The following is a 51079-nucleotide window of genomic DNA, read 5'->3' as shown; positions in this document are numbered from 1 at the left end:
CGGATCTAACACCGTGCGGGTGAAGGCGGCCGCGCCGATCGCCCGGCCGATCCGAACTTTTTCCTCGGCCACCTTGCATGCCTCCGCTGCTCCATTGCACTCGACGTAGCGGCCTTGAGCTAGTTTACCCTTCAATAGAACGAACAACTGCACACCGTGGGCGACGATTGGCTTCAAGGCCATTAAGGCGTTCCTCAGGACTTCGTTAGAGCCATCGAAACGCGGTATTAAGAACAAAGCAAGAACGCTCTGCGACGCCTGTGGATGAGTGTGGATAGACCGGTAGCGCAAATTCCCCGAAATGGGGTTGACTGAGTTCCCCGTTTTGGGGAGGATGGGTCATCAAAGCCGTCGGAGGCCCTGATGCTCACCGCCTACCTCGACCACCTCCAGCACGCCTCGGCGACCGCTCAGATCGCCGGCACCCTCCTGTCGGCTCTGTTGGTCGGCCTGGGGCCCTTCGCGGTCGCCGCCCTGATCGACCGCGTGCGGGTCGCCCGGCGCGTGTCGCAGGGAGCCCACTGACATGGCCGCCCCGCTCCCCCGCGGCACCCGCATCGGCCGCCCGCTCCCGAACGGCGCCCTCGTCTCCGGCGCGATCCTAGGCCCGGCTTTCGGCGAGGGCTTCTACTGCGCCGCGCTCAACGGCCCGGGCGGGACGGAGATCGTCTGCATCCACGTCGACGAGGTCCTGGTGGATCCGGTGTTCGCGGATCTCCGGACGGCGGCGGTGGCGCTGCGGGATCTTGATCGGCGGTCTGCGCCGGTCGTTCGGACGCGGCGTGCCGTGGGGGCGTTCTGATGCCCGCCCGGCAGCGCACCAACTTCTCCGGCAAGGTCCGGGGTCAGGCGTGGGATCGCGCTGGCGAGCGCTGCGAGGGCGTGCTCCCGAATGGGGAGCGCTGTGGCTGCGAGCTGCGCGCCGGCTTCTACGTCTTCGATCACATCCTGCCCGATGCGCTTGGCGGCCGCGCCACGCTCGAGAATTGCCAGGTGATCTGCCGCGACTGCGACAGACCCAAGACGGCCGCCGATCAGGGCGCCATCGCCGACAACCGCCGCCTCTTCCAGGCCCACAAGGGTCTGCGCGCGCCCCGCAAGCCGATGGCCTGCGGCCGCTTCAGCCCCGTTCGGCGCGGCATGGACGGCAATCGGTACGACCGCGCCACCGGCGCTTGCCTGTCCCGTCGCGGCTCGATCGACGTGAGGGATCTCTGATGGCGGCCGCCCCGATGTTCGGCGGCTTGCCGCTGGCCCATGCGCCGATCGCCTCGATCCCGGCGCTGACGCACTACAGCGACCGGGCAACCCCGCACGTCTACTCCGTCGGGCAGAACCCGCGGCCCCATTTCAAGCCGCTCGGCCTCTGGGTGTCGATCGACGCCGGGAGCGTCAGCTGGCCTGACTACATCGAGTCTTCGGACAGTTGGGCCCATCGGCTTCGCGTCATCCATGACGTACACCTCGCGCCCGACGCGCGGATCCTGCTGCTCGCCACTGTCGAAGACTTCGACGCTTTTGCCGGCCAGTACGGTCGCAGCGAGCGCACCGCGCCGCCCGGCTACCACTACTACATCGACTGGAAGGCGGTCGCCGAGGCTTACCAGGGCATCGTCATCGCGCCCTATCGGTACGACCGCCGGCTCGACGGCGGTCTCTGGTACTACGGCTGGGATTGCGCCTCGGGCTGTATCTGGGATGCAGACGCGATCGCGGCGATCACGGTGCGCTCGCCCGCTTCTGCGGGAGCCGTCGTATGAGCGCCCCCGCCCAGCGCCAGCCCGACTTCGGCACCTACCGCCTGGACCAGCTCGGCTTCTGCCAGTGCCGGTACCCGGGCGCGCTCGTCCGGGGCGAGCACCGCTTCTGCGGCCGCCCGACCGTGATGACCGACGCGAACAAGTACGGCTCCTGGTGCGACGAGCATCTGCCCGTGGTGTTCACGCCGCGGGCTGTCGTTGCTCGCCGCAAAGCGGGAGGCGCCTGACATGCCAGGTCGCCGCTTCACTCCCGAGCAGCACGAGCAGATGGCCGAGATGCGCGAGAAGGGCCGCACCTACGGCCAGATCGCGCTAGCGTTCGGCTGCTCGGAGTCGACCGCCTATTGGACGTGTCTGCGGCTCGGCGCCGATCGCCCGGGTTCCCGGCCGCTCCAGTCCCACGCCGCCGGGCCCGAGGTCGTTCTGCGCAACGGCCGCCCGGTCCGTCGCTACTCCGCCGAAGAGGATGCCCAGCTCCTCGCCCTAGCGGAGGAGGGCAGGGGCGACAGCGAGATCGGCCACATCATCGGCCGTCGGCCCAACTCGGTCCGTGCCCGGTTGGCGACCCTTGCCCGCCATGAAGCCCGGTCGGAGGCCGCCTGACATGCCCCACGCCAAGGAGCATCCGCTCGCTGGTCGCCGCGTCGTCCCCGACGCCCAGACCGGGGCTACCGTCTACGTCGTGGATTGGCTCGATCGCCTCCCCAACGCTGGCTACCTGCTACGCGCCGGCAATCCGGTCGGAGACGCCTTCCGCCGCCGCATCGCGGGCCTCGACCTGCACGTGTCGGGCGCCGTGCTCGCCCATGCCGCCCCCGGCGTCGCCCTCGTCCACCACGCCGAGCTGCCCGCCTACGACCCCGTCCCCGTGGGAGTGATCTCGTGAGCAACGCCATCGATCTCCTCGAGGAGGACGTGCGCGCTGGCGCCATCGCCTTCCTCTCCGAAATGGCCGGACGGGACCTCGCGGCCGCCGATCTCGCCGCCACCGAACCCGAGCGCTTCGACGACGCCGTAACCATGGCCCGCCGGATCCTCCAGGCGGTCGACGCCGCCCGGGCCGCCGCGCCTCCGACCCCGCGTCAGACCGGCCCGCTCAACGGCGCCGACGCCCAGGCCCTGCGCCTCGACCTCGGCGCCGATGCCGTCGTCATCACCGCCTGGATGCCCGGCGACGGCGCCGTCGACATCGCGCTCGCGGCCTCCGGCAATCGCACGCTCGCCCGCCGCTGCGCCTCGGCACCGGCCGAGGCCTTGGCGGCGGCGATCGCTGCGGCGCTCCCGGCCCTGTCCGCCGATCCCGCCCCGGAGACCTCCGCGTGACCCATCCCGCCGTGCTGAACCACGCCTTCATTGGCGAGCTAGAGAACACCGTCGCCGACTTCGCGGGCGGGCGCGCCACCTGCACGGTGACGCTGCCCGTCGAGGAACTGGCGGCCTTCAACGGGACCGTCGGCTTGCCGCCTCGGACCCAGGATCGCGGCCGACCCGGCGCCGCGTGCCGCCTGGTGCTCCTGCCGACGTACGGACCTTCGGACCCGGCGGAGCCCTGTGAGATTGCGATGGCGGCCGCGGCCGACGCGCTCATCCATCTGCTGCAGGCGAACCGGCTGGCCCGCTCTCCGCTCCGCGGCGGCGTTTGGGAGCGCCTGCAGCGCTTGGACGCCGTGCTGTCCGATCTCGGGATCGCGAGCGAGGCGCGTCGTGCCGACATCACCCGTGCGCCAGGAGGCAGCTTGTGATAAGCGCCACCGCATCCCGCTCCGCCGAGCTCCTGACCCAGATCGCGGCGACGCTGAATGTCCCCGTCGACACCTTCCTGGCGCCGATGGGGGCCACCAAGCCTGCAGCTGCGGCGCTCACACCCCACCGCCAGGTCCTGACGGCCGCCCTCGACGCCGCGCGCCGGGATCTCCCGCCCCGCGATCCCGGCGACGTCGCAGCGATGATGCTGCACATGGGGATCGACGCCCAGGAAGCGATCCTGCTGGGCGTCGCCGACATGCTCGACCACGGAGTTGCCGGCGGAGAGATCCGGGAGGCCATCGCGGCCGCTCTTGGCAATGCCGTCCTGGCGCACGCGATGTCGTTCATGGCCGGCGATCGCACCGCAGCCGCGGCCGAGGCCACCGCGCTGATGATCGGCATCTCCAGCTTCCTTCGGGATGCCTTCGGCCGGGCGGATCTCGACCGCTTCGTCACGCGCTCGGCGGCGCCGGCGCGGATGGGGCAAGCCTGATGGGCTGGCCCGCGTGCGACCAACGTCGGCACCCGGTCTCCGGCGTGCCCTACGCCGTACTGCGAGAGCGCGCCCGGGCCATGCGCCTGGAGATCGGCGCGAGTTTGGACGCGATCGCGGCCGAGCTCGGCGTGACGACGGCCGCCGTTTCCAAGTGGGTCAGCGATCTGCCGGAGCACGCGGCGATCGTCGAAGCCAACCACCAGGCCCGCGCCGAGCGCCGGCGCCTCTATCCGGTCGGGACCCGCCCCTACGTCACGAAGCTGATCCGTGCCGGCATCGCGCCGGCCGAGCGCATCCGCCTCGCGCAGGAGGCGGCGCGATGACCGGCCGCTCTGCGCCCCTCGCCCTCGCCATGGCGCTCCTCGTCCTGTCGATCGTCGTCGCGATCATCCTCATCCCCTGGCTGGACGAGATGCTGAACCGGGCGATCGCGCGGAAGGCAGCGGCAGAAGGGGCGGCCAACGACAACGCCAGGGCTGCGGCCCGTGAGGCCGAGAGGCGGATCGGATGACGGCTCGCGCCAGCAAGCCCCTCCCGCCCCCGACCATGCGCGAGCGCGCTGCCGCAGCGATCGCCGCCCGTGCGCTGCGCGCCGCCATCGCCGATCCCTCCACCATGGTCGAGCGCCACGTCGTGCACGCCGATCTGCCCCGGCCCCGTCGCGGAGAATGGTGGGAGACCTGGACCAACCTGCCCGGTTTCATCCGGGTCAACGGGCGCCGTGGCTACTACCGGCACGCCTGCCTGCCCGGCTGGACGTACGCCCGCGCCGAGATCGTGCCGGAGATGATCCCGGACCTGGAGCTCCTGGCCGAGCGCGGCGTGCGGCCGACCGAAGCTACCAGCGGGCAGGCGGCATGAGCGCGTCGAGCAAGCACCACCGGTCCACCCCGACCGAAGTCATCTACTCGCTCTGGCTGACCTTCAGCCAAGACGGGAACGTCCGCCTCAATCGCGAGTCGCCGCGCCTATCGCCTGACGAGCGCGCCATGCGCGTCGAGGTCCGGCTCCCGAAGGCGCTGTGGAACATCCCGCAGCTGTCGGCCGAGATCACGGTCCCGGATCCGGGCCAGCCCGGCGCGATCGCCGCCCGCATCGAGCAGTTCGCCGAGCAGCTGAAGACAGCCGTCGGCTGCAACGTGGTGCTGACCGTGAAGCCCACCGAGGAGCAGCGTTGATGGCTGGGAAGAAGCGCCCCTACGACATCGCCGACCTGGACTACCAGGCGCAGCAGCGCATCGAGGCGATGAAGAGCCAGCTGATCATCGCCCTGGTCAACCGCCTCGGCGGATCCCTGGAGATGCCCGTCGAAGAGGTCGACGGCACGGGCGCGTTCGTCCTGCTCATGGGCGCGGACGACACTGCGAAGACCTTCTCGTTCCGGGTCGAGCGGAAGGAGCGGTGAGTGTGACCGGGTCAAGCATCCTGACGCGCGAGATGATCAAGGCGGCGACTGACACCGGCACGCAGATCGCGTCACTGAAGGACACGTCCTTCAGGGGCCATCGACCGTCCGGCGTCGAGCAAGACGCGAACCTTGCGCATCGCATGCCGAACGATGTCGGGGCGTGCCACGTCGTTCGAGTGCTCAGCGGCGAAACTGTCCAGCGCTTCCGTGATTTGATCCTCGATTGCGTCCATCAGGGCGAGACCGTCCGATCCCTCAAGACGCAGATGAGCCCCGGCGAGCGTCAGGAAGGCTGCGCTGGCGAGAAGAAACGCCACGCCATTCGCCTCCTGCGCCGCGGCAGTGGTTGCCTCACCACAGCTTGCAACGTCGTCAGGGCGTTCCGTGATCATCAGTGTGCGCTCCTAAATTCAATCGAGCGCACGTATGACTTAGTCTCCGGAAGATACGCAGGTGTGAATACTGCGCAATATTCGCGATTTCTTTCTGCCTATACAATACAGAGGTGTATGTTGGCCCTCAGTATGCATCTTAGGGTTGTCTTGGCGGATGTATCGATCCGGGATCCGATCGTAGCAACGGGAGGCGCCCGTGGCTGAGGTCAGCAAGTCCCCGTGCGAGTCCGGCCGCACTATGCGGATCATGCTCAGCACAGCGATGCAGGACCAAGTGCGCAAAGCCCCGCGCACCGTCGTGGTGGACCGGGTGCCGTGGGAGCTATTCAACGAGCAGTCCGCACGCGCCAGGTGCCAGAGCAACCACGACCAGACGATCGAGCGGATCTCGGAGCGCGGCGGCTTCGATGCCACGGAGGCCGTCGGAGTCCTGAGCGGCCTCACCTGGTCAGAGCTCAGCCTCATCCGTGAGGATCACGCGCACCGCATCCTCTCCCAGATGGTGCACCTGTTCCGCCGCGGCGTGCTCACCGGCCGGCTTTCGGTGGATGGAGCAGCCCTTTGAAGGCGACCTCCGTCCCGATCGGGGTCGCCGAGGTCGCCGACGGCTTCTTGTTGGGCCTGCCCCGGCAGTTCTGGCTGGCGGTCGGCCTGCGCAAGACGTTCCCGCGCATGCGGGCCGCACCCCAGGCCTGGACGTACCTGGTGCCGCCCGGTCGGAACGTCGCAGCGCGGATCGAGGGCTGGATCGCCGAGGTCGAGCTGCAGGTGCGGGCCGAGGCGCGCCGCCGGTCGTGGACTGCGACCGACGCCGAATGGACCGGCGCCGGCGAGCCCGAGGCGCCCCGCCCCGTATCGGCCGAGCCGGCGATCGTCGTCCTGCCCAAGAAGCGGACCGCAAAGCCGGTGCTGCAGCTGCTCGCCGAGCTCGCCGCCGGTGCGGTGATGGTGTCGACCGTCAGCCCGGACGGCGTTCGCGGCTACCGCTTGGCGCCGTCCGGCCGGCGCGTGCGCACGACGGCGGCCGAGCGCGCGATCGCCCTGCGCTTGATCGCGCCGGGCAACGACGGCCTGTTCGGGCCGGAGTGGTCGCAGACCTGGCGTGCGCCGACGCCTGAAGAGATCGCTTTAGCCGAGCCGCGGCCGGGAAAAACCAAGGTGAAAACCAAGACCGCAGCCAAGCGTCGAGCCCCCCCCGAGGGCTCAGCATCATCCGTCACCCGTCCCCTGTAGCGCCTGAGGAGGTTCGCAGATGCCAGCCCCGTCCCTCGTCCACGCCGCCCGCAAAGCTCCCGACGCGAACCGTCACATCTTCCGTATGGCCCGCATCATGTCCGAGCGGAAGAACGGTCCAGAGGGCGCGTGCACGGCCGTTCACTTATTCCAGGCCGGCTACACCGAAGCCCAGGTCCACGCCTACCGTGATCCGGCCCGTGCGCTCCTGCAGGGCCTGCCGCTGACGGGAGATCCGCCCGGCCGGCGCGAGGCCGAGGCGGCGGTCGAGGCGATCCGGGAGATCCGCTTCGTGCGCGCTGCCGATCGCTTCCTGGCGCAGCGGGCGTGGGCGCCGCCGGTCGTGAGCGAGTCGACCGACCTCGGGGTGGCGCCGTGAAGACGCGCCTCCTCGTCCTGGAGCCCGCCGGCGATCCGCTCGTACGTGTCGTCGACATGGCCGGCGAGCCGGGCCTCGCCGAGCTGCGCGACGTGCTGGAGCCGATCCTCGGCGGACGGCCGGAGCACGTGGCCGTCCTCCACGAGGGACGGCGCGCCGACATGTTCGTCCACGAGGGCGGGCATGGCGAAGGCCTGCTGCGCAACGACGCCGCCACCGCGATCTACCGCGCCTCCTGGATGGAGAGGCACCCGTCCGATGACCCTGAAACGCAACCCTGGATCGCCGGCCCCGCCGTCGTCTTCGGCCGCACCGTGTGGAGCTGAAGCGCCATGGCCTGCGACTGCATCACCGAGTTGAACGCCGCCCTGGCGGATCGGAACACCAAGATCCAGCCGACCATCGTCTTCGGCACATCGGAGCGGCCGGGCTTCACGACCGTGACGATCGTCACGGAGAAGATCGCCCCGCGCGGCAAGCGAGGGGTCGTGCCGCTCCCGAGCTTCTGCCCGTTCTGCGGAGAGCCGTACGAGTTCACGGCCACGGACGCCGATGCTGGGGGTTCGGTCGGGCAGGTGGCGGCATGACCGCGGGCCTGTCCACATCGGGCGACGTCTCTTCTACCGAGGGCGTGGCCGCCGACGAACTGAAGCAGTTCATCGAGCGCCTGGAGCGCCTTGAAGAGGAGAAGGCCGGCATCATGGGCGACATCAAGGAGGTGTTCGCCGAGCTGAAGGGCCGCGGCTTCGACGCGAAGGCCGTGCGCACGATCATCCGGATCCGCAAGCAGGACCACAGCGAACGCCAGGAGCAGGACGCGATCCTGGAGCTGTACCTGCAAGCGCTGGGCATGGCGTAGCGATGGCCGCTGCCCCGCCCCCGATCGCCCTCGACGATCTCGACCGCGAGGAGCTGCTGCAGCTGCTCAAGGAACAGCTGTCTTTCGGCTTGCGCGCCGCTGATCTATGGGGCGCGCGGTGGGCCGTGCTTTCCCGACGCGCTTTGGATGCGCGAGAGCGGGAGCTGGAGGCCTTCACGGACTACGTCGCGGCCTGCGCGCCGATCGAGTTGTCGTCGCTCTCCTCGACCTTCGTCGATCCATTCGCCGTGCGCGAGGCGAAGCGCGTCGATCAACAGCGCCTCGATCGTGCCGCCAAGCGCATCGAGGCAGCCCGGGATCGTGCCTGGGCCGCCCTGCAAGCCAGCTACGGAAGGACCGCTGCATGACCGCAATCCGCCTCGTTCCACCCGATGGCGCCGACTGGACGATCGACGCGGTACCGACGTCCGACGGCGTCGAGCTCGCGATCGCCTTCACGCTCCAGGGCAAGCCCATTACCGCCCGCTTCGTCATGGATCGTCCGGAGGCGCGCACGCTCGCTGCCGGCATTCTGAAGGCCGCCGGCGACGGCACGATGCGCACCTTCCCGAAGCCGGTCGAGGTCGCCGATGGCTGAGGAGACCGCGATCCTTCAGGTCTACGTCACCTCACACATCCTGGCCGATGGCGTGATCGAGGCCGTCTGGGCCGAGGTCACGGGCGCCTGCTGCCGGATCAGCGAGGTCGGCGAGTACCGTTACTTGGCCGGGGAGGGGGCCAACTGGCATCGCACCCGGTGGGCGGCCGAGAACTACGCCCGGCAACGTCAGGCCGAGTACCTGCGGCAGCTGCGCTCCGAGATCGAGCGGATCGAGGGTTATCGCTTCGGGAGGCCGGGAAGGTGATCAAGCCCCGCACGACGCGATCCGCCCGTCCGGCCCTGACCTTCGACGATCTACCGCTGTTCGCAGCCGACCGCGACATCGCCGAGGCCGTCGTCGGCCCGGACGAGGACGACAAGCGCAAGTGGTGCGCGAGCGTGGCGAGCCTGGAGGCCTGCGGCTTCCCCCGGCAGACCGCTCTCTATGGCAAGCGCTACACGCCGGCCGTTCGAGCTTTCTATGATCGGCAGTATGGTCCTGCAGCGAAAGCACCTGCCGACTCGGGGGCGCATCAGGAAGCGGTGGGATGGACAAGCCCTCGATCAAGGCGCCGGGCCTGAAGTTTCGGCCGCGCAGTGGAAGCTGGGCGGCGTACTGGGTCCCGTCGCCAGAGGCCGTCCGCCGGGGCTACCCGAGCGGGTCCGCCACCCTCACGCAGTACATCGCCGCGCCCGAGATGCTCGTCGACGCCTGCAGCCGCCTGCAGAGCGACATGCTGGCCTGGCTCGATGGTCTACGGCGAGATCCGCTCGCCTTCGACGGGACCATCGGCGGCGTGCTCCGGATCTACCAGAAGCACGAGGACTCGCCTTTCCACGCGCTGAAGCCCGGTTCGCGCAAGCCGTACGTCGTCTACCTGCGCCTGCTGGAGCAGGAGGTCGGCGATCATCGCATCGAGGGGCTGACGGGGCTTCAGGTGAAGCGCTGGCACGCCGGTTGGGCGCAGGAAGGCGCCCGGCCCGCAGCGGCGAAGATGCGGATAGCGGTGCTGAAGGCGGCGCTCACGTTCTGCATCGTCGCCGGTCACCGCAGCTGCCGGGCGCTGCGCGATGACATCTCGGAGCTGCGCTTGCCCGCCATCCGCTCCCGGAGCCTCGTGGCGACCGCCGACCAGGTGCGCCAGGCGATCGCCGCAGCCCACGCGCTCGGCCGCCCCTCGCTGGCGCTCTGCTATGCCGTTCAGTTCGAGACCGCGCTCCGCCAGTGGGACGCGGCCGGGCAATGGTACCCGATCGAGGACGCGATCCTCTGCCCAGTCGTCCATGGCAGGCACAAATGGGCCGGCCTGGAGTGGCGCCACATCAGCGAGGATCTGGTGCTGCGTTACGTGCCCTCGAAGACGAAGGAGAAGACGGGCGTCGAGGTCGTCATCGACCTGCGGCTCTGCCCGATGGTGCTCGACGAGCTCGCGCGAGTGCCGGGCGACGCGCGCTCCGGACCGCTGATCGTCAACGAGGTCACTGGCCTGCCGTACACCGACCCCCAGTTCAACTGGACCTGGAAGAAGGTGCGTCTCCAGGCCGGGCTGCCGACGGAGCTGTGGAGCCGAGATCTCCGTGCCTCTGCGGTGACCGAGGGCCGGGGAGGGGGCGCCCAGACGGACGACGCGGCGAAGGTTGCCGGTCACACCCGCCCGAGGACCACCGCCGACATCTACGACCGGGAGCGCCTCGAAGCGCACCGCCGGTTCGCCACGGCTCGCCTCGGCCGACGGGGTCCGAAGCCGGCAGTTTGAACGGTCCAGGAACAGCGCGAGGAACGACCGAGGAATGCCTTAAAAAAACGTAAACAAATCAGTACCTTGAAAATCACACGGTTAACCGCCCTTTAACCCTACCCTCGCATCGTCGATCCCAGGACGGACAGGAGATCGAACGCATGCAGATCAGCGAGCAGCACGTGCGCGAATGCGCCTATTACATCTGGGAGAACGAGGGCCGGATTCACGGTCACGCGGTCGCCCACTGGATCCGCGCCGAGGCCGAGCTGCGCGCCGGCGTGGTGCTGGCCGACGGCCAGGCCGCCGAAGCCCAGCCGGTCGCCGCGAAGGCCGCCAAGGTTTCGGCTCCGAAGGCTGCTGCGCCGAAGGCCGCCGCCAAGACTGCTGCCCCGAAGGCTCCGGCCAAGGCCGCTGCCGCCAAGACCGTGACCCCCAAGGTCGCCCTCGCCAAGCCGGCCGCCGCGAAGACCGCCAAGGCCTCGAAGGCCGCCGTCACGGCCGGCCTCGCCGCCAAAGCCAAGCCGGCCCGCGCCCCGGCCTCGATGCACTGAGCCGACGGCGTCCTCGGGCGCCATCCCGGCTGGTTTCAGGAGCCCGTCCCCTCACCGGGGGCGGGCTCCTGCCGTTTCGGAGCCGCGCGCAGCAGGAACAGGCCGCGCCCGCCATCGTTGTCCGCCCTGACGCGTACGCCGTGCGCCACAAGGAGGCCCGTGATGCGCGCCGTGATCTTCGACATTGATGGGACGCTGCTCGACAGCGTCGACCTGCACGCCCGCGCCTGGGTGGAGGCGTTTGCGCATTTCGGCGTCGAGACCGACGAGGCCAAGGTCCGCAGCCAGATCGGCAAGGGCGGCGACGAGCTGATGCCGGTGTTCCTGCCGAAGGAGCGCATCGCGCGCGAGGGCAAGGAGATCGAGAGCTTCCGCTCCGAGCTGTTCAAGACAAAGTACCTGTCCAAGGTCCGGCCGTTCCCGGTGGTCCGGCCGCTGTTCGATCGGATCCGCGAAGCGGGCCTGAAGATCGCCCTGGCTTCCTCAGGTAAAGGCCCCGAGGTCGAGCGCTATCAGGAGATTCTGGGCATCGCCGATCTGGTCGATGTCGTCACCAGCTCGGACGACGCCGATCGCTCGAAGCCGCATCCCGACATCTTCGAAGCCGCAGTGAAGAAGCTGGAAGGTCTCGACAAGAACCAGATGATCGTCATCGGCGACACGCCCTACGACGCCGAAGCGGCGTCAAAAGCAGGCCTGCGCACCATCGGCATGCTCTGCGGCGGCTTTCCGGAGGCCGACCTGTCGGCGGCGGGCTGCATCGCCATCTACCGCGATCCGCAGGATCTGCTCGACGGATTCGATCAATCACCGCTGGCGACAAGCTGACGGACCGCAAAAGCAAGCCCTTTCGGAGGCCAGCCCCGCGTCCTCCACGGTTTCCCGCAGGCCGTGTTGCAGCGCGGTAACGGTGCATGATGCCGGCTACGTAAAAACGCGAATGGGGCTGGCGCGGGGCGGCGGGAAGGCGTAGCCACCCGCCCGCCAACTGGAACGTCTCAAAGCACGAGCGCCGCGCATGCCCCAGACTCATCAGGCCAGCCCCGCACCGCGCTTCGTGCCGGCGGCCAAACCCCTGCCGGACCAGATCGCCGAGGCGATCGAGTGCCGGTCGACCCCGCTCAGCCATCTGCTGCGGCTGATGGCGGCGCTGAACGCGGAGGGCGGCAACGAGGCGCTCCGCCACAAGCTGCGCGCCCGAATCGGCGCCCCGCTGAACTCCTGAGCGCGCAAGACCGGCGGCGCGTCAGCGTCGCCGATGCCGGTGATGCGTCCGCTTCCCGGTAGGCTTCCGCGGTGATGCCGCGGCCTGCGTCGTCCGAGCCATACAAGCGAAATAGATCTGCCGGCCGATATCCTCGAGTTCCAGTCCGTTGGGATTAGGCGCGGAAAAAACCTTGGCGCGGGCCTCGTTCCGGCAGGCCGCGTCCTCCGGGCTCCGGATCGGCGGCTCGGCCCGGGCCGGCATGATTCCGAGTGACGCCGTGAGGATTACAGCCGACACCAATGCGGGGATCCGCGTCCTGGCCTGGATACTCAACATACCGGGGCGTATTCCTCTTGGGACCGAGCCGCCGAGATAGTGCGCATCGCCCCTGCCGTGAAGCTTCGTCAGACTGCTGGCCCGTGCCGGAATGCGGCCTCGCTCGGCTCTCACAGCCTCACGGCGCGACCCAGAGGCAGCGGCCGGCACCCGTGATCGTCATGCATTCATAGGGAGCGCCGCCGATCAGCGCCCGCTGCTCCACCGGACCGATATCGGCCTTCGGGACTTGGCGGCATCCGGCTTCCGGCGTGTCGCGGGCCGGCCCGGTCGCGGCATCGATCCGGCGCGCGGCGATCAGCGTGTCGCAGGCGGTGACGGTGGTGCGATCCTGCGCCGAGGCATGGCCCGATCCCAGGCAAACGAGCGCCAGCGCTGCCAGCAGGATTCGTGACCACATCGCTTCCTCGCCGTTCACGTCGCCGTCTTGAAGGACAACCGGGCACACCGCGCCTCGTACAAGATAGCGGCAGCTCTCAACCCGCATCGGTCGGGGAGGGTTGCGCAGCGGTGTGTCGAGCGTAGTCCGATTTCGAGAGGCACCTGCGCCTTCGGATCGAAGGATCGATACCCCTCCGAACGACAACGCCGCCCGCCTCGGGGGGCGGACGGCGTTCGAGCGCTCGATGGATGCGCGCCGGCGCCGGCGCGGCGCCTCAGCGCTTGGCTTTGGCCTTGCGGGCGGCGTAGCGGGCGTCGCGCTGCGCCTTCTTCAATGCGAGTTCGGCAGACTTGCGCTCTTGCGCGGCAGCGAGTTCGGCGGCTTCGCGGGCGAGGCGCGCAGTGAGTTCGGCCTCCTCGCGCAGACGCTTCTCCTCGGCGGCCTTCCGCTCGGCGGCAATCCGGGCGGTCTCACGCTCGCGGGCGCGCTCTTCACGGGCCTGGGCGATGGCGGCCCGGGCCTGGGCCTTGGCGATCACTTCGGGATCGTCGGCCGGCGGGCGGGCCTTGAACTTGGCCAGCAGGGCGGCCTTGGCGCTCTGCGAATGCTGGCGGCGATCGTCGAAATTCCGGTAGTCGAATGCGCTCATCTGACCTTTCTCGGTTGGGTACGTCACGCGTTTCGCGGGGACGACCGGCGACGCCGGCCACGTACGGAGACTACGGGTTCCAGGACCGTCCCCGGGCCCTGGAACCGCACCGATCCATCGGCAATACCGATGGTCCGACCCGAGCGCTCGGATCACGCAAAAGCGCTCGGGTCGGACCATGTCTGATAAAAACGGGACAGCCCTTAGACCCAGCCGGCCCCAAGACGCAATCGTGTCTGCATGCTGAGGTGGCCGCCAAGGCGACAATCCACGGCGACTCTGTAAAAGATTTGCCCGACGATGCCGAAAAACCTCAAACCGACGATGGGACGCGGCGATCTCGAACCGCGTTTCGCCGGCTGCCGGGTGGGCCGAGCCGCAGGCTCGATCGAATGCGCAAGAGTTAGGTCGCGCCTTTCGGGACGGCAAGACCGGCGGTGCGGCACCGACGCCGCATCGTCTCTTCGCCGGGATGTCGGCATCCCGAACCGATGGAGCCTCAATGCGCACGATCACGATCGCCGAGATCACCACGGAGGCTTTCGCGCCCTACGGCGACCTTTTGCACGCGCCGGCGACGCCGCCGCGCCAGGACCAAGCCGGGACGATGCAGAACAGCCGACCGACGGCACGCGCCAACCTCGCGCTGATCCAGAGCGAACCGATGGACCGGCTGATGCCTCTGCGCCGCCTGGAGCGGCACCCGCATTCCAGCCAAGCCTTCCTGCCGCTCTCGGTCGAGGCCTACGTGGTGGTCGTCGCCCCGGATCGCGACGGCAGTCCCGACGAAGCCAAGATCCAGGCGTTCCGGGTTCCGGGCCATGCCGGCATCAATTACCGCGCCGGCGCTTGGCACGCGCACATGATGACTCTGCAAGCGCCAGGCACCTTTGCGATGCTCGTCCACGAGGATGGCACCGAGGTGGATTGTGTTTTCGCGTCAATCGAGCCGCTGACGGTCGCTCTCCCGAGAACTGCTCAAGAAAGCGGCAGGCGTGTCCACGATCTGGAATCGCTCCGATGAGCCGAGGACTCTGCTCAGGGATTGAGCATCGCGGATCCGGTGATGCGTCGGGCCGCGGAGGAGATCCGGCACGATGCCTGCAACCCGGAACAAGAGCTGGCTGCCCGGATGGCCGGCGCGAGGAATGCGATGCCTGAGACGCCCCCGCCCTTCGACCCGGATGCCTACACAGCGGTGACGGCGCCGTTGCTCGGCCTCGACATCGATCCGGCCTGGATGCAGCCGATTACCGCGAACCTCCGCGTCCTCGCCGCAGCGGCCGAGCTCGTGGCAGGCTTCCCGCTCCCCGATGAAGTCGAGGCGGCGCCGAGGTTCGAGGCATGAGCGTGCCGGCCACCTCCGATGCCGTGACGATCGCCGCCGCGATCACCGAGGGCCGTGCGAGCGCCCGCGAGACCATGGCATCCGCGCTCGACCGCATCGCCCGGATCGACGGGCGCGTCGGCGCCTTCACGGACGTGCTGAGCGAGCGCGCGCTCGCCCGGGCCGAGGCACTCGACGCCGCCATCGCCCGCGGCGAGGCCGTCGGCCCGCTCGCCGGCGTGCCCTTCGCGGTCAAGAACCTGATCGACGTCGCCAGCCTGCCGACCCTGGCCGGCTCGAAGATCAACCGGGACCGCCCGCCGGCCGGCCGCGACGGCGCCGTGGTGCGGCGCCTGGAGGCCGCCGGTGCCATCCTGGTCGGTGCGCTCAACATGGGCGAGTACGCCTACGACTTCACCGGCGAGAACGTCCACGACGGCGACGCCCACAATCCTCACGCCCTCGACCACATGACCGGCGGCTCCTCCGGGGGCTCCGGCGCAGCTCTGGCGGCCGGGCTGGTGCCGCTGACGCTCGGCTCCGACACCAACGGCTCGATCCGGGTGCCGTCGGCCTTCTGCGGCTGCTTCGGGATGAAGCCGACCTACGGGCGGATCAGCCGGGCCGGCAGCTTCCCGTTCGTCGGCAGCCTCGACCATCTCGGGCCGATGGCCCGGAGCGTGACCGACCTCGCCCTGGCCTATGACGCGATGCAAGGCCCCGACCTCGAGGATCCGGTCGCCACCACCCGGGCGCCCGAGCCCGCTCTTCCCAGCCTCGAAACCGGGATCGGCGGCCTGCGCATCGCGGTGGCGGGGGGCTACTTCGCCCGCGGCGGCGACCCGGAGGCGTTTACGGCCGTCGCCCGCGTCGCCGACGCGCTCGGCGCGAGCCGCACGGTCGAACTCCCGGAGGCCCATCGCGCCCGGGCCGCAGCCTATCTGATCACCGCCGCCGAGGGCGCGGCGCTTCACCTCGACCGCCTGCGCACCCGGCCGCGGGATTTCGACCCGGCGGTGCGGGACCGGCTGATCGCCGGAGCGATGATCCCGGCGCCCTTCGTCGAGCGCGCCCAGCGCTTCCGACGCTGGTACCGGGACGCGGTGCTGGAGCTGTTCGACGGCGTCGACGTGATCCTGGCCCCAGCGACGCCCTGCCGGGCGCCCAAGGGCGGCCAGACGCACTTCGTCCTCGACGGCGTGACCTTGCCGGTGCGGGCCAATATCGGCCTGTTCACCCAGCCGATCTCGTTCATCGGCCTGCCGGTGGTGGCCGTGCCGGTGCGGCTCGATGCCGGGCTGCCGCTCGGCGTCCAAGTGATCGCCGCCCCCTGGCGCGAGGATCTGGCCCTGCGCGTGGCGCGCCAGCTCGAGCGGGACGGAATCTGCACGGCCCCCGTGGCGGAGATCGCCTGATGGTCATCGACGATCCCACCGTGAGGGCCGAGGTCGAGGCCGCGTTCCGGGCCTACGAGATCGCGCTGACCACCAACGATGTCGCCACCCTGGAGGCCCTGTTCCGGGACGATCCCAGGACCATCCGGTACGGCGCTGGGGAGAACCTCTACGGCATGGACGCGATCCGGGCGTTTCGGCGCGCCCGCTCGCCCGTGGGCCTGGAACGGGTGCTGGCCCAGACGGTGATCACCACCTACGGGCGCGACTTCGCGACCGCGATGACCCTGTTCACCCGTGACAATGCCCCCGGCAAGACCGGCCGCCAAAGCCAGACCTGGGTGCGTTTTCCGGAGGGCTGGCGGGTGGTGGCCGCGCATGTGAGCGTCATCGAGACCGCCTAGCGGCGGGGGGGGGGGCGTGCATGGACCGGGACCGGTTGGCCGCGGGCTTGCATACGGTCGAGCGTATTCCGGGCCCGCCCTCCCGGACCAACGCGAGTACCCGAACCGATATGCTGTCTCGTCTGAAAACCTTTGGCGCCCGTGCGGCGCTGGCCGGCGCCCTCGCGCTCTCTGCAAGCACCGCCGCTCTCGCGCAGGGCACGCTGCGAATCGGCATGACCGCATCCGACATCCCGCTGACCACCGGCCAGACCGACAATGGCGGCGAGGGCATGCGGTTTCTGGGCTATACGGTCTATGACGGGCTGATCAATTGGGACCTGTCGAGCGCCGAGCTGGCTTCCGACCTCGTGCCCGGCCTCGCCACCAGCTGGGCGGTCGACGCCACCGACAAGACCAAGTGGACCTTCAAGCTCCGGCCGGGGGTGAAATTCCACGACGGCTCCGATTTCACCGCCGACGCGGTGGTGTGGAACCTCGACAAGCTGCTGAAGTCGGACGCGCCGCAATACGACCCGCGCCAGTCCGCACAGGGCAAGACCCGGATCCCGGCGGTCGCCTCCTACAAGGCGGTCGACCCGCAGACGGTCGAGATCATCACCAAGGCCCCCGACGCGACGCTGCCCTACCAGATCGCCTGGATCATGATGTCCTCTCCGGCGCAGTGGGAGAAGGTCGGCAAGTCCTGGGACGCCTTCGCCAAGCAGCCGTCCGGCACCGGACCATGGAAGCTGACCCTGTTCGCCCCGCGCGAGCGCGCCGAGATGGTGCCGTTCAAGGAATACTGGGACACGAACCGGGTGCCGAAGCTCGATAAGCTCGTGCTGGTGCCGCTGCCCGAGGCCAACGCCCGGGTCGCGGCGCTCCGCTCCGGCCAGGTCGACTGGATCGAGGCCCCCGCGCCGGACGCCGTGGCCTCGCTGAAGGGCGCCGGCTTCACCATCGTGACCAACGCCTATCCGCATAACTGGACCTGGCACCTGTCCCGGGTCGAAGGCTCGCCCTGGAACGATATCCGGGTGCGCAAGGCCGCCAACCTCGCCATCGACCGCGACGGCCTGAAGGAGCTGCTCGGCGGCCTCGCGATCCCCGCCAAGGGCTTCATGCCCCCCGGCCACCAATGGTTCGGCCACCCGAGCTTCGACGTGAAATTCGATCCGGACGCCGCCAAGAAGCTGATGGCCGAGGCCGGCTACAGCCCGGCCAAGCCCCTGAAGCTGAAGGTCGCGATCTCGGCCTCGGGCTCGGGCCAGATGCAGCCGCTGCCGATGAACGAGTTCGTCCAGCAGAACCTCGCCGACGTGGGCATCCAGGTCGATTACGAGGTGGTCGAGTGGAACACGCTGATCAACATCTGGCGGGCCGGGGCAAAGGCCGACATCTCCCGCGGCGTCTCGGCGATCAATTACTCGTACTTCATCCAGGACCCATTCACCGGGTTCATCCGCCACCTCCAGAGCAACTTCGCCCCGCCGAACGGCACGAACTGGGGCTATTACAACGATCCGGCGATGGACAAGCTGTTCGACCAGGTCCGCACCACCTTCGACAAGCCCGAGCAGACGAAGGTCCTGGAGAAGGTCCACGAGAAGTTCGTGGACGACGCGCTGTTCATCATGATCACGCACGATGTGAACCCGCGGGCGATGAGCCCGAAGGTGAAGGGTTTCGTTCAGGCCCAGAACTGGTTCCAGGACTTTTCGAAGATCACCATCGCGACGGCGGGGCGGTGATTAAAGCAGGGCCGGTCTCCGTACCTTCACGGCTACGGGCGGCCCCCGTGTGAGGCACAAGCGCTGTTGCAAGTCGCAACGCGCTCCCTCTCCCGAGCGGGAGAGGGTCGCGGTGAGGGATCGGGTCCTTCCGGAGAGGTCGCACCCCTCACCCTGTCCCTCTCCCGCACGGGAGAGGGGACCCGCGCCTTTTCCAGTCTGCGGCAGGGCTGCGGCTGCGAACGAAACCTGTGTTGCCCGTAGCCCCTGCGGGGGAACACGTCCGACTGGAACGCGACATCGGGGCCCGTGATGCTGATCTACATCCTCAAACGCCTGGTCTACGTCACGCCGGTGGCGTTCGGCGTCAGCCTGGTCTGCTTCCTGCTGGTCCATCTCGCGCCGGGCGATGCCTTGAGCGCGGTGCTGCCGGCGGATGCGACCCAGGAGACCATCAACGAGATGAAGGCCGCCTACGGCTTCGATAAGCCGTTGCCGGTCCAGTACCTGATCTGGCTGTGGCACGTGCTCCACGGCGATCTCGGCACCTCCATCGCCACCGGCCGGCCGGTGCTGGGCGAGGTCAGCCGCGCGGTGGTCAACTCGCTGATCCTGGCCTCCGTGGCGACCCTGCTGGGCTTCACCTTCGGGACGCTGTTCGGCTTCGTGGCCGGCTACCACCGCAACTCGGTGGCCGACCGGGCCGCCTCGGCGCTCTCCGTCTTCGGCGTGAGCGTGCCGCATTACTGGCTCGGCATGGTGCTGGTGATCGTGTTCTCGGCCACCCTCGGCTGGCTGCCGCCCACCGGCGCCGGGCCCGACGGCTCCGGCAACTGGCGGCCCGATTTCGACCATCTGCGTTACCTGATCCTGCCGGCGGTGACGATGTCGGTGATCCCCACCGGCATCATCGCCCGCACGGTTCGCGCCCTGGTGGCCGACATCCTGTCCCAGGACTTCGTCGAGGCCCTGCGCGCCAAGGGCATGGACGAGTTCGGCGTGTTCAAGCACGTGGTGCGCAACGCCGCCCCGACCGCTTTGGCGATCATGGGCCTCCAGCTCGGCTACCTGCTCGGCGGCTCGATCCTCGTCGAGACCGTGTTCGCTTGGCCGGGCACCGGCTTCCTCCTCAACGCCGCGATCTTCCAGCGCGACCTGCCCCTGCTCCAGGGCTCGATCCTGGTGCTGGCGATGTTCTTCGTGGTCCTGAACCTGCTGGTGGACGTGATGCAGACCGCCCTCGACCCGCGCATCGAACGCGCCTGACCCGGAGGCCGATGATGACCGCACCGATCACCGCAGCCTCCATGGCCCTCGACGGCGGCGTGCTCTCCACCGGAGACGCCGCTCCGGAGGCCGCCTTCGTCCCGTCCCGGGGGTTCTGGGGCCATGTAGGACACCGCCTGGTGCGCGATCCCGTGGCCATGGGCGCCGGGGCCGTGATCCTGCTCGTGGTCCTGATCGCGATCCTGTCGCCCTGGATCACACCGATGGACCCGTACAAGGGGTCGATGCTGCGCCGCCTCAAGCATGTCGGCGACGCCACCTACTGGCTCGGCTCGGACGAGCTCGGGCGCGACATGATCAGCCGGCTGATGCTGGGCTCGCGGCTGTCGCTGTTCATCGGGGTCACCCCGGTGCTGATCGCCTTCGTGATCGGCTCCGCCATCGGGATCCTGGCCGGCTATGTCGGCGGCTGGACCAACACGATCCTGATGCGCACCATCGACGTTTTTTTTGCTTTTCCCTCCGTCCTGCTGGCAATCGCCCTGTCGGGCGCGCTCGGGGCCGGCATCTTCAACTCGATCGTGTCGCTCACCTGCGTGTTCGTGCCCCAGATCGCCCGGGTCGCCGAGAGCGTCACCACGGGCATCCGCAAGCGCGACTACATCGACGCCGCCAAGCTGTCCGGCGCCTCGCCGCTGACGATCATGCGGGTGCAGGTGCTCGGCAACGTCGTCGGGCCGATCTTCGTCTACGCGACCAGCCTGATCTCGGTCTCGATGATCCTGGCCTCGGGCCTGTCCTTCCTGGGACTCGGCGTGCGCCCGCCGGAGCCGGAATGGGGCCTGATGCTCAACACCCTGCGCACCGCGATCTACGCGAACCCGGTGGTCGCGGCCCTGCCGGGCGTGTGCATCTTCGTCGTCTCGATCGCCTTCAACATGTTCTCGGACGGCCTGCGCGCCGCCATGGAGATTCGCCAGTGAGCGTCATCCCGGACGCCCCCGACCCGTTCGCCCGCGACCGCGGCGGACCGGCCCAGCCGCTCCTGTCGGTCTCAGGGCTCTACAAGCACTTCCCGGTCCGCAAGGCCGGGGGCAAGAAGCAGGTGGTGCGCGCCGTCGACGGCGTCGATTTCGACGTGCTGAAGGGCGAGACCCTGGGCATCGTCGGCGAATCCGGCTGCGGCAAGTCCACCACCGCCAAGCTGCTCATGGGCCTGATCGAGCGCGATTCCGGCTCCCTGCTGTATGACGGCCAGGCGGTGGGCGAACGGGTGATGCCGTGGCGGTCCTACCGCCGCCAGGTCCAGATGGTGTTCCAGGACAGCTACGCGTCGCTCAACCCGCGCATGACCGTGGAGCAATCGATCGCCTTCGGCCCGAAGGTCAACGGCGTACCCGGCCGCGAGGCGGTGGAGCGCGCCCGCGCCCTGCTGGCCCGGGTCGGCCTGGAGCCGAAGCGCTTCGCCGGCCGCTACCCGCACGAGATCTCCGGCGGCCAGCGCCAGCGGGTCAACATCGCCCGCTCGCTTGCCCTGGAGCCGCGGCTGGTGCTGCTCGACGAGGCGGTCTCGGCGCTGGACAAGTCCGTGGAGGCGCAGGTTCTGAACCTCCTCCTCGACCTCAAGGCCGAGTTCGGCCTGACCTACATCTTCATCAGCCACGACCTGAACGTCGTCCGGTTCATCTCCGACCGGGTGATGGTGATGTATCTCGGCCGCGTCTCCGAGATCGGCCCGTCCGACACGGTGCTCGACGCGCCGGCCCATCCCTATACCGAGGCGCTGCTGGCCTCGATGCCGTCCCTCGACCCCGACAACCGCACGGAGGTGGCGCTGCTGGCCGGCGACCCGCCGAACCCGATCGATCCGCCCTCCGGCTGCCGGTTCCATCCCCGCTGCAGCCTCGCCGAGCCGGTCTGCAGCGAGAAGGAGCCGCCCCTCGACACTATCGGGCCGCTGCATCGGGTGTCGTGCCTCGCCCGCCAGCCGGGATCCGGGCATTCCTCCGCCCCGGCGCGGGCGCTCGCGGCATGAGCGCCCCGATGTCGAACCCGGAACCCGCCGTCACCCTCGGGAACCTGCGCGTCGCCTTCGGCAAGGTGCAGGTCGTCGACGGCGTCGACCTCACCGTGGAGCGCGGACAGGCGATGGCGCTCATCGGTGAGTCCGGCTCGGGCAAGAGCGTCACCCTGCGGGCGATCCTGCGGCTGTTCCACGAGGGGCGCAGCCGGATCGAGGGCACGATTCTCGCTGCCGGCCGGGACGTGCAGGCGCTGAGCAGGCGCCAGCTCGCCGATTTCCGCGGCGGCGACGTCTCGATGATCTTCCAAGAGCCGCTGCTGGCCTTCGACCCGGTCTACACAGTCGGCCGGCAGATCACCGAGGCGATCCACCGTCACGAGAAAATCTCGAAGGACGATGCCCGCAAGCGCGCGCTCGCCCTGTTCGAGCGGGTGCGGATCCCGAGCCCGGAGCGTCGGCTGGACAATTACCCGCACGAGATGTCCGGCGGCATGCGCCAGCGGGCCATGATCGCGCTCGCGCTCGCCTGCCGGCCGCAGGTGCTGCTCGCCGACGAGCCGACCACCGCCCTCGACGCGACCGTGCAGATCCAGGTCCTGCTGCTGCTGCGCGAATTGCAGCGCGATCTCGGCCTGTCGATCATCATCGTGACCCACGATCTCGGCGCGGCGGTCGAGGTCGCCGACCGGATCGCCGTGATGTACGCGGGCAAGATCGTCGAGACCGGGACGGCGCATCAGGTCGTGCTCGACCCGCACCATCCCTACACGATCGGCCTGCTCCGCAGCCGCGCGGAAGGGGCGCTGGCGAAGGGCTCGCGGCTCCAGACCATCCCAGGCAGCCCGCCCGACCTCGCCAACCGGCCGCCGGGCTGCCCGTTCGCGCCGCGCTGCTTCCTGGTCGAGGAGCGATGTCGCCAGGAGATGCCGCCGGTGGGCGAGATTTCCCCGGGACATAAGGTGGCCTGCTGGCGGACCGACGAGGCGTCGGCCGCCTATCGGGCGGGACCGACCCCGGTGCGCGCGGCGGAGCTGGCCCCGGCCTGAACGGCATCGGGGATCGACGCATCCGCGCGAAGCCTTTATCCGGCGTCGCGCGGCTTTCAGGCGGCGGACCACCGTGCGACCGGCCGCCCGAGCATCGCGATGAGCCAAACCTTCCCTGAGATCGTCCTGGTTCCCCGTGGGGAGGGCGGCCATTTCCTGCCGGCGGCGCTCGGCTGGATGGGCAAGCGGATCACCGTCACGGCCCAACCGGGCGCGGCCAATCACGTTCTCTGCCTGCCGGTGCTCGATTTCGTCCGCCTTGGCTTCCCGGAGGCGAACGGACGGCTGGATCTCCTTGAGCCCGGCGATGTCGAGAACCTGCGCGCCGGCCGGGCGGCGCTGCTCCTCGACCTATCGAACGAGGGGCCGGGCCTGCACGCCCCGACCTTCGAGGCGCTCCACCGCAACCTCGATACGCTCGGCATCCCGCGGGCGCAGGTCATCCTGGTCAGCCAGAACCGGGCGCTCCGGCTCGACTACGAGCAGCTCTACGGCGAGGGCCTGCGCTTCTGGACCTTCGACTTCTTCCCGCTCCAGGTCGCGCTCTGGCTCGACGAAGAGGCCGGCCCGAGGCTTTTTTCCGAGCATCCCCTCGACCGGACCGGCTACGCACCGTTCGCTCAAGCCGCGGGCCCGGCCCGATTTCTCTGCCAGAATGCAGCCCTGCGCTGGCACCGGGTACTGCTCTTCCGCTGGTTCCAGCTCCATCGCCTCGACCGCGATGGCCTGATCGCGTTCCACGGGATCGGCCCGGACAACCCGAAGGCGGGCGGCATCGACGTGTTCCACGCCCCGCCGGAGATCGCGGCCGCCTTCGGGCCGCTGCTGGCCGATGTCGGCACCTGGATCCCCCGGCAGGCCAGGCGGATCGACACCCCGGCGCCGGGCGGCGACATGGTCCTGACGCTCGATACCCAGGCCTATAAGGCTTGCGACCTGACCATCATCTCCGAGACCGATTTTTTTGAATTGGGCGTCGAGCGCATCACGGAGAAGTCGCTGAAGGCCGCCGCCATGGGGCTGCCCTTCGTGATGGTCGGCGCGCCCCGCGCCGTGGCGCTCCTGTCGGAACTGGGCTTCCACACCTTCGGCAGCCTGATCGACCACCATTACGACCGGATCACCGACCCGATCGAGCGCCTCCCGGAGGTGTTCCGGTCGATCGAAGGTGCCTGGGCCGATTGCCGACGCGACCGCGCCGCCTGGCAGCGCCGGGCCCGGGCGCAGGCCGAGGCGAATGTCGCGCATGCGCGCCACGGGCTGCTGAGGCAACTCGACCGGGTGATGGTCGCGCCGCTGGTGGAGCGCCTGGCCCGGTTCAAGGAAACGCGCACGCTCGTGCACTGACCCGCGCTCCGCCGTGCCCCCTGAAATCCCGACCGCGCCCCAGCGCTGCACCGCCTGCGACCGCGGCCACTACGTCCCGGTGCGGTTCTGCCCGTTCTGCGGCGCGGAGCAGATGCGGCCGAAGGTCGAACCGCCGGCCCCGCCGCCGCCTCCGCCTCCACCCCCGCCGTCGCCCATGGCGCAGGAGGCAGCCCCGGCCGGCCCCGTCGCGGCGCCGATGCCGCCACCCGAACCGCCGGTGGAGGAGCCGCCTCCGGCCGCAGCGCATCCGCCGCCGATCCCATCGGTGCACCCGAATCCGCGTCGGCGCAAAAGGCTGGTCCGGCTTCGTCAGGCCGTGCTGGCGCTCGCGGCCATCGTCGGTCTGGCCGCCCTCGCGCTGGCCCGGCGCGACGTCGTCCCGGCCCCGACGCGGATCGAGGTCGGGCCGGCCTGGACCGCGGTGGCGCTGAAATCCTTCCGAAACGTCGCGTCGCTGCGGATCACCGCGGAGGGCGTGGTCAGCCTGCGCATCGACGGCGAGCGGGTGCAGCGCGTCAGCCCGTCGAGCGGCGCGACCGTGCGGCCCAAGACCCTGCGGAGCCTGGAACTGCGCGCGGGCCGGGGCTCCGTTACCGTGACGCTGACCCCGCGCGGTGAATGACCCGCCGGGACTCACGTAAGGGCTCAGAGCCCGCTCGATTGGTCTATCCCAACCCTCAGTTTCATCCTGAGATGCCGGAGCCAAGCGGAGGCCTCAGGATGAGGAGGAGATTGGGATCTCCGTCGGTTGGAACACCTATTCGACTGCAACTGAGGATCCAAACCGGCTCTCACCCGGCCGCCCGCAGCGTCTCGGCCATGCACCGCACAGCCGGCTCGATCGCCCGCTCGGGCACCGCCGCGTAGCCGAGCAGCAGCCCCGGCTCCGGTGGCCCGACATGATAGGCCGAGAGTGCGACGGCCGAGATTCCGGCCCGGCCGAGGCGCGCGACCGCTTCGGCATCGCCGAGCGCGTTCGGCCAAGCCGGGCCGGGCCGGGCGATCACGTGCATCCCGCCCTCCATCGGGGCGACATTCATCACGTCGGCGGCGTGGCGGCGGGCGGCCTCGACTAGGGCCTCCTGGCGCAGAGCGTAGAGCCGCCGGGTCCGGCGCAGATGGCCGGCGAGATGCCCATCCTCGATGAATCGGGCCAGCGCCCATTGGCCGATCCCCGGCGGCGCCGGGCCGATCTCGGCGAGCGCCTGATTCACCGGCGCCACGAGTCCGCGGGGCAGGACGAGGTAGCTGAGGCCGAGCGCGGGCAGCAGCAACTTGGAGAAGCTGCCGACATAGATGACCCGTCCGCCGCGATCCAAAGCTCGCAGCGGCGCCAGCGGACGCCCGGCATACCGATAGGCGCCGTCGTAATCGTCCTCGACGATCCAACCCGAGGCGGCTTCCGCCCAGGCCAGGAGGTCGAGCCGGTTCTCCAGGCTCATCACGTGGCCCAGTGGGTAATGATGGGCCGGCGTCACCACGGCGAGCCGCGCATCCCGCAGAAGCGGCCCGATACCGGTCACCGAGAGCCCGCCGGGGCCCACCGGGATCGGGATCGGGCGCAGGCCCGCGCTCGCGAGCGCCTGAGCGATCCCGGGAAAGCCCGGCTCCTCGACGAGGGCCGTCTCGCCGGGATCGAGCAACAATTCGGCGAGCAGGCGCAGGCTCTGGCGGATGCCCGCCGTGACGATCACGTCATCGGCCTCGCAGGCAACACCCCGCGCCTGTGCCAGATAGGTGGCGATGGCCGCCCGGAGGGCCGGCGAGCCGCGCGGATCGGGCCGCTCGGCCGGTCCGTGGCGCCACTCGGCCTGGAGCAGGCGCGCCCAGACCGCATACGGGAAGGCATCGAGGGCCGGCCGCCCGAGCGCGAAGGCGTCCGGCACGCCGGGGCCGGCCATGAACCGCCGCGCCGGCGCCGCGACGAGGCGAGCACCCCGGCGCGACAGGCTTGGCATCGCCGTACCGGTGGGCTCCGCGACCTGGGTTCGGGGGGGGGTGTCGTCCGGCAAAAGCGCTGCGACGCGGGTGGCTGAGCCAGACCGGGCCGTCAGGTAACCCTCGGCGATGAGCTGCTCCAGGGCAAGCACCACCGTACCCCGGGCGCAGCCGAGATCGGCCGCCATCACCCGGGAAGCCGGCAGCCGGGCCCCGCGCGGCAGGCGCCGGTCGAGGATCGCGGCGCGCAGGCCCTCGCGCAACTGGACGTGCAGCGGCGTCGGTGCGGCCGGATCGAGGCTGACGGGCAGCGGTAGCGGGCCCCGGGCCATGGCGAAAAGCGGTCCAGTCGGATTTTGGAAACCGGATCTTTCGCCTGGACCGCTCAACGGTCAAGCATCCCGGCGTCAAAAGGGGCAGGTCCGATGTATCAGCCGCCGAACTTCCGAGACGACACGCTTGCTGCGCAGCACGGGCTGATCCGCGCCCACCCGCTGGGCCTGCTGATCACCGGGGGCGCGGACGGCTTGGTCGCCAACCCGGTGCCGTTCCTGCTGGACGAGGCCAGCCCGCACGGCACCCTGCGCGCCCATCTCGCGCGCGCCAACCCGCAATGGCAGGCGCTGGCCGAAGCCGAGGAATGCCTCGTCGTGTTCCAGGGGCCGCAGGGCTACGTCACTCCAGATTGGTACGTGAGCAAGCGCGAGCACGGCCGGGTGGTGCCGACCTGGAACTACGCCACGGTCCACGCCTGGGGCCGGCCGAGGGTGATCGAGGATGTGGACTGGCTGCGCCGGCAGATCGCCGACCTCACCGCCCTGCGCGAGGCGCCACGCGCTACCCCCTGGGCGGTGGACGACGCGCCTGCGCCGTTCGTGGCGGCGCAGGCGCGAGCTATCGTCGGCATCGAGATCCCGATCACCCGCATCGAGGGGAAGTGGAAGATGAGCAAGAACAGGCCCGAGGCCGACCGCGCCGGCGTGATCGCCGGCATGCGGGCGGAGGGCGAGACGATCCTCGCCGATATGGTTGCCGCGCGGAGCGGATCGTGAGCCAGCGCCTCAACGCCTTCGGCCAACCGATCGGGCCGGACCTCCCGGACTGGACCCCGCGCCCCCGGCCACCGCGGGCGCCCATGGAGGGCCGCTTCTGCCGGATCGTGCCCTTGGACGCCGAGGCCCATGCGGCCGGCCTGTTCGCCACCTACAGCGCGGCGCCCGACCAGCGGAATTGGACTTATCTGCCCGACGAGATGCCGGAGAGCGAGGCCGTGTTTCGCGTCCGTCTCGAAGCCCGAGCGGCGAGCGAGGATCCGCTGTTCCACACGATCCTCGACCCGGCGAGCGGCGCGCCGCTGGGGATCGCCTCGTATCTCCGGATCGATCCCGGCAACGGCGTGATCGAGGTCGGCCATCTGCATTTCGGGCCCCAGCTCCAGCGCGCGCCTGCGGCGACCGAGGCGATGGCGCTGATGATGGCCCGGGCCTTCGACGAACTCGGCTACCGCCGCTACGAATGGAAATGCGACAGCCTCAACGCCCCATCCCGGGCGGCGGCGCTGCGCCTGGGCTTCACGTTCGAGGGCATCTTCCGCAAGGCCACCGTGGTGAAGGGCCGTTCCCGCGACACGGCGTGGTTTTCCATCACCGACGCCGAATGGCCACGGGTGCGGGCGGGTCTCAAGGCTTGGCTCGACCCGGCGAATTTCGATGCCGATGGTCGACAGCGGCGCGGGCTTGCCGCGTTACGCGCCGAGCCCGGCTGATCTCAGCCCCCGGCGGCCAAAAACGCCTCGGCGGTGCGCAGGGAGAGCGCCATGATGGTCAGGGCCGGGTTTGCGGCGAGCGAGCTCGGGAAGGTCGAGCCGTCGCAGATCCAGAGGTTGTCGATGTCGAAACTGCGGCCGACAGGATCGACCACGGAACTCGACCCGTCCCGCCCCATCCGGCAGGTCCCGATCGTGTGGGCGACCCGCTCCAGCACCCAGATGTCCTCGGCGCCGGCCGCCTGCCACAGGTCGCGCATCACCTTGGTGGCGTGGGCGTTGAGGCGCTCCTCGTTGCGACTGTAGCCGAAGCTGATCTGCGCCTTACGCATCCCGCGCGCGTCGATCTCGTCGGACAGGGTCAGCACGTTGGCGTCGCACGGCAGCGTCTCGCCGTTGATGCCGATGCCGGCGACGTGGTTGTAGCCGTCGAGATAGTCGAGCAGCGGCTGGCCCCACAGGCCGCGCCCGCGCGCCACCGCGTTGCCGAAGGTCAGCGGCACCACGCCGAGGCTCTGGATCAGGTAGCCGCCGGCGAAGTCGGACCCGGCGCGGATGAAGTCCTCGGTGATCAGCGACGACGGATAGCCGCGGTTCATCCGCACCTCGTTGGCGAAGGTGCCCCAGACCTGCGTGGCGACGTGGCCCATGTAGTTGCGGCCAACCTGATCGCTGGAATTGGCCAGCCCGAGATGCAGCAGCAGCCGCGGCGTCTCGACGGCGCCGGCGCAGAGGAACACCGCGCCGCAACGCTGGCGCCGCTCCTGGCCGTCCTGGGTGTAGACCACCGCGCTGACCCGGCCGTCAGTGCCGCGCTCGAGCCCGTGGACGAAGGCCCCGGCCCGGATCTCGGCCCCATGGGTGACCGCGAGGGGCAGGTAGGTGACGTCCATGCTGGTCTTGGCGCCGTTGCGGCAGCCCTGGTGGCAGAAGCCGCAATTGATGCAGGCGTTGCGGCGGGGGCCGCCCTCGGAGTCGAAGTCCTGCGAGACCACCGCCGCGGGGGCATCGGCCCAGCGGATGCCGAGCGCATCGCAGGCGCCGGCCATGATCTGCGCGGGGGCGTTGCGCGGCACTGGTGGAAGCGGATAGCGGCGGCCCGGATCCCAGGGATAGGATTGCGGCCCCGAGACGCCGATGAAGCGCTCGACCCGCTCGTAGAACGGGGCCAGCTCGTCGTAGCTCAGGGGCCAGTCGACGCCCTCGCCGGTCTCGGTGTGAAGGCGCAGGTCGCGGGCATCGGCCCGGGGCACGAAGGCGCCCCAATGCAGGGTCGAGCCGCCGACCCCGGTGCCGCTGTTGTTGGCCCCGAACGCCTCCGGCGTGGAGCCGCCGCTCAGGCGCTCCTCGGTCCAGTAGATCTCGTCGGCTAGGGTCTCGTCGAAAGCGAAGCGCTCCGGCGAAAAATTCGGTCCGGCCTCCAGGGCCACGACCTTGAGGCCGGCCGCGGCCAGCCGGGCGAGGAGCGGCGCGCCGCCCGCCCCGGTGCCGACGATGACCGCATCGACGGATTCGTCCGTGCGGTAGGTCCGCATCCCGTCGAGGTTCATCGTGCCGTCTTCCCATGCGTCGGGCGCGGTTCCCAGGGTTCCGGCGCGTCAAGCCCGACTTCGTGGAAGCCCGGCAATCCGTCCGCGATCGGGCCCGGCCGGTCGCCGCCGGCGCCGATGCCGGAAAAACCGACCCGCGCCAGGGCCGCCGGATGGGCGAGCCACAGGCGCACCGCATCGGCCCGCAGATCCTCGAACCAGAACCGCATCCGGTCGCCGTCGAGGCGGCCACCGAGGGTCTCCGGCACCGACAGGTCGCCGCGCTCAGCGAGCGTCAGCAGCGCATCCTGCTCCCGCCCGTCGAGGACGACGAAGGGACGGCCGTGGGCGGCGCGGGCGGCCGCGTCGAGGGTGCGCAGGGCAGCGCGATAAGCCTCGGGGTCCGGCGGCAGGGCGACGAAGCGCCAGCCGTCGCCGGCCCCGGACGCCAAGCGCTTGTCGAGCCGGGCGGCGATGTCCAGGCCGGGCGCCGGCAGGACCCGGGCGCAGGCAGCGCGCAGGATTGTGAGTTCCACCGGATCGAGAGTTTTGGGCTGGTAGATCGGATCGTCGGGTTCCGCGCGCTCCGTGAGGGCCGTGCGCAGGCGGCTATTGACCCGCTCGGACGCGATCAGCGCGGAATAGGCCGGCGGCACCTCGGGAGCCGGGGCAGTATCCGCGTGCGGACGGTCGGCAATATGCTGGCGCAACAGGTCGGCCAGGGCCTCGGGACGCTCCAGCGGCAGCAGATGGCCGACGCCGTCGACCGTGACGACCCGGTGATGGGCGAGATGCGGCGCCATGAGGGCGTGCTGGGCATCGGCGCCCAGATCGGCATCCTCGGATCCTGCGAGGATCAGCGCCGGCGTACGCAGGATGCCGATCCGGCGGCTCAGATCCTCGTGAGAACCAGCTTCGAGCCACGCCTTCCAGGCGGCCGGCGCGGCCTGAAGCACATCGGCGACCGCGCGGGCCTCGATCTCCGGGTCGAGCCCACCGCCGACATTCGCGCGCACGAAAGCCTTCGCCTCACGCAGGCGGGTTTCCGGATCCGCGTCGATCCAGGCGATCATCTTGGCGCGCCGATCCTCCGGGATCGGCTCAGGGCTCGGCGGCGAGCCCGAGATCAGGATCAGGTCGGTGAGCCCTTCCAGGCCCGGTTCGCCATCCTCGGAGCGGCGGGCGAGGGCCAGCGCCACCTTTGCGCCCATGCTGTGACCCGCGATGGCGAAGCGGGTCGGCGCCTTCGAGCGGATCACCGCCGCCACGTGGTCGGCCATGGCGTCGACGGAATGGCCCGTTGCCCCAGCGGCGTTGCCGAAGCCCGGCAGGTCCACGGGCACGCAGGTCGGCGTGTCGCCGCGGGCGCGGGAGAAGGGCTGCCAGGTTCGGGCGCTGCCGCCGAGAAAATGGAGGGCGAAGAGGAAGTCGGGCGCGGACATGACGCGGAGATCGCGCGAGGCTGGAACGCTTCAAGCGTACGCGACGCCGCATGGACCCGATCGCACCGGGGTGGCGCACTCCCGATCGGCGTGGGATCAGAAGGACGGAGAGAATCATGACGTCCGACCTCGATCTGGCTTGGCGCGTGGAAGAGGCTTGCCTCAATGCCTGGCCGAGCCCGCGCCAGCTCCTCGTCCACGGTTACCTGCTGCGCGCCACCGGCGGCACCTCGAAGCGACAGAATTCCGTGAACCCCCTGCGGGGCAGCGGTGCCCCCGAGCCGGCGATCGCAGCCGGGCAGGCGCTCTACGCCGCCCTCGGGCGCCGGGCGATTTTTCGGGTGCCGGCGATCGCGCCACAGATGGAGCCGCTGCTGGCCCGGGGCGATTACACCGTCGTCGACGAGACCTGCACGCTGTTCCGCGACCTCGACGACCTTTCGGGCGCGCCAGATCCGGCAGTCAGGCTCACGTCGGAACCCGACGCCGAATGGCTGGCCGTGCGCGATGCCCTGAACCGGGCCGACGCGGCAGCCGCGCAGGCGTTTCGCTACACGGTGGAGACCCTCATCCTGCCGCGGGCCTTCGCGGCGGCGGCCGTGGACGGCGGCATCGGCGCCTTCGCCTTCGGGGTGCTCGACAGCGACCTGCTGGTGATCGAATCGGTGGCGACGGTCGAACATCTGCGCGGGCGCGGCCATGCCAAACGCGCCGTGGGTGCGCTGTTACACTGGGCCCGGGGGCAGGGCGCTCGGGCGGCCTGCCTCCAAGTGGTCGCGGCGAACACGCCGGCTCGGGCGCTGTACCGGGGACTGGGATTCGAGCGAGAGCTGTACCGGTATCACTACCGGGTTGGGCCGGAGCCGATTTGATCCATCAGCGATTTCGGCGTGTCCGTAAATAAAGCCCTTTCCATCCTCGACCTCATCCTGAGGAGCTTCCGCGTAGCGGAAGCCTCGAAGGAGCACTCCAGAAGTCTCCGCGGTCCCTGGAAGGCTCCTTCGAGGCCTACGCTACGCTCCGGCACCTCAGGATGAAGGGAATGATTTGGATATCCGTCGCCATCTATGATCTATTGCTACAATAGCGAGTTCTCGGCAGATCGTAAATAATCAAAAACGCGTTCCTGCAGATGCGGCACCGCCTGTTGATGGGCGATGAACCATTCGACCGGCATCAATGTCCAATCGGTGCCTTCGCTTCCGAAGCGGATCTTCTCGACTTCAACCGGCAGTAGGGGCGCGGCACAGAAATAGGCCGCGGCCCCAGTGCCCGACCAGCTTGGATAGCGACGCTGCCAGACGATCCGCTCAGGCTCGATGATCAAGCCGAATTCTTCGTGGGTCTCGCGCAGCGCGCAGTCTGCCGGAGATTCATCGGTCTCCCGGCCGCCGCCGGGGAGGTCCCAAAGCCCTGGAAACGGGATGTCCGGCCGGTCGTCGCGCCGGTAGACGAGGATCTCGGTCCCGAGGATGAGGGCGATCTTGGCGCCGGCAAAGGGCCGCCCATCCCAGATGTCGATCCACACGCCGCTCAGCCCCCAAGCGCGGTTCAGAAGAGCGACCCCTGCCGCGTCGGTGCGGCGGCGCTCGCGGGCGTGCGCTTCCCCGTCTCGGCACCGGAGGCCGGCTGCGTCCGCGCGGTGCGCCGGGTCGGCTTGGCGGAGACGGAGGGGTCGGACGTCCCATCCGGCACCGCATGCACCGTCCCGTCGGCGAATTGCAGGCTGAGACGGCTGGCGGCGGCGGCCTCGGCGGCGTGGCGGACCGGCAGGCCGGCGGCGTCGCGAACCAACACGTAGCCGCGCTCCAGCACCGCCCGATAGCTCAGCGAGCCGAGGAGATGCGCCAGGCCCTCCAGCCGATCGCGGCGGCGCTCGACGCCGCGCAGGCCGGCCTGGGTCAGGCGATCGGACAGGGCGACGAGGCGGTCGGACCGACGCGCCTGGAGCGCCCGCGCCCGCTCCAGGCTGGCATCCCGGGCGACGACGAGGCGGCGGCCGAACTGAGCCAGAGCCTCGCCCTTGCGCTGCACGTCGTTGCGCAGGGCGGTCAGCGGCCGGTGATCGATCCGCGCCAGCCGGGCCCGGGCATTGGCCAGAGCCACGTCCGGCGAGCGCCGCGCCATCCGGTCGAGGAGGAGTTGCAGCCGGGCGCGGTGGCGGCTGGCGCCGGCCGCCAGCGCCGGGGCGAGGCGCGCCTCGGCGAGGTCGAGGCGCTGGCGCTTGGCCGCCAGCAGGGCGTCGGCGCTCGGCAGGGCTCGGGCCAGCGCCCGCAGGTCCGAACGGTCGCGTTCGACCCGGCGGCCGATCGACCCGACCGCGCGGGCGGACAGGTCCGCCACCGTGGCGATCAGATCGGCACGGACCGGCACAGCCATCTCGGCGGCACCGGTTGGGGTCGGCGCCCTTCGGTCGGAAACGTAGTCGATGAGCGTGGTGTCGGTCTCGTGCCCCACTGCCGAGATCAGCGGGATTGCGCTCTCGAAGGCGGCGCGGACCACGCATTCCTCGTTGAAGGCCCAGAGATCCTCGATGGAGCCGCCGCCCCGGGCGACGATCAGCACGTCCGGGCGCGGGATGGCGCTGTCCGGGCCCAAAGCGTTGAAGCCGCGGATCGCAGCGGTGACCTCTTCCGCCGCGCCGTCGCCCTGGACGCGCACCGGCCAGACCAGGACCGGGCGCGGAAACCGATCCTCAAGCCGGTGGAGGATATCGCGGATCACCGCCCCGGTGGGCGAGGTGACGACGCCGACCACGCGCGGCAGGTAGGGGATCGCCCGCTTGTGCTCCGGGGCGAACAGCCCCTCGGCGGCGAGAAGCTTCTTGCGCTCCTCCAGCAGGGCCATCCAGGCGCCGAGGCCGGCCGGCTCCAGGCTCTCGACCACGATCTGGTACGAGGACTTGCCCGCGAAGGTGGTGATCCGGCCGGTGGCGACCACCTCCAGCCCCTCCTGGGGCTTCTGGCGCAGGCGCCCGAACACGCCCTTCCACACCACCGCGTCGATCCGCGCCTGCCCGTCCTTCAGGGAGAAATAGGCGTGGCCGGAGCCGTGCTGACCGCGATAGCCGGAGATCTCGCCGCGTAGGCGGACATGGCCGAACGCGTCCTCCAGGGTGCGCTTGAGCGCGCCCGCCAGCTCGCCGACCGACCATTCGGGCTGGTTGGCCGTGAGCACGCTGGTCGGCGGAATATCCGCCGCGGGCGAGGCTGCGGGGCGCGGAGGCGGCACGAGGGGCATGGGCGGACGCTAGAGCAAGCGGCGGAAAAGTGGAAACCGGTTTTCCGCCTCGATCAAAACCGACGCTGCGGAGCATTGCCGATCGCGCGGCACTTTTTCCCGAGCGCTCCGCCGGTTATCAAAAATCCGCCTCCCAATCGCGACCGCCGTAGAAAATGCGCAGGATCACCACGCGGTGATCCTCGACCATAAAGGCAATCGTCACGCGCCGGCCGAAGCCCACCGTGCGGAGGCCCGGGCGGAGTTCATTGCGCAGGGTCCCGCGCTCGGCGCCGTATTCCAGCCGCTGACAAAAGTCGCGGATGCTCCGCTCGAAGCCCGATGCGATGATCGGCGTGCTGCCCTGCGCGACGGTGTCGTAAATCCAGTCGAGGTCGTCACCAGCGGCGGGCGCATAGGTGATGCTGCGCCGCTTCACGCCCCATCCCGCATCCGCGCTTCGTGGCGCCGGCGCATCCGTTCGGCCATGTCCTCCGACGAGATTGCACGCCCGGGATGGGCTTTCATCTCATCATAGGTCGCTACCACCTCGTCGCGAAGCCAGCGCTCGACGGCGGCGTCACGCTCCTGCAGAGCGCGTAGACCGGCGCGCACCACCTCGCTCGCGCTCGCGAACGCGCCGGTCTTCACCTGGGAATCGATGAACGCGGCCTGCTCTGCTGGAAGACTGAAGGTGCGTTTCTCGGTTGGAGCCATGCGGAATCCTCAGTCCGAACGGTATGATTTTATCATACCGCCGTCGGGATGTGCAGCAACTTCAGAACAGGCTTTATCGGCCGTGGCGAGGCGTTCGACGACTCAAGGGTCCGGCGAAGCGCCTGTGCTCCGGCGGCGATGCAGCGCGTTCTTACTCTACCGCCAGTTCGCGCGGCGCATCCGAGATCGCCACCCGCGGCACGAACAGCGACAGTAGGAGCGTCAGCGACGCCACGGCGAAAACCGTCCAGAACGTGCCGTGGAGGGCGTGCTGGAGCCCGTCCCGGATCGCGTCGCCGCCGGCGCCGAGGCTGGCGGGATCGTCGAGGAGACGGCGGAGCTGGACCGAATCGACCGCCGGCCCGCTCGCCAGATGCACCAACCGGTAGTTCAGCACGGCGCCGAGCGCAGTCGCTCCCAGGGTCGAGCCGAGGTTGCGGGCAAAGATGTTCGAGGCGGTAGCGGCGCCGCGCTGGGCCCAGGCGACGCTGTCCTGGATGATCACGATGGCGGCGGTCGAGAGAAAGCCCATGCCCAGCCCCATGACGATCGAGCCGCAGGCGGCCACGATCGGCGAGGTCGCCGACCCCAGGGCGACGAAAGCGGTGGCACCGAGCGGCAGCAGAGTCGCGCCGACGAGCAGCGTCGGGCGCAGGCCGAATCGCACGAAGTTGCGCGCCGCCGTGGTGGCACCGATCGGCCAGCCGAGCACCATCAGGGTGAGGGTCAGGCCGGCGACCAGCGGCGATTGCCGCAGCACGCCCTGGACGTACATCGGCAGGAAGGCGGTGAGGCCGATCACCGTCATGCCGGAGAGCAGCGTCGCGGCGTTGGCGGTGGCGATCGGGCGCTGCATCCACAGGCGGATGTCGAGCATCGGGTCGGCGGCCCGGCGCTCCTGGAGCACGAACAGGAAGGCGGCGACCACGAAGCCCAGAGCGGGCCAAAGTGCCGCTTCCGCCGAGGTGCCGGCCTCGGTCAGCGCCATCATCAGCGCCGCGATCGCGGCGGTGAACAGGGCGGCGCCGAGCGCATCGATTGGGCGGCTGCGGCGCTCGATGCTCTCCCGCAGGTAGCCCAGGAACAGCGCGGCCGCGACGACGCCCACCGGCAGGTTGATCCAGAAGATCCAGGGCCAGCTCAGATGGCCGATGATCAAGCCGCCGACCAGCGGTCCGGCCACCGAGGAGATGCCCCAGACGCTGGCGAGATAACCCTGGACCTTGCCGCGCTCGCGGGCCGGGTAGAGGTCGCCGACCACCGTCAGGCTCACCGGTTGGATCGCCCCGGCACCGACACCCTGCACCAGCCGGAACAGGATCAGCGATGGCATCGACCAGGCCAGCCCGCACAGCAGGGAGCCGGCCAAAAAGACCGCGATGCCGAACAGCAGCACCGGGCGGCGTCCGTAGAGGTCGGACAGCTTGCCGAACACCACCGTGGTCGCGGTCTGGGTGAGCAGGAAAGAGCCGAACACCCAGGCATAGAGGTGGAGGTCGCCGAGCTGCCCGGCGATCTGCGGCATGGCGGTCGAGACGATCGTCGCCTCGATGGCGATCATGAACATCGCCGCCATCACCGCGGCGAGGACCAGCGGACGGCGCGTCTCGGAGGGGCTGGGCATGCGCGCGGTCTAGGCCCGCGGCGGGCATCGACCTAGCGCCGAGAACGCGCTCCCGCACGGCCCCGCTTCCGGGCCGTGCGGGAGCGCACATGCAATGCTACGCTTCGAGTTCCGCGTCGAGGTCGCGGCCCCGGGTCTCCGGCAGCAGGAAGGCGGCGATGGTCCCGACCAGGCTGAAGGCCGCCAGGTAATAGGCCGGCGCCAGCCGGTCGCCGGTCGCGGCGATCAGCCAGTTGATCACGTAGTTTGTGCTGCCGCCGAAGATCGAGACCGAGAGCGCGTAGACGATCGACAGGCCGGCGCTGCGCACCGCCCGCGGCAGAGCCTCCGGGATGCCGACGATCACCGCGGCGGCGTTGATCGAGGACAGGGCCGAGAGCAGGAACGTCACCGCGTAGACGCTCGCCGCGCTCGGGGCGTTCACCACCCAGGCGAAGGCCGGCACGGCGAGCACCAGGATCAGCGCCCGCGGCCAGATCATCACCGGGCGGCGACCGACCCGGTCCGCCAGCCAGCCGCCGAGCAGCGGGAAGATCACCGAAGCGAGGCCCAGCGCGATCGGCACCGCGGTGGCGGCGGTCTCGCTCAGGCCGAGGGTCGCGCCGGCATAGACCGGCATGTTGGTGCCAACCGCGTTCGACACAGTCGAGGCGGCGATGACCAGGAAGGTCAGACCCAGCAGGCGGCCATGCTCGCTCAGGAGGCGCTTGACCACCGCGAGCGTCGAGGCGGCGGCGTGCGGGTCCTCCTCGGCGCCGGCCGTCTCCGGCAGATGGCTGCGGATCACCAGGCCGACCGGGACGACGCAGAGGCCCAGGGCGAACATCACCCGCCAGCCCCAGGCGGACATCGCCTGATCGCCGACGATGAGAGCCAGGATGGTCGCGACGATGCCGGCGAACAGGGCGGCGCAGCCCTGGCTGGCGATCTGCCAGCTGGTCACGAAGCCGCGCTTGGCCGGCGGCGCCGCTTCGAGCAGATAGGCGGTGGACGGGCCGACCTCGCCGCCGAGCGCAAGGCCCTGGATGAGGCGGCCGGCGATGACGATCACCTGCGCCCAGCCGCCGATCGCCGCGTAGGACGGGCAGGCGGCGAGCATCAGCATGCCGAGCGCCATCAGCGCGATGGTGATCAGCATCGCGGGCTTGCGCCCGGCCCGGTCCGCGAAGGCGCCGATCAGCACGCCGCCGATCGGCCGCATCACGTAGCCGATGCCGAACAGGGCGAGCGACGCGAGCAGGCTGTGGGTCGGATCGGTGGCCGGGAAGAACGCCTCGCCGATCGGCTTGGCGAAGAAGGCGTAGACGGTGAAATCGTAGAATTCGAGGGCGTTGCCGAGCACCACGGCGCCGACCGCCTTGCGGTCGAGGGCGGGATGCGGCGCCGCGCTGGCGTGTAGCGTGGTTTTGGCGTCCATCAGCGCGTGGGCTCCCCGGTCGGCGGGTGCTGGGCGATTCCCCCGGTCACCGGCTCGGCCCCATCGGAGACGGCTTCGTCGTAGCCTGCAAGCCAGCGCGTGCGCGCCTGCGTGCCCTCGGCATAGGGGCACGCCTCGCGGGCGAGGCCCTTGCCGGGCGCGGCACGGCCAAGGGCGTGCGTGTCGAGATCGTTCGGGGGCGAATCCATGCTGGCGCTGCTCCTCATGCGTCGCTTTCGCCGCGATGTAGGGCAGACGGAGCGCGGCGGCTTGCGCTCAATGCAGCGTGGGATCCGCGTCCGGCGGGAGGGAGACGGCCTCGCTGAACGGGAATTCCAGAACCACCTCGCCCGCCGCGTCGGTGATGACCAGGCAGGCGGTCATCAGCCGGGCCTGGTTCTGCGGATCGGCCAGGGCCGCGCGGATCGTCTCCTGGGCTTTCTCCCAAGCCTGATCCGGGTCGCGCAACTCGAAACCGGTCGGATCGGTGATCGTGTCCTCGCCGATCTGGGTATGGAAGAAATAGCGCGGCATGGCCGTCGTCCCCGGTGTCGATCGCTCACGCAGCGAGCGAACCGTTCAGATGGGGATCGGACGGGCTCGGGTCAGCGGCACGACTCAGCCGTTGGCGGCCTGCGCCATCGGGGCCGCGGGAACCGGCCGGAGGCTGTGGACGGTGGCGGACGGGGCGCCCGTGCGGTGCAGTTTCTCCATCGCCATCAGCGGCCGCAATTCGGGCTCGGCGAAATCCATCAGCCGGGCATTGCGCCAGCGCGGCTTGCCGGCACCGCGGCTGAACCAGCGCGGACGGACCTCCTCGACCAGCAGCACGAGCCGGCCGGTCCAGGATTTCCGGAACCAGAAACGCCCGGTCAGAGCCATCGTCCCATCCCCACGAACAGACCCGCCCGAAGCGGTCGGCCGAGCCGATACGGCTCAGCTATCGGCGCCCCAATACCGGACTTGGCCGCTGAAGTACCGGTCGATCGCGCAGGCCCATGCCGGATCGACCGCTATCCACAGGCAACGGATGCAATTCAGCGCGCGAGATGACGCAGGACCAGGCCGAGCACGAGGAGCCAGACGAGGCCCGACGTGACGGAGACGAAGCCGCGCAGCAGCGCGGACTCCAGAGCCTGGTGCGCGGAACTCCGATCGATCGGCCCAAGCCTCGCCTCGGCAGTCCGTGATGCCGGCGCGGCCCCATCTGCGGGGGGCGCGGCGAGGAAGCGCGTCAGGCTTTCCGGCAGCTTTGGTTCGTCGGTCTTCACGGAGCGCGAGACTAATCGTCTCCCTTCCCATGCCGCAAGACGGTGGCCGCGGATGAAACGGAGGCGAGCCCATGATACCGATGGCCGACCCCGGCGGCACGGCCGGTTCACGGCACCCGATCATGTCCCAGCCCCCTGTCCTGATCACGGGCGTCGCCGGCTTCATCGGGAACGCGCTCGCGCTGCGCTTTCTCGAAGCCGGCCGGCAGGTCGTGGGCCTCGACAACGTCAACGCCTATTACGACGTCGGCCTGAAGGAGGCGCGGCTCCGACGCCTCGAACCGTTCGCGGGCTACAGCTTCGCGCGCCTCGACCTGACCGACGCGGCCGGTCTTGATGCGCTGTTCCGCCGTCATGGCTTTCAGACCGTCGTCCACCTCGCCGCGCAAGCCGGCGTCCGCTACTCGCTGACGAACCCGCACGCCTATGCGTCGAGCAATCTCGTCGGTTTCCTCAACATCCTCGAAGCCTGCCGCCACGGCGGCGTCGCGCACCTGCTCTACGCGTCGTCGAGCTCGGTCTACGGTGCGATCACGGCCATGCCGTTCTCGATCCATCAGAACGTCGACCATCCGGTGAGCCTCTACGCGGCGACCAAGAAGGCCAACGAGCTGATGGCGCACAGCTACAGCCACCTCTACGGCCTGCCGACGACGGGGCTGCGGTTCTTCACCGTGTACGGGCCCTGGGGCCGGCCCGACATGGCGATGTCCCTGTTCGCCGGCGCCATCCTGGCGGGCGAGCCGATCCGGGTGTTCAACGAAGGCCGGATGCGCCGGGACTTCACCTATATCGACGATATCGTCGAAGGCATCGTCGCGCTCTCCGAGAAGCCGGCGGCGCCGAACCCCGCCTGGAGCGGCGCCGACCCGGATCCCGGCACCAGCGCAGCGCCCTATCGGGTCTACAACATCGGCAACAACGAGCCGGTGGAGCTGATGCAGATGATCGCGCTCCTCGAAGACGCGCTCGGGCGCAAGGCCGAGACGGTCCTGCTGCCGATGCAGCCCGGCGACGTGCCGGCCACCTACGCGGATATCGACGACCTCGCCCGCGACACCGGCTTCCGGCCGGCGACCCCGCTGAAGCTCGGCATCGAACGCTTCGTGGCATGGTACCGGAGCTATCACGGCCTTTGAGCGGGCCGGCGCTTGCTCAGAGCCTGTGTGACCGGTTTTTCCCAATCTCGACCTCATCCTGAGGTGGCGTAGCGGAGCGGAGCCCTCGAAGGAGCCCTCCAGGGATCGCGCAGCTGGCTGGAGGCCTCCTTCGAGGCTGCTGCGCAGCACCTCAGGATGAGGGGACGAGTGGGATACACCTCAGTCAGAACCAGCACGCGACTGCGATCACGCCGTCAAACAGGCTCTCAGCGACGGCGCCCGGCCGCGTCGCGCCGCCGATAACCGAGAACCGCCGCGATCCCGACGAAGACCGCCAGGGCCGTCCACATCCCGCCCTCGCCAAGCTTGCCGAGGACGACCGAAACGCGGTCCGGCTCTTCGACGAGCGCGATCACGATCGCGGCGAGGCCGCAGAGCGTCAGGAAGATCGCCAGGCCGCGAAAGGTCATGAGGGGCGCTCCGTCGCGACGCCGCGGCCCGGCGCCCGATTGGCCGGCCCGGCCTGCTTAAAGCAACGTCCCGTAAGGCGATCGCCGGCTTTCGGAAAGCTGCGATGCGGATTCAGAGACCGACCGACATCGTTCTGGCCGAGCGGAGCCACGCCCCGGCACCCCGCGATCCAGCTTCCATCCGCCGCAGGCAGCGAAGCGCGAGGATCGGTGTTGAGGGTCTGGCCGTCCACGCAATCAGCAGGACGACGACCTCGTTAGGCTAGGCCGTTGCACCATGTGCGTGTAATCATTTAGAGCTGTTCCAGGCAGGCAAGCTCTGCTCTAAACGCTGCCGCGACAGCGGCCATAAGGAGGAAATCCATGCGTTCTTTCGTTCTCGGCGCCGTCCTTGCCGCCCTGATCCCACTCTCGGCGCAGGCCCAGGAGGCCGGTGATGCGGCTGCAGGCGAGAAGGCGTTCGCCCCCTGCAAGGCGTGCCACAACTTCCAGAAGAACGGCGTGGGTCCGGACCTGAAGGGCGTCGTCGGGCGCAAGGCCGGCACCTACGAGGGCTACAACTACTCCGCCGCGCTGAAGAACTCGGGCATTACCTGGGACGAGGCCAATCTTCACGAGTGGCTGAAGAACCCGAAGACCAAGGTCCCCGGCACCAAGATGATCTTCCAGGGCTACCCGGACGACAAGAAGATCAACGACGTGATCGCCTACCTCAAGACGCAGTCCTGAGACATCGCGCGAGAGCGCAACCGCAATGGGGGCATCCGCGCAGCCGCGCGGGTGCCCTCTTCCGTTCAGGACCCGCGCGTCATGGACCCGACAACGGGCTATTCCGGGATCAGACCGGCTTGAAGGCCAAGCCGCAGGGTGACGAGGTCGTTCAGCAGATCCTTCCGGCCCTGGATGTCGAGGCCGGTCCGGTCGCCCGCCTCGTCGGGCACGCAGGCGAGCACGTCCCGCAGCGACTGGCCGGCCGGCGTCAGGAAGATGCTGACCTGCCGCTCGTCGGCCCGGTCCCGGGCACGCCGGACGCGGCCCGAGGCTTCCAGGCGTTTAAGGAGCGGGGTCAGGGTGCCGGAATCGAGGAACAGGCGGTTGCCGATCTCCTTGACCGACAGCCCGTCCTCCTCCCACAGCACCAGCAGGACGAGGTATTGCGGGTAGGTCAACTCGTAGCGGTTGAGAAGGGCGCGATAGGCACGGCCGAATGCATGCGCAGCGGCGTAGACCGCGAAGCACAGCTGGTTGTCGAGGCGCTGCCGATCCCGCTGCGACGGCTGGTCGCCGGTCGCGCGACCCGCCTGGTTCGGCTGAGCGCCGCTCTGCGAAGCAGTCGGGCCTGACATTGGTTGAACTCTCTCTGGTAAAGGCGGGCTATCGTACCGGTATGCCGACAGGTCACTCTTAGTCAGTTCGTGAATCCTGTACAATTCTCGCGAACGGGCGAAGGGACACAGATCGTCTCCGCCGTTCATCCATCCATGAGCGGGTGCAGGTCTCGTACCATCGCCTTCAGGCGCTCATCGAGGACGTGGGTGTAGATCTGCGTGGTCGAGATGTCGGCATGGCCGAGCAGTTCCTGGACGATGCGCAGATCGGCTCCATTCTGCAGCAGATGACTGGCAAAAGCGTGGCGCAGCACGTGCGGGCTCACCCGGTCGGCGCGCAATCCGGCGGCGACCGCCACGGTCTTCAAGTCGCGGGCGAAGGCCTGCCGGGTGAGGTGGCCGCTGTCGCTGTCGGCCGGAAACAGCCAGGGGGATTCCTCCGGCACCGCCGCCAAGTGGGCAGTCATCGCGGCTAGGGACGCCTCGGTCAGCGGGACGAGCCGCTCGCGGCCGCCCTTGCCCTTGATGAACAGGAAGCGCTCGCTTGTGGTGCCCGCAGCCCGCGGCAGGGCGACGAGTTCCGAGACGCGCAATCCCGTGGCGTAGAGAAGCTCGAGCAGGCAGACCATCCGGCGGGCGCGGCGCGCCGGCCCCGCCTCCTTGTCGGCCGCAGCCGTATGCGCGGTGGCCAGCAGCCCATCCACCTCGGCGATCGACAACACCTTCGGCAGGGTCCGGCCCCGGCGCGGCCCCGAGACCGCGACGCTCGGATCGGCCTCGGCATAGCCCTCGGCATAGAGAAACTTGTGGAAGCCGCGCACGCAGGACAGGCGCCGAGCGGCCGAAGACGCCATGAGCCCGCGGATCTTCAGATCGGCCACGAACGCCCGGAGGCTGTGCGTGTCGGCCTCCTCGAGCGGAATGCCTTCGCGGCCGAGATAGGCGAGATAATCGTCGAGGTCGCGCCGGTAGGCTGCCAGCGTGTTGGCGCCTGCCCCGCGCTCGGCAGCCAGCATGTCGAGGTAGGCGGCGACCTCCGGAGCGGGGGGCCGGGCCGGACTCTCTGCCGCCGCCGCGCTCAACGGTTGCCCGGCTGGAGCTTCGAAGCCGGGATGGTCACGATCATCTCCCGGGGGGTCGGCACCACGAAGTTCGCCAGCGCGAACATCGCCGCGAAGACGAGCCCGGCCAGGATCGCGAGGGTGGCGAAGAAACGGAACAGGGTCGGCACGTCGGTCGAACCTCGGGCAGACGAGCGCAGTCGGCGGGGAGGGGAGCGCGCGAAAAGCCACCCCCAAGATGTCGCGAGAGATCGGTTTCCACCACGCGATCGCGGCGCTGACAAGGCCCGCAAGGACACAGCGATGCGTTTCGCAGGCCGCTTGAATCGCGCTAAGAGCCTGGCACAGGATTGGAAGCCCCCGGCGAGGCGCGTACGGGGCGGCCGACAGGGAGCCGGAGACGCCGCGACCATGCGATGCTGCCGTCGATGAACGAAGAGGATGTTGGTGAACCGATCGAGGCGCGCCTGCGCCGGGCGCTGGGCCTGCGCTCGATCGTGCTCGTCGGCTTGATGGGGGCGGGCAAGAGCACGGTCGGCCGGCGCCTCGCCAGCCGGCTCGGGCTGATCTTCAAGGATGCCGACAGCGAGATCGAGGCGGCGGCCGGCCTGACCATCCCCGACATCTTCGCGATCTACGGCGAGCCGAGTTTTCGGGACGGCGAGGAGCGGGTCATCTCGCGCCTCCTGCGCGCGGGCCCCCTGGTGCTGGCCACCGGCGGCGGCGCCTACCTGCGCGAGGCGACCCGGGTGCGGATCAGGGAATCCGCCATCTCGGTCTGGCTCAAGGCCGATCTCGACGTGCTGATGCGGCGGGTGCGCAAGCGCGGCAGCCGGCCTCTGCTCCAAACCGAGGATCCCGAGGCGACGATGCGCGATCTCATGGCAGTCCGCCACCCGGTCTACGCCGCCGCCGACGTGGTGGTGATCTCCAGAGAGGTCTCGCACGACCGCGTCGTCCAGGACGTGCTGGAAGCGCTGGACGCCCATCTGACCGCCGCGGCCCCGAGCCCCATCGCCGCCCAGTGACCCTGCAGTGAGCCTGTCCGTGACCGAGCCCTCGTCCCATCCGGTTCCCCTGACGGTCCACGTGCCACTCGATGCCGGCCGCGCCTACGACATCCTGATCGGCCGCGGCCTGATCGAGACAGCGGGCGCACAGATCGCCGCCCTCGGGGCCCGCCGGGCGGCGATCATCACCGACGAGAACGTCGGGGCGCTCTACGGCGCCCGCCTGCGCGACAGCCTGGAGCGCGCATGTCTCGGGTCCGGCGTCGTCACCGTGGCGCCGGGCGAGGGCTCGAAATCCTACGCCGGCTACGCGCAGGTCTGCGACGGCCTGCTGGCGCTGAAGGTCGAGCGCGGCGATCTCGTGGTGGCGCTGGGCGGCGGCGTTGTCGGCGACCTTGCCGGCTTCGCGGCCGCGACCTTTCGGCGCGGCGTGCGCTTCGTGCAGGTGCCGACCAGCCTGCTCGCCCAGGTCGATTCCTCGGTGGGCGGCAAGACCGGGATCAACGCGCCGCTCGGCAAGAACCTGATCGGCGCCTTCCACCAGCCCCGCCTCGTCCTCGCCGACACAGCGGCCCTCGACACCCTATCCGAGCGCGAGATGCGCGCCGGCTATGCCGAGGTCGCCAAATACGGGCTGATCGCGGATGCCGGCTTTTTCGACTGGTGCGAGGCCAACTGGCGCGGGATTTTCTCCGGCGGCCCGGAGCGCGAGGAGGCGGTCGCCGCCTGCTGCTGCGCCAAGGCCGCGGTGGTCACCCGCGACGAGCGGGAAGACGGCGAGCGCGCGCTGCTCAACCTCGGCCACACCTTCGGCCACGCCCTGGAGCGGTTGACCGGTTACGACTCGGCCCGGCTGGTCCACGGGGAGGGGGTCGCGATCGGTACGGCCCTGGCCTTCCGGTTCTCGGCTCGGCTGGGGCTCTGCCCCGGTCAGGATGCCGGCCGCGTCGCCAATCATCTGGCGCTCGCCGGGCTGCCGACTCGCCTCCAGGCGGTGCCGGGCGGCTGCGGCGACGCCGACGCCCTCCTCGACGCGATGGCGCAGGACAAGAAGGTCCGCGACGGCGCGCTGACCTTCATCCTCGCCCGCGGGATCGGCCAGAGCTTCATCGCTCCCGGGATCGACCGGGGGGAGGTGCGAGCGTTCCTGCAGGACGAACTCGCCGCCGATCCGCGTCTCTGACGGCGATCGGCCTTGCCTTGCACCGGTCGGACCGCTATGAGCCTGCCACGTCCGGGACGGTTCAGGCCGTCCCGGGATTTTGGCCCGAATCATGCTCGGGGCAGAGGGTCGAGGTCGGTTCGCCGGCCTTGCCGGTTGCCGGTGTAGCTCAGTGGTAGAGCAGCGCTTTCGTAAAGCGAAGGTCGGGGGTTCAAATCCCTCCTCCGGCACCATTTTCTCCCGCCGGGCGCGATAGCTCGCGCGGTCGAGCCGCTGCTATCGATCAGTTGGAATGCTCGATGGTCGAGAGGCCCGCGGTCTTTTCGCGGCCTCACGCATCACCTCTCGGAACCCGACCCGCCGTCCTCGTGTAGGTCGTTCTGTGCCGTGCACCGGCCCAGCAGACGGGAATACGCCATGACAGCCGAGATCCTGGACATCCGGTTCATCCACGAGGGCTGGAGCCGGTTCGGGATCGCGACAGTGCGCCTCGCCGACGGTGCCGTGGTGGAGCGCGAGATCGAGGATCACGGCAACTCGGTGGGCGTCCTGCCGTATGATCCCGAGCGAAAGGTCGCCACGCTGGTCCGCGAGCTGCGGGTGCCGCCCCTGTTCGCCGCCGGCGAGCAGGTCCAGCTCGAGGCGCCGGCCGGCCTGATCGAGGACGGCAGCCCGGAGGAGAACGGTCGCCGGGAGGTGCTGGAGGAGGTGGGCCTGCGCCTGCGCGAGCTGGAATTTGTCGGCGCGACCTATTCCTGCGCCAGCCTGACCACGGAAAAACTCCACCTTTACCTTGCGCCCTATAGCAGGGCCGACCGCGCCGAGCAGGGTGGCGGCGCCGAGGGTGAACACGAGAACATCCGGATCGTGGAAATGCCGCTCGCCGAACTCGCTCGCCTGGCGGACCGGGCCGAACTCACCGATCTGAAGACGCTGACATTGATCCTGGCGCTCCGCGCCCGCCATCCGAAGCTTTTCGCGGCGTGAGAATCCGCTATCGCGTCTTCGCGCAATGGTTGATCACCGGCGCGGTGTTCGTCGCGGTCGCCTGGATCGCGTTCCACCTGCGCTGAGCTGGACCACTTCGGGAGCGAAACGATGAGCGACGAGTCCGGCACCGCCGAACCGCACGGCCTCGACCGGGGCCTGACCAATTACGGCGACCGGGATTTTGCCCGCTACCTGCGCCGCTCCTTCGCCCGGTCCATGGGCATCTCGCGCACGCTCCTCGACAAGCCGGTGGTCGGCATCGCCATGACGCCGTCCGGCTTCAACAACTGCCATCGGAGCATGCCGGAACTGGTGGAGGCGGTCTCGCGCGGAGTGCTGGCGGCGGGAGCCCTGCCGCGGCCTTTCCCGACCGTGTCGCTGGGCGAGGTTTTCCTCAACCCGACCAGCATGATGTACCGCAACCTCATGGCCATGGACACGGAGGAGATGATCCAGGCCCAGCCGATGGACGCGGTCGTGCTGATCGGCGGCTGCGACAAGACCGTACCGGCCCAGCTCATGGGCGCGGCCTCCGCGGGCCTTCCGGCGATCCAGGTCGTAACCGGCCCGATGTCCACCGGCCGCCACAAGGGTCAGCGCCTCGGCGCCTGCACCGATTGCCGGGGCTTTTGGGCCAAGTACCGGGCCGGCACAGTGGATGCGGAGGAGATCGCCGAGGTTGAGGGCCGGCTCTCGGTCACGGCCGGCACCTGTGCGGTGATGGGCACGGCCTCGACCATGGCGTGCATCGCCGAGGCGCTCGGCATGTCGCTGCCCGGAACCGCCGCGATCCCGGCCGTGCATTCGGACCGGCTGGTGGCCGCCGAGGAGACCGGCCGCGCCGCCGTGCGGCTGATCCAGACCAAGGTCACGCCGGCGCAGGTCATCACGGAAAAATCGGTCGAGAACGCGATCCGGGTCCTGATGGCGGTGTCGGGCTCCACCAACGCCATCGTGCACCTCACGGCCATCGCCGGGCGCCTCGGCATCCGCATCCCCGCCGGGCGCTTCAACGCCATCTCGGACGAGACGCCGGTGCTGGTCGACCTGAAGCCGGTGGGCGAGGGCTACATGGAGGATTTCCATGCGGCCGGCGGCATGGGTGCGCTGCTGCGCGAACTGCGCCCGCTCCTGCACCTCGACACCGTAGACGTGGAGGGCCGCACCCTGGCCGAACGCCTGGACGAGCCGCCTGGCTGGGTCGACCGCGCGGTGATCCGCGCCTTCGACAACCCGGTCTCGCCGGTGGGTGGGCTGGTCGCGCTCACCGGCAACCTCGCTCCCGACGGGGCGATCTTCAAGCGCGCCGCTGCGACGCCGGAGCTGTTCGAATCCGAGGGGCGGGCGGTGGTGTTCACCGGCCTCGAAGACTTGAGCCGGCGGATCGACGACCCGGATCTCGACGTGGCCCCAGGCGACGTGCTGGTATTGCAGAATGCCGGACCACATGCCGCCGGCATGCCCGAGGCCGGCTACCTGCCGATCCCCAAGAAACTCGCCCGGGCGGGGATCAAGGATATGGTGCGGATTTCCGACGCGCGGATGTCCGGCACCGCCTTCGGGTCGATCGTGCTCCACATCGCCCCCGAGGCGGCCATCGGCGGACCGCTCGGGGCCGTGCGCGACGGCGATCGGATCCGCCTGTCGATCCGGGACAAGCGGATCGACCTCCTGGTGGACGAGGCCGAGATCGCCCGGCGCCTCGCGGACCATCAACCGCCGCCGGCACCCAAGCGCGGCTACAAGGCGCTCTACCGGCGCACCGTCACCCAGGCGCCGGAAGGCTGCGACTTCGACTTCCTGATCGGGGACGGCGAGCCCGGCTGAGGCGCGGCTTGATCCCTGCGCATGCCGGGCCCATCGTTCGGCGAAGAATCGGGAGGAGTCGACAACATGACGCGTGCCTGCATCGTGGGCTGGGCCCACACCCCCTTCGGCAAGCTCGAGGAACCGGATGTCGAGGGCCTGATCGCACGGGTGTCGGGCGAGGCGCTGACACATGCCGGCGTCGAGGAGTCCCAGGTCGACGGGATCTATGTCGGCGTCATGAACACCGGCTTCTCGAAGCAGGGTTTCGAGGGGTCGCAGGTCGCCCTGAATCGGCCGGGCCTCGCCCACGCGCCGGCGACGCATCTGGAGAACGCCTGCGCCACCGGCTCGGCGGCGCTCTACGCGGCCCTCGATTTCGTCGACAGCGGCCGCGGCCGGATCGCCCTGGTGGTCGGCGCCGAGAAGATGACGGCGAAATCCGTGGCCGAGACCGGCGACATCCTGCTCAGTGCCTCCTACCGGAAGGAGGAGGCCGACATCGAGGGCGGCTTCGCCGGCGTGTTCGGGCGGATCGCGGCGGGCTATTTCCAGCGCTACGGCGACCGCAGCGAGGAGTTGGCCCGCATCGCTGCTAAGAACCACCGCAACGGCGTCGCCAACCCCTACGCGCAATTGCGAAAAGATCTCGGCTTCGCGTTCTGCAACACAGTCTCGGACAAGAACCCCTACGTGGCGGCACCGCTCCGGCGCACCGATTGCTCGCTGATCTCGGACGGCGCTGCCGCCCTCGTGGTGGCGGATGCCGAGACCGCCGAAGGGTTGGCCCGCGCCATCGGCTTCCGCGCCCGGGCGCATGTCAACGACATCCTGCCCCTGTCGCGCCGGGACCCGACCGAATTCAAGGGCGCCCGGCTCGCCTGGGAGAAGGCCCGTGCGCAGGCCGGGATCGGCAACGATGACCTGTCCTTCGTCGAGACGCACGACTGCTTCACCATCGCCGAACTCATCGAGTACGAGGCGATGGGGCTGGCCGAGCCCGGCCAGGGTTTCCGCGTCGTCCGCGAGGGCCTGACCGAGAAGGGCGGCCGGCTGCCGATCAACCCGTCCGGTGGGCTGAAGTCCAAGGGCCATCCGGTCGGCGCCACGGGCGTCTCGATGCACGTGATGGCCTGCCTCCAGCTCATGGGCGAGGCCGGCGACATGCAGGTCCCCGGCGCGAACCTGGCCGGGATCTTCAACATGGGCGGCGCGGCGGTCGCCAATTACGTGTCGATCCTGGAGCGGCGACGCTGAGCCGAGGTCAGAACCGCCGTTGAGCACCGGCCGCGACGGTACGCTACAAGGGGCCCGCCAGGCCATGATCGGCGGCGCCCTTCCAACCCAATTCCCTCATCCTGAGGTGCGGCCGCGAAGCGGTCGCCTCGAAGGAGCCTTCCAGCCGGCCACGCGATCCCTGGAGGGCTCCGTCGAGGCTCGCTGCGCTCACACCTCAGGATGAGGGCGGGGGTTGAGATAGACCCGATCCTGCGCGTCAGCCGCCAGACCCTATCCTCTCAGCCGAGCTTGTCGAGCGCTTGGCTGAGGTCGGCGATCAGGTCGGCCTCGTTCTCCAGGCCGATCGACAGCCGCACGGTCTCGGGGCCGACCTGGGCGGCAGCCTTCTCGCCCTCCGGCAATTGCCGGTGCGTGGTCGAGGACGGGTGGATCGCCAACGACTTGATCTCGCCGATGTTGACGAGGTGCGAGATCAGCTCGAGCCCGGCGATGAATGCCAGGGCCGCCGGCTCGCCGCCCTTCAGCGCGAAGGTGAAGATCGAGCCCGGCCCCTGCGGCGTGTAGCGCCGAGCGAGCTCCTCCCCGGTCTGGCCCGGCAGGCCGGGATAGCTCACCCAGGCCACCGCCGGATGGTCCTTGAGGTAGGCCGCGACGGCGCGGGCGTTGGCGCAGTGGCGCTCCATGCGCAGCGGCAGCGTCTCGATGCCCATCAGGGTCAGGAACGCGTTCATCGGCGACAGGCCTGGGCCGAGGTCGCGCAGGCCGAAGAACCGACAAGCGGCCGCGAACGGTGTCTCGGGGAAGCTCTTGGTCAGGACGAGGCCGTCGTAGTCAGGCCAGGGCTCGGTGATCAGGTTGTAGCCGCTGGTCCGGGTCCAGTCGAAGGAGCCGGCATCGCAGATCATGCCGCCGATGGTCTGGCCCGAACCGCTCAGGAACTTCGAGGTCGAGTGCCAGACGATGTCCGCACCGTGCTCGATCGGCCGGATCAGCGCCGGCGAGGCCAGGGTGTTGTCGACCACGAGGGGCAGGCCGTGGCGACGGGCCACCGCAGCGATCCCGTCGAGATCCACCACCGAGGCGCACGGGTTCACGATCGACTCGCAGAAGATGGCCCGGCAGTCCGGCGTGATCGCCGCCTCGAAATCCTCCGGGGTCATGCCGGCGGCGAAGCGCGGCTTCAGGTCGTAGCGGCCGTCGAGGCGGCGCATCAGGCCCAGGGACCCGCCGAACAGCCGCGGCGAGGCCACGTAGGCATCGCCGCTCTTCATCAGCGTCATCAGCACGAGCAGCATCGCCGACTGCCCGGAGGACACCGCCACACCGGCCTTGGCGCCTTCGAGGTCGGCCACCCGCCGCTCCAAGGCGGCCACCGTCGGGTTCGAGCCGCGCGAATAAGAAAAACCGGACCGGCGGCCGGCGAAGATGTCGGCCGCCTGCTCGGTGGACTCGAACACGAAGCCGTTGGTGAAGTAGATCGGCTGGACCCGCGCGCCGGTGGCGGGGTCCGGCGCCGCGCCGGCATGGATGGCCCGGGTCGCGAAACGGTGCTTGCGGCTCAAATCCGTCATGGCTCTCGGTCGGGTGTTCGGCGCCCGGATCGTCGATGCGCCCGAGCCGGGAAAGGCTTCACGCCGCGCGACGGAGGAAAGCCTGCAGAGTTCGGACCAGGGTCGTCGGCTCGTAGGGCTTCGGAATGAACCGGGCGCCGTCCGGCATGTCGTTCGGGCCGGGCGTGCCCATGCC

73 protein-coding genes and 1 tRNA gene (2 of these 74 running past the window's edge) are annotated in these 51079 nt (G+C 69.7%); 51 read left to right on the top strand and 23 right to left on the bottom strand.

The window, feature by feature from the left end:
* Positions 1–183: the 5' portion of a hypothetical protein gene (locus tag MKL20_RS27110; protein WP_244039249.1), read on the bottom strand. Its footprint begins 84 nt before the window's first position; 183 of the gene's 267 nt are visible here — the first part of the coding sequence; its start codon is at positions 181–183; its stop codon lies off the left edge, out of view.
* A 180-nt stretch (positions 184–363) separates the two neighbouring features.
* Between MKL20_RS27110 and MKL20_RS27105 the strand changes: the two genes are divergently transcribed.
* The 15 genes from MKL20_RS27105 to MKL20_RS27035 are packed head-to-tail and all read left to right on the top strand — an operon-like array spanning position 364 to position 5407.
* Positions 364–525: a hypothetical protein gene (locus tag MKL20_RS27105; protein ID WP_244039248.1), complete on the top strand. Its 162-nt coding sequence runs from the start codon at positions 364–366 to the stop codon at positions 523–525.
* A 1-nt stretch (position 526) separates the two neighbouring features.
* Complete coding sequence (locus tag MKL20_RS27100) at positions 527–802, top strand: hypothetical protein (protein WP_244039247.1); 276 nt, start codon at positions 527–529, stop codon at positions 800–802.
* Complete coding sequence (locus MKL20_RS27095) at positions 802–1218, top strand: HNH endonuclease (RefSeq protein WP_244039246.1); 417 nt, start codon at positions 802–804, stop codon at positions 1216–1218. The genes MKL20_RS27100 and MKL20_RS27095 overlap by 1 nt, the downstream gene beginning before the upstream one ends.
* Positions 1218–1760, top strand: a complete 543-nt coding sequence (locus MKL20_RS27090) for a hypothetical protein (protein ID WP_244039245.1) — start codon at positions 1218–1220, stop codon at positions 1758–1760. Before MKL20_RS27095 ends, MKL20_RS27090 begins: the two co-directional genes overlap by 1 nt.
* Positions 1757–1987 (top strand): hypothetical protein, encoded by a 231-nt coding sequence (locus MKL20_RS27085; RefSeq protein ID WP_244039244.1) that lies wholly within the window; start codon positions 1757–1759, stop codon positions 1985–1987. Before MKL20_RS27090 ends, MKL20_RS27085 begins: the two co-directional genes overlap by 4 nt.
* 1 nt (position 1988) lies before the next feature.
* Positions 1989–2363 (top strand): hypothetical protein, encoded by a 375-nt coding sequence (locus tag MKL20_RS27080; RefSeq protein ID WP_244039243.1) that lies wholly within the window; start codon positions 1989–1991, stop codon positions 2361–2363.
* Position 2364: 1 nt separating this feature from the next.
* Positions 2365–2646, top strand: a complete 282-nt coding sequence (locus tag MKL20_RS27075; protein WP_244039242.1) for a hypothetical protein — start codon at positions 2365–2367, stop codon at positions 2644–2646.
* Positions 2643–3083 carry a hypothetical protein gene (locus MKL20_RS27070; RefSeq protein ID WP_244039241.1) on the top strand — a complete coding sequence of 147 codons (441 nt, stop codon included), beginning with the start codon at positions 2643–2645 and terminating at the stop codon, positions 3081–3083. Before MKL20_RS27075 ends, MKL20_RS27070 begins: the two co-directional genes overlap by 4 nt.
* The gene (locus tag MKL20_RS27065) at positions 3080–3502 is read left to right on the top strand and encodes a hypothetical protein (RefSeq protein WP_244039240.1); all 423 of its coding nucleotides are present in this window, start codon (positions 3080–3082) and stop codon (positions 3500–3502) included. Before MKL20_RS27070 ends, MKL20_RS27065 begins: the two co-directional genes overlap by 4 nt.
* Positions 3499–3999, top strand: a complete 501-nt coding sequence (locus tag MKL20_RS27060) for a hypothetical protein (protein WP_244039239.1) — start codon at positions 3499–3501, stop codon at positions 3997–3999. Before MKL20_RS27065 ends, MKL20_RS27060 begins: the two co-directional genes overlap by 4 nt.
* Positions 3999–4325 carry a helix-turn-helix domain-containing protein gene (locus MKL20_RS27055; protein ID WP_244039238.1) on the top strand — a complete coding sequence of 109 codons (327 nt, stop codon included), beginning with the start codon at positions 3999–4001 and terminating at the stop codon, positions 4323–4325. The genes MKL20_RS27060 and MKL20_RS27055 overlap by 1 nt, the downstream gene beginning before the upstream one ends.
* Positions 4322–4513: a hypothetical protein gene (locus MKL20_RS27050; protein ID WP_244039237.1), complete on the top strand. Its 192-nt coding sequence runs from the start codon at positions 4322–4324 to the stop codon at positions 4511–4513. The genes MKL20_RS27055 and MKL20_RS27050 overlap by 4 nt, the downstream gene beginning before the upstream one ends.
* Positions 4510–4863 carry a hypothetical protein gene (locus tag MKL20_RS27045; protein WP_244039236.1) on the top strand — a complete coding sequence of 118 codons (354 nt, stop codon included), beginning with the start codon at positions 4510–4512 and terminating at the stop codon, positions 4861–4863. Before MKL20_RS27050 ends, MKL20_RS27045 begins: the two co-directional genes overlap by 4 nt.
* Positions 4860–5180 carry a hypothetical protein gene (locus MKL20_RS27040; protein ID WP_244039235.1) on the top strand — a complete coding sequence of 107 codons (321 nt, stop codon included), beginning with the start codon at positions 4860–4862 and terminating at the stop codon, positions 5178–5180. Before MKL20_RS27045 ends, MKL20_RS27040 begins: the two co-directional genes overlap by 4 nt.
* Positions 5180–5407, top strand: a complete 228-nt coding sequence (locus MKL20_RS27035) for a hypothetical protein (RefSeq protein ID WP_244039234.1) — start codon at positions 5180–5182, stop codon at positions 5405–5407. The genes MKL20_RS27040 and MKL20_RS27035 overlap by 1 nt, the downstream gene beginning before the upstream one ends.
* A gap of 71 nt (positions 5408–5478) precedes the next feature.
* On the opposite strand, the gene MKL20_RS27030 is transcribed toward MKL20_RS27035, so the two are convergent.
* Positions 5479–5802, bottom strand: coding sequence for a hypothetical protein (locus tag MKL20_RS27030; protein WP_244039233.1), 324 nt, complete (start codon positions 5800–5802; stop codon positions 5479–5481).
* Between the two features lie 199 nt (positions 5803–6001).
* Here MKL20_RS27030 and MKL20_RS27025 point away from each other — a divergent pair, with 199 nt between their 5' ends.
* The 14 genes from MKL20_RS27025 to MKL20_RS26960 all read left to right on the top strand — a co-directional run bounded on the left by MKL20_RS27025 (position 6002) and on the right by MKL20_RS26960 (position 12395).
* Positions 6002–6370: a hypothetical protein gene (locus tag MKL20_RS27025; RefSeq protein WP_244039232.1), complete on the top strand. Its 369-nt coding sequence runs from the start codon at positions 6002–6004 to the stop codon at positions 6368–6370.
* Positions 6367–7038: a hypothetical protein gene (locus MKL20_RS27020; protein WP_244039231.1), complete on the top strand. Its 672-nt coding sequence runs from the start codon at positions 6367–6369 to the stop codon at positions 7036–7038. Before MKL20_RS27025 ends, MKL20_RS27020 begins: the two co-directional genes overlap by 4 nt.
* Positions 7039–7057: 19 nt before the next feature.
* Positions 7058–7417: a hypothetical protein gene (locus MKL20_RS27015; RefSeq protein WP_244039230.1), complete on the top strand. Its 360-nt coding sequence runs from the start codon at positions 7058–7060 to the stop codon at positions 7415–7417.
* Positions 7414–7743, top strand: coding sequence for a hypothetical protein (locus tag MKL20_RS27010; protein ID WP_244039229.1), 330 nt, complete (start codon positions 7414–7416; stop codon positions 7741–7743). Before MKL20_RS27015 ends, MKL20_RS27010 begins: the two co-directional genes overlap by 4 nt.
* Positions 7744–7749: 6 nt before the next feature.
* Positions 7750–8004: a hypothetical protein gene (locus tag MKL20_RS27005; RefSeq protein WP_244039228.1), complete on the top strand. Its 255-nt coding sequence runs from the start codon at positions 7750–7752 to the stop codon at positions 8002–8004.
* A complete protein-coding gene (locus MKL20_RS27000) occupies positions 8001–8276 on the top strand; it encodes a DUF2312 domain-containing protein (RefSeq protein WP_244039227.1) in 276 nt (91 codons plus the stop codon). The genes MKL20_RS27005 and MKL20_RS27000 overlap by 4 nt, the downstream gene beginning before the upstream one ends.
* A 2-nt stretch (positions 8277–8278) precedes the next feature.
* Positions 8279–8644, top strand: coding sequence for a hypothetical protein (locus MKL20_RS26995; RefSeq protein WP_244039226.1), 366 nt, complete (start codon positions 8279–8281; stop codon positions 8642–8644).
* A complete protein-coding gene (locus MKL20_RS26990) occupies positions 8641–8874 on the top strand; it encodes a hypothetical protein (protein ID WP_244039225.1) in 234 nt (77 codons plus the stop codon). Before MKL20_RS26995 ends, MKL20_RS26990 begins: the two co-directional genes overlap by 4 nt.
* Entirely contained in the window at positions 8867–9142 is a 276-nt protein-coding gene (locus MKL20_RS26985) for a hypothetical protein (RefSeq protein WP_244039224.1), read from the top strand. Before MKL20_RS26990 ends, MKL20_RS26985 begins: the two co-directional genes overlap by 8 nt.
* Positions 9139–9459, top strand: coding sequence for a hypothetical protein (locus tag MKL20_RS26980; protein WP_244017754.1), 321 nt, complete (start codon positions 9139–9141; stop codon positions 9457–9459). The genes MKL20_RS26985 and MKL20_RS26980 overlap by 4 nt, the downstream gene beginning before the upstream one ends.
* Positions 9426–10634: an integrase gene (locus tag MKL20_RS26975; RefSeq protein ID WP_244039223.1), complete on the top strand. Its 1209-nt coding sequence runs from the start codon at positions 9426–9428 to the stop codon at positions 10632–10634. Before MKL20_RS26980 ends, MKL20_RS26975 begins: the two co-directional genes overlap by 34 nt.
* Positions 10635–10777: 143 nt before the next feature.
* On the top strand, positions 10778–11170 hold the full coding sequence (locus MKL20_RS26970; RefSeq protein ID WP_244039222.1) for a DUF2934 domain-containing protein: 393 nt from the start codon (positions 10778–10780) through the stop codon (positions 11168–11170).
* 162 nt (positions 11171–11332) lie between these two features.
* Positions 11333–11998, top strand: a complete 666-nt coding sequence (locus tag MKL20_RS26965) for an HAD family hydrolase (RefSeq protein WP_244039221.1) — start codon at positions 11333–11335, stop codon at positions 11996–11998.
* 190 nt (positions 11999–12188) lie between these two features.
* Positions 12189–12395, top strand: a complete 207-nt coding sequence (locus MKL20_RS26960; protein WP_244039220.1) for a hypothetical protein — start codon at positions 12189–12191, stop codon at positions 12393–12395.
* Between the two features lie 436 nt (positions 12396–12831).
* On the opposite strand, the gene MKL20_RS26950 is transcribed toward MKL20_RS26960, so the two are convergent.
* Together MKL20_RS26950 and MKL20_RS26945 are read right to left on the bottom strand one after the other, a co-directional pair.
* A complete protein-coding gene (locus MKL20_RS26950; protein ID WP_244039218.1) occupies positions 12832–13113 on the bottom strand; it encodes a hypothetical protein in 282 nt (93 codons plus the stop codon).
* Positions 13114–13369: 256 nt separating this feature from the next.
* Positions 13370–13744, bottom strand: coding sequence for a DUF6481 family protein (locus MKL20_RS26945; RefSeq protein WP_243971460.1), 375 nt, complete (start codon positions 13742–13744; stop codon positions 13370–13372).
* Between the two features lie 502 nt (positions 13745–14246).
* On the opposite strand from MKL20_RS26945, the gene MKL20_RS26940 reads away from it, so the two are divergent.
* From MKL20_RS26940 to MKL20_RS26890, 11 genes are all read left to right on the top strand, one after another.
* Positions 14247–14768 (top strand): ureidoglycolate lyase, encoded by a 522-nt coding sequence (locus MKL20_RS26940; protein WP_244039217.1) that lies wholly within the window; start codon positions 14247–14249, stop codon positions 14766–14768.
* A gap of 129 nt (positions 14769–14897) precedes the next feature.
* Positions 14898–15092, top strand: coding sequence for a DUF4089 domain-containing protein (locus tag MKL20_RS26935; RefSeq protein WP_244039321.1), 195 nt, complete (start codon positions 14898–14900; stop codon positions 15090–15092).
* The gene (locus tag MKL20_RS26930; RefSeq protein WP_244039216.1) at positions 15089–16486 is read left to right on the top strand and encodes an AtzE family amidohydrolase; all 1398 of its coding nucleotides are present in this window, start codon (positions 15089–15091) and stop codon (positions 16484–16486) included. The genes MKL20_RS26935 and MKL20_RS26930 overlap by 4 nt, the downstream gene beginning before the upstream one ends.
* Positions 16486–16869 (top strand): oxalurate catabolism protein HpxZ, encoded by a 384-nt coding sequence (hpxZ, locus tag MKL20_RS26925; RefSeq protein WP_244039215.1) that lies wholly within the window; start codon positions 16486–16488, stop codon positions 16867–16869. Before MKL20_RS26930 ends, hpxZ begins: the two co-directional genes overlap by 1 nt.
* Positions 16870–16979: 110 nt before the next feature.
* Positions 16980–18602, top strand: coding sequence for an ABC transporter substrate-binding protein (locus tag MKL20_RS26920; RefSeq protein WP_244039214.1), 1623 nt, complete (start codon positions 16980–16982; stop codon positions 18600–18602).
* Between the two features lie 291 nt (positions 18603–18893).
* Positions 18894–19847: an ABC transporter permease gene (locus MKL20_RS26915; protein ID WP_243971448.1), complete on the top strand. Its 954-nt coding sequence runs from the start codon at positions 18894–18896 to the stop codon at positions 19845–19847.
* Positions 19848–19861: 14 nt separating this feature from the next.
* Complete coding sequence (locus tag MKL20_RS26910; protein WP_244039213.1) at positions 19862–20791, top strand: ABC transporter permease; 930 nt, start codon at positions 19862–19864, stop codon at positions 20789–20791.
* The gene (locus MKL20_RS26905) at positions 20788–21843 is read left to right on the top strand and encodes an ABC transporter ATP-binding protein (RefSeq protein ID WP_244039212.1); all 1056 of its coding nucleotides are present in this window, start codon (positions 20788–20790) and stop codon (positions 21841–21843) included. The genes MKL20_RS26910 and MKL20_RS26905 overlap by 4 nt, the downstream gene beginning before the upstream one ends.
* 8 nt (positions 21844–21851) lie before the next feature.
* The gene (locus MKL20_RS26900; protein WP_244039320.1) at positions 21852–22877 is read left to right on the top strand and encodes an ABC transporter ATP-binding protein; all 1026 of its coding nucleotides are present in this window, start codon (positions 21852–21854) and stop codon (positions 22875–22877) included.
* 99 nt (positions 22878–22976) lie between these two features.
* The gene (locus MKL20_RS26895; RefSeq protein WP_244039211.1) at positions 22977–24224 is read left to right on the top strand and encodes a hypothetical protein; all 1248 of its coding nucleotides are present in this window, start codon (positions 22977–22979) and stop codon (positions 24222–24224) included.
* 13 nt (positions 24225–24237) lie between these two features.
* Positions 24238–24867 (top strand): hypothetical protein, encoded by a 630-nt coding sequence (locus MKL20_RS26890; protein ID WP_244039210.1) that lies wholly within the window; start codon positions 24238–24240, stop codon positions 24865–24867.
* Positions 24868–25036: 169 nt separating this feature from the next.
* Here the strand turns inward: MKL20_RS26890 and MKL20_RS26885 are convergent, their stop codons facing one another.
* On the bottom strand, positions 25037–26515 hold the full coding sequence (locus tag MKL20_RS26885; protein WP_244039209.1) for a PLP-dependent aminotransferase family protein: 1479 nt from the start codon (positions 26513–26515) through the stop codon (positions 25037–25039).
* Between the two features lie 93 nt (positions 26516–26608).
* On the opposite strand from MKL20_RS26885, the gene MKL20_RS26880 reads away from it, so the two are divergent.
* Both MKL20_RS26880 and MKL20_RS26875 read left to right on the top strand, forming a co-directional pair.
* Entirely contained in the window at positions 26609–27235 is a 627-nt protein-coding gene (locus MKL20_RS26880) for an FMN-binding negative transcriptional regulator (RefSeq protein WP_244039208.1), read from the top strand.
* Positions 27232–27948 carry a GNAT family N-acetyltransferase gene (locus MKL20_RS26875; protein ID WP_244039207.1) on the top strand — a complete coding sequence of 239 codons (717 nt, stop codon included), beginning with the start codon at positions 27232–27234 and terminating at the stop codon, positions 27946–27948. The genes MKL20_RS26880 and MKL20_RS26875 overlap by 4 nt, the downstream gene beginning before the upstream one ends.
* A 2-nt stretch (positions 27949–27950) precedes the next feature.
* Here MKL20_RS26875 and MKL20_RS26870 read toward each other — a convergent pair whose 3' ends face one another.
* Both MKL20_RS26870 and MKL20_RS26865 read right to left on the bottom strand, forming a co-directional pair.
* Entirely contained in the window at positions 27951–29498 is a 1548-nt protein-coding gene (locus MKL20_RS26870) for a GMC family oxidoreductase (protein ID WP_244039206.1), read from the bottom strand.
* Positions 29495–30919: an alpha/beta hydrolase gene (locus tag MKL20_RS26865; protein ID WP_244039205.1), complete on the bottom strand. Its 1425-nt coding sequence runs from the start codon at positions 30917–30919 to the stop codon at positions 29495–29497. The genes MKL20_RS26870 and MKL20_RS26865 overlap by 4 nt, the downstream gene beginning before the upstream one ends.
* Before the next feature lie 116 nt (positions 30920–31035).
* Between MKL20_RS26865 and MKL20_RS26860 the strand changes: the two genes are divergently transcribed.
* The gene (locus tag MKL20_RS26860) at positions 31036–31791 is read left to right on the top strand and encodes a GNAT family N-acetyltransferase (protein ID WP_244039204.1); all 756 of its coding nucleotides are present in this window, start codon (positions 31036–31038) and stop codon (positions 31789–31791) included.
* A 206-nt stretch (positions 31792–31997) separates the two neighbouring features.
* On the opposite strand, the gene MKL20_RS26855 is transcribed toward MKL20_RS26860, so the two are convergent.
* The 10 genes from MKL20_RS26855 to MKL20_RS26810 form a co-directional block, all read right to left on the bottom strand.
* Complete coding sequence (locus MKL20_RS26855; RefSeq protein ID WP_244039203.1) at positions 31998–32447, bottom strand: NUDIX hydrolase; 450 nt, start codon at positions 32445–32447, stop codon at positions 31998–32000.
* A 23-nt stretch (positions 32448–32470) separates the two neighbouring features.
* Entirely contained in the window at positions 32471–34159 is a 1689-nt protein-coding gene (gene xseA / locus MKL20_RS26850) for an exodeoxyribonuclease VII large subunit (protein ID WP_244039202.1), read from the bottom strand.
* Between the two features lie 118 nt (positions 34160–34277).
* Entirely contained in the window at positions 34278–34577 is a 300-nt protein-coding gene (locus MKL20_RS26845) for a type II toxin-antitoxin system RelE/ParE family toxin (RefSeq protein ID WP_244039201.1), read from the bottom strand.
* A complete protein-coding gene (locus MKL20_RS26840) occupies positions 34574–34855 on the bottom strand; it encodes a type II toxin-antitoxin system ParD family antitoxin (protein ID WP_244039200.1) in 282 nt (93 codons plus the stop codon). The genes MKL20_RS26845 and MKL20_RS26840 overlap by 4 nt, the downstream gene beginning before the upstream one ends.
* A gap of 151 nt (positions 34856–35006) precedes the next feature.
* Positions 35007–36479 carry an MDR family MFS transporter gene (locus MKL20_RS26835; protein ID WP_244039199.1) on the bottom strand — a complete coding sequence of 491 codons (1473 nt, stop codon included), beginning with the start codon at positions 36477–36479 and terminating at the stop codon, positions 35007–35009.
* 97 nt (positions 36480–36576) lie between these two features.
* On the bottom strand, positions 36577–37896 hold the full coding sequence (locus MKL20_RS26830; protein ID WP_244039198.1) for an MFS transporter: 1320 nt from the start codon (positions 37894–37896) through the stop codon (positions 36577–36579).
* Positions 37896–38105, bottom strand: coding sequence for an Rmf/CrpP family protein (locus MKL20_RS26825; protein ID WP_243971419.1), 210 nt, complete (start codon positions 38103–38105; stop codon positions 37896–37898). Before MKL20_RS26825 ends, MKL20_RS26830 begins: the two co-directional genes overlap by 1 nt.
* A gap of 67 nt (positions 38106–38172) precedes the next feature.
* Positions 38173–38430, bottom strand: a complete 258-nt coding sequence (locus MKL20_RS26820) for a DUF6894 family protein (RefSeq protein WP_244039197.1) — start codon at positions 38428–38430, stop codon at positions 38173–38175.
* A gap of 84 nt (positions 38431–38514) precedes the next feature.
* Positions 38515–38778 (bottom strand): hypothetical protein, encoded by a 264-nt coding sequence (locus tag MKL20_RS26815; protein ID WP_244039196.1) that lies wholly within the window; start codon positions 38776–38778, stop codon positions 38515–38517.
* Between the two features lie 155 nt (positions 38779–38933).
* The gene (locus MKL20_RS26810; protein ID WP_244039195.1) at positions 38934–39167 is read right to left on the bottom strand and encodes a hypothetical protein; all 234 of its coding nucleotides are present in this window, start codon (positions 39165–39167) and stop codon (positions 38934–38936) included.
* 122 nt (positions 39168–39289) lie between these two features.
* On the opposite strand from MKL20_RS26810, the gene MKL20_RS26805 reads away from it, so the two are divergent.
* On the top strand, positions 39290–40306 hold the full coding sequence (locus MKL20_RS26805; RefSeq protein WP_244039194.1) for an NAD-dependent epimerase: 1017 nt from the start codon (positions 39290–39292) through the stop codon (positions 40304–40306).
* 227 nt (positions 40307–40533) lie between these two features.
* Here MKL20_RS26805 and MKL20_RS26800 read toward each other — a convergent pair whose 3' ends face one another.
* On the bottom strand, positions 40534–40737 hold the full coding sequence (locus MKL20_RS26800; RefSeq protein ID WP_244039193.1) for a hypothetical protein: 204 nt from the start codon (positions 40735–40737) through the stop codon (positions 40534–40536).
* Positions 40738–41100: 363 nt separating this feature from the next.
* Here MKL20_RS26800 and MKL20_RS26795 point away from each other — a divergent pair, with 363 nt between their 5' ends.
* Positions 41101–41466, top strand: a complete 366-nt coding sequence (locus tag MKL20_RS26795) for a c-type cytochrome (protein ID WP_244039192.1) — start codon at positions 41101–41103, stop codon at positions 41464–41466.
* 98 nt (positions 41467–41564) lie between these two features.
* Here the strand turns inward: MKL20_RS26795 and MKL20_RS26790 are convergent, their stop codons facing one another.
* The 3 genes from MKL20_RS26790 to MKL20_RS26780 all read right to left on the bottom strand — a co-directional run bounded on the left by MKL20_RS26790 (position 41565) and on the right by MKL20_RS26780 (position 43296).
* Complete coding sequence (locus MKL20_RS26790) at positions 41565–42083, bottom strand: MarR family winged helix-turn-helix transcriptional regulator (RefSeq protein ID WP_244039191.1); 519 nt, start codon at positions 42081–42083, stop codon at positions 41565–41567.
* Positions 42084–42208: 125 nt separating this feature from the next.
* Entirely contained in the window at positions 42209–43147 is a 939-nt protein-coding gene (locus tag MKL20_RS26785; RefSeq protein WP_279595007.1) for a site-specific tyrosine recombinase XerD, read from the bottom strand.
* Positions 43144–43296 carry a hypothetical protein gene (locus tag MKL20_RS26780; RefSeq protein ID WP_058190531.1) on the bottom strand — a complete coding sequence of 51 codons (153 nt, stop codon included), beginning with the start codon at positions 43294–43296 and terminating at the stop codon, positions 43144–43146. Before MKL20_RS26780 ends, MKL20_RS26785 begins: the two co-directional genes overlap by 4 nt.
* Positions 43297–43554: 258 nt before the next feature.
* On the opposite strand from MKL20_RS26780, the gene MKL20_RS26775 reads away from it, so the two are divergent.
* The 6 genes from MKL20_RS26775 to MKL20_RS26750 all read left to right on the top strand — a co-directional run bounded on the left by MKL20_RS26775 (position 43555) and on the right by MKL20_RS26750 (position 49351).
* Entirely contained in the window at positions 43555–44154 is a 600-nt protein-coding gene (locus MKL20_RS26775) for a shikimate kinase (RefSeq protein ID WP_243971405.1), read from the top strand.
* 19 nt (positions 44155–44173) lie between these two features.
* Positions 44174–45319 (top strand): 3-dehydroquinate synthase, encoded by a 1146-nt coding sequence (gene aroB, locus MKL20_RS26770; RefSeq protein ID WP_244039190.1) that lies wholly within the window; start codon positions 44174–44176, stop codon positions 45317–45319.
* 137 nt (positions 45320–45456) lie between these two features.
* Positions 45457–45531 (top strand) — tRNA-Thr (locus MKL20_RS26765).
* A 184-nt stretch (positions 45532–45715) separates the two neighbouring features.
* Positions 45716–46285 (top strand): NUDIX domain-containing protein, encoded by a 570-nt coding sequence (locus MKL20_RS26760; protein WP_244039189.1) that lies wholly within the window; start codon positions 45716–45718, stop codon positions 46283–46285.
* Positions 46286–46396: 111 nt separating this feature from the next.
* Complete coding sequence (locus tag MKL20_RS26755; RefSeq protein ID WP_244039188.1) at positions 46397–48115, top strand: IlvD/Edd family dehydratase; 1719 nt, start codon at positions 46397–46399, stop codon at positions 48113–48115.
* Between the two features lie 66 nt (positions 48116–48181).
* Complete coding sequence (locus MKL20_RS26750; protein ID WP_244039187.1) at positions 48182–49351, top strand: acetyl-CoA acetyltransferase; 1170 nt, start codon at positions 48182–48184, stop codon at positions 49349–49351.
* 260 nt (positions 49352–49611) lie between these two features.
* Here MKL20_RS26750 and MKL20_RS26745 read toward each other — a convergent pair whose 3' ends face one another.
* Both MKL20_RS26745 and MKL20_RS26740 read right to left on the bottom strand, forming a co-directional pair.
* Positions 49612–50904 (bottom strand): O-acetylhomoserine aminocarboxypropyltransferase/cysteine synthase family protein, encoded by a 1293-nt coding sequence (locus MKL20_RS26745; RefSeq protein ID WP_244039186.1) that lies wholly within the window; start codon positions 50902–50904, stop codon positions 49612–49614.
* A gap of 58 nt (positions 50905–50962) precedes the next feature.
* Positions 50963–51079, bottom strand: partial view of a response regulator gene (locus MKL20_RS26740; RefSeq protein ID WP_243971388.1) — the 3' end only. It continues 270 nt past the right edge of the window; 117 of the gene's 387 nt are visible here — the last part of the coding sequence; the start codon falls outside the window, past its right edge; the stop codon is at positions 50963–50965.

It is taken from the genome of Methylobacterium sp. E-066, assembly GCF_022829635.1.
In the GTDB taxonomy this organism is placed as follows: Bacteria; Pseudomonadota; Alphaproteobacteria; order Rhizobiales; family Beijerinckiaceae; genus Methylobacterium.
The sequence above is the reverse complement of the archived record's forward strand: the minus strand, read 5'-3'. Positions and strand labels throughout refer to the sequence as shown.

Bases quoted from the DNA above. Each gene is read 5' to 3' on its own strand.
- MKL20_RS26960 (WP_244039220.1), top strand. From the start codon at position 12,189: ATGCCCCAGACTCATCAGGCCAGCCCCGCACCGCGCTTCGTGCCGGCG.
- MKL20_RS26800 (WP_244039193.1), bottom strand. From the start codon at position 40,737: ATGACCTTTCGCGGCCTGGCGATCTTCCTGACGCTCTGCGGCCTCGCC.
- MKL20_RS27075 (WP_244039242.1), top strand. From the start codon at position 2,365: ATGCCCCACGCCAAGGAGCATCCGCTCGCTGGTCGCCGCGTCGTCCCC.
- MKL20_RS26760 (WP_244039189.1), top strand. From the start codon at position 45,716: ATGACAGCCGAGATCCTGGACATCCGGTTCATCCACGAGGGCTGGAGC.
- MKL20_RS26985 (WP_244039224.1), top strand. From the start codon at position 8,867: ATGGCTGAGGAGACCGCGATCCTTCAGGTCTACGTCACCTCACACATC.
- MKL20_RS26970 (WP_244039222.1), top strand. From the start codon at position 10,778: ATGCAGATCAGCGAGCAGCACGTGCGCGAATGCGCCTATTACATCTGG.
- MKL20_RS26745 (WP_244039186.1), bottom strand. From the start codon at position 50,904: ATGACGGATTTGAGCCGCAAGCACCGTTTCGCGACCCGGGCCATCCAT.
- MKL20_RS26880 (WP_244039208.1), top strand. From the start codon at position 26,609: ATGTATCAGCCGCCGAACTTCCGAGACGACACGCTTGCTGCGCAGCAC.
- MKL20_RS26885 (WP_244039209.1), bottom strand. From the start codon at position 26,515: ATGGCCCGGGGCCCGCTACCGCTGCCCGTCAGCCTCGATCCGGCCGCA.
- MKL20_RS26870 (WP_244039206.1), bottom strand. From the start codon at position 29,498: ATGAACCTCGACGGGATGCGGACCTACCGCACGGACGAATCCGTCGAT.
- MKL20_RS26825 (WP_243971419.1), bottom strand. From the start codon at position 38,105: ATGGATTCGCCCCCGAACGATCTCGACACGCACGCCCTTGGCCGTGCC.
- MKL20_RS27035 (WP_244039234.1), top strand. From the start codon at position 5,180: ATGGCTGGGAAGAAGCGCCCCTACGACATCGCCGACCTGGACTACCAG.
- MKL20_RS27105 (WP_244039248.1), top strand. From the start codon at position 364: ATGCTCACCGCCTACCTCGACCACCTCCAGCACGCCTCGGCGACCGCT.
- MKL20_RS26860 (WP_244039204.1), top strand. From the start codon at position 31,036: ATGACGTCCGACCTCGATCTGGCTTGGCGCGTGGAAGAGGCTTGCCTC.
- MKL20_RS27005 (WP_244039228.1), top strand. From the start codon at position 7,750: ATGGCCTGCGACTGCATCACCGAGTTGAACGCCGCCCTGGCGGATCGG.
- MKL20_RS26920 (WP_244039214.1), top strand. From the start codon at position 16,980: ATGCTGTCTCGTCTGAAAACCTTTGGCGCCCGTGCGGCGCTGGCCGGC.
- MKL20_RS26950 (WP_244039218.1), bottom strand. From the start codon at position 13,113: ATGTGGTCACGAATCCTGCTGGCAGCGCTGGCGCTCGTTTGCCTGGGA.
- MKL20_RS26840 (WP_244039200.1), bottom strand. From the start codon at position 34,855: ATGGCTCCAACCGAGAAACGCACCTTCAGTCTTCCAGCAGAGCAGGCC.
- MKL20_RS26795 (WP_244039192.1), top strand. From the start codon at position 41,101: ATGCGTTCTTTCGTTCTCGGCGCCGTCCTTGCCGCCCTGATCCCACTC.
- MKL20_RS26965 (WP_244039221.1), top strand. From the start codon at position 11,333: ATGCGCGCCGTGATCTTCGACATTGATGGGACGCTGCTCGACAGCGTC.
- MKL20_RS27090 (WP_244039245.1), top strand. From the start codon at position 1,218: ATGGCGGCCGCCCCGATGTTCGGCGGCTTGCCGCTGGCCCATGCGCCG.
- MKL20_RS27040 (WP_244039235.1), top strand. From the start codon at position 4,860: ATGAGCGCGTCGAGCAAGCACCACCGGTCCACCCCGACCGAAGTCATC.
- MKL20_RS27015 (WP_244039230.1), top strand. From the start codon at position 7,058: ATGCCAGCCCCGTCCCTCGTCCACGCCGCCCGCAAAGCTCCCGACGCG.
- MKL20_RS27000 (WP_244039227.1), top strand. From the start codon at position 8,001: ATGACCGCGGGCCTGTCCACATCGGGCGACGTCTCTTCTACCGAGGGC.
- MKL20_RS26865 (WP_244039205.1), bottom strand. From the start codon at position 30,919: ATGTCCGCGCCCGACTTCCTCTTCGCCCTCCATTTTCTCGGCGGCAGC.
- MKL20_RS26815 (WP_244039196.1), bottom strand. From the start codon at position 38,778: ATGGCTCTGACCGGGCGTTTCTGGTTCCGGAAATCCTGGACCGGCCGG.
- MKL20_RS26975 (WP_244039223.1), top strand. From the start codon at position 9,426: ATGGACAAGCCCTCGATCAAGGCGCCGGGCCTGAAGTTTCGGCCGCGC.
- hpxZ (WP_244039215.1), top strand. From the start codon at position 16,486: ATGGTCATCGACGATCCCACCGTGAGGGCCGAGGTCGAGGCCGCGTTC.
- MKL20_RS27100 (WP_244039247.1), top strand. From the start codon at position 527: ATGGCCGCCCCGCTCCCCCGCGGCACCCGCATCGGCCGCCCGCTCCCG.
- MKL20_RS26805 (WP_244039194.1), top strand. From the start codon at position 39,290: ATGTCCCAGCCCCCTGTCCTGATCACGGGCGTCGCCGGCTTCATCGGG.
- MKL20_RS26990 (WP_244039225.1), top strand. From the start codon at position 8,641: ATGACCGCAATCCGCCTCGTTCCACCCGATGGCGCCGACTGGACGATC.
- MKL20_RS27055 (WP_244039238.1), top strand. From the start codon at position 3,999: ATGGGCTGGCCCGCGTGCGACCAACGTCGGCACCCGGTCTCCGGCGTG.
- MKL20_RS26775 (WP_243971405.1), top strand. From the start codon at position 43,555: ATGAACGAAGAGGATGTTGGTGAACCGATCGAGGCGCGCCTGCGCCGG.
- MKL20_RS26790 (WP_244039191.1), bottom strand. From the start codon at position 42,083: ATGTCAGGCCCGACTGCTTCGCAGAGCGGCGCTCAGCCGAACCAGGCG.
- MKL20_RS26945 (WP_243971460.1), bottom strand. From the start codon at position 13,744: ATGAGCGCATTCGACTACCGGAATTTCGACGATCGCCGCCAGCATTCG.
- MKL20_RS26900 (WP_244039320.1), top strand. From the start codon at position 21,852: ATGTCGAACCCGGAACCCGCCGTCACCCTCGGGAACCTGCGCGTCGCC.
- xseA (WP_244039202.1), bottom strand. From the start codon at position 34,159: ATGCCCCTCGTGCCGCCTCCGCGCCCCGCAGCCTCGCCCGCGGCGGAT.
- MKL20_RS27095 (WP_244039246.1), top strand. From the start codon at position 802: ATGCCCGCCCGGCAGCGCACCAACTTCTCCGGCAAGGTCCGGGGTCAG.
- MKL20_RS26995 (WP_244039226.1), top strand. From the start codon at position 8,279: ATGGCCGCTGCCCCGCCCCCGATCGCCCTCGACGATCTCGACCGCGAG.
- MKL20_RS26935 (WP_244039321.1), top strand. From the start codon at position 14,898: ATGCCTGAGACGCCCCCGCCCTTCGACCCGGATGCCTACACAGCGGTG.
- MKL20_RS26930 (WP_244039216.1), top strand. From the start codon at position 15,089: ATGAGCGTGCCGGCCACCTCCGATGCCGTGACGATCGCCGCCGCGATC.
- MKL20_RS26910 (WP_244039213.1), top strand. From the start codon at position 19,862: ATGACCGCACCGATCACCGCAGCCTCCATGGCCCTCGACGGCGGCGTG.
- MKL20_RS27030 (WP_244039233.1), bottom strand. From the start codon at position 5,802: ATGATCACGGAACGCCCTGACGACGTTGCAAGCTGTGGTGAGGCAACC.
- MKL20_RS27050 (WP_244039237.1), top strand. From the start codon at position 4,322: ATGACCGGCCGCTCTGCGCCCCTCGCCCTCGCCATGGCGCTCCTCGTC.
- MKL20_RS26895 (WP_244039211.1), top strand. From the start codon at position 22,977: ATGAGCCAAACCTTCCCTGAGATCGTCCTGGTTCCCCGTGGGGAGGGC.
- MKL20_RS27085 (WP_244039244.1), top strand. From the start codon at position 1,757: ATGAGCGCCCCCGCCCAGCGCCAGCCCGACTTCGGCACCTACCGCCTG.
- MKL20_RS26755 (WP_244039188.1), top strand. From the start codon at position 46,397: ATGAGCGACGAGTCCGGCACCGCCGAACCGCACGGCCTCGACCGGGGC.
- MKL20_RS27045 (WP_244039236.1), top strand. From the start codon at position 4,510: ATGACGGCTCGCGCCAGCAAGCCCCTCCCGCCCCCGACCATGCGCGAG.
- MKL20_RS27080 (WP_244039243.1), top strand. From the start codon at position 1,989: ATGCCAGGTCGCCGCTTCACTCCCGAGCAGCACGAGCAGATGGCCGAG.
- MKL20_RS26835 (WP_244039199.1), bottom strand. From the start codon at position 36,479: ATGCCCAGCCCCTCCGAGACGCGCCGTCCGCTGGTCCTCGCCGCGGTG.
- MKL20_RS26940 (WP_244039217.1), top strand. From the start codon at position 14,247: ATGCGCACGATCACGATCGCCGAGATCACCACGGAGGCTTTCGCGCCC.
- MKL20_RS26820 (WP_244039197.1), bottom strand. From the start codon at position 38,430: ATGCCGCGCTATTTCTTCCATACCCAGATCGGCGAGGACACGATCACC.
- MKL20_RS26915 (WP_243971448.1), top strand. From the start codon at position 18,894: ATGCTGATCTACATCCTCAAACGCCTGGTCTACGTCACGCCGGTGGCG.
- MKL20_RS26830 (WP_244039198.1), bottom strand. From the start codon at position 37,896: ATGGACGCCAAAACCACGCTACACGCCAGCGCGGCGCCGCATCCCGCC.
- MKL20_RS26750 (WP_244039187.1), top strand. From the start codon at position 48,182: ATGACGCGTGCCTGCATCGTGGGCTGGGCCCACACCCCCTTCGGCAAG.